This window comes from Serratia sp. CY81684 (genome assembly GCF_052166595.1).
Classification (GTDB): Bacteria; Pseudomonadota; Gammaproteobacteria; order Enterobacterales; family Enterobacteriaceae; genus Serratia; species Serratia nematodiphila.
The window spans coordinates 229,129-286,523 of record NZ_JBJNOO010000004.1; the positions used below are offsets into that span (position 1 = coordinate 229,129).

51 protein-coding genes (2 of these 51 only partly in view) are annotated in these 57,395 nt (G+C 62.0%); 17 read left to right on the plus strand and 34 right to left on the minus strand.

From position 1 onward, the window contains the following. Both ACJ8QF_RS16105 and ACJ8QF_RS16110 read left to right on the plus strand, forming a co-directional pair. On the plus strand, positions 1-739 hold the 3' portion of the coding sequence (locus ACJ8QF_RS16105; RefSeq protein WP_131165537.1) for an NAD-dependent succinate-semialdehyde dehydrogenase. It extends 710 nt beyond the left edge of the window; only the last 739 of its 1,449 coding nucleotides appear in the window; its start codon lies beyond the left edge, outside the window; the stop codon is at positions 737-739. Positions 740-780: 41 nt separating this feature from the next. After that, entirely contained in the window at positions 781-1,746 is a 966-nt protein-coding gene (locus ACJ8QF_RS16110; RefSeq protein ID WP_131165536.1) for a PDR/VanB family oxidoreductase, read from the plus strand. Between the two features lie 30 nt (positions 1,747-1,776). Here ACJ8QF_RS16110 and ACJ8QF_RS16115 read toward each other — a convergent pair whose 3' ends face one another. The 4 genes from ACJ8QF_RS16115 to ACJ8QF_RS16130 form a co-directional block, all read right to left on the minus strand. Then, a complete protein-coding gene (locus ACJ8QF_RS16115; RefSeq protein ID WP_049240099.1) occupies positions 1,777-2,847 on the minus strand; it encodes an ABC transporter ATP-binding protein in 1,071 nt (356 codons plus the stop codon). Next, positions 2,840-4,609 (minus strand): ABC transporter permease, encoded by a 1,770-nt coding sequence (locus ACJ8QF_RS16120; RefSeq protein ID WP_004931567.1) that lies wholly within the window; start codon positions 4,607-4,609, stop codon positions 2,840-2,842. The genes ACJ8QF_RS16115 and ACJ8QF_RS16120 overlap by 8 nt, the downstream gene beginning before the upstream one ends. 78 nt (positions 4,610-4,687) lie before the next feature. Then, positions 4,688-5,776, minus strand: coding sequence for an ABC transporter substrate-binding protein (locus tag ACJ8QF_RS16125; protein WP_442537737.1), 1,089 nt, complete (start codon positions 5,774-5,776; stop codon positions 4,688-4,690). Between the two features lie 169 nt (positions 5,777-5,945). Then, the gene (locus ACJ8QF_RS16130) at positions 5,946-6,863 is read right to left on the minus strand and encodes a DMT family transporter (protein WP_442537684.1); all 918 of its coding nucleotides are present in this window, start codon (positions 6,861-6,863) and stop codon (positions 5,946-5,948) included. Positions 6,864-7,150: 287 nt separating this feature from the next. Between ACJ8QF_RS16130 and ACJ8QF_RS16135 the strand changes: the two genes are divergently transcribed. From ACJ8QF_RS16135 to brnQ, 3 genes are all read left to right on the plus strand, one after another. Next, entirely contained in the window at positions 7,151-7,483 is a 333-nt protein-coding gene (locus ACJ8QF_RS16135) for a tRNA-binding protein (RefSeq protein WP_004931561.1), read from the plus strand. 30 nt (positions 7,484-7,513) lie between these two features. Beyond that, positions 7,514-8,395 (plus strand): 2OG-Fe dioxygenase family protein, encoded by an 882-nt coding sequence (locus ACJ8QF_RS16140; RefSeq protein ID WP_442537685.1) that lies wholly within the window; start codon positions 7,514-7,516, stop codon positions 8,393-8,395. A 199-nt stretch (positions 8,396-8,594) separates the two neighbouring features. Continuing rightward, a complete protein-coding gene (gene brnQ / locus ACJ8QF_RS16145; protein ID WP_265261353.1) occupies positions 8,595-9,917 on the plus strand; it encodes a branched-chain amino acid transport system II carrier protein in 1,323 nt (440 codons plus the stop codon). A 69-nt stretch (positions 9,918-9,986) separates the two neighbouring features. Here brnQ and tkt read toward each other — a convergent pair whose 3' ends face one another. Then, positions 9,987-11,981 (minus strand): transketolase, encoded by a 1,995-nt coding sequence (tkt, locus tag ACJ8QF_RS16150; RefSeq protein ID WP_131165534.1) that lies wholly within the window; start codon positions 11,979-11,981, stop codon positions 9,987-9,989. A gap of 238 nt (positions 11,982-12,219) precedes the next feature. Between tkt and ACJ8QF_RS16155 the strand changes: the two genes are divergently transcribed. Further along, positions 12,220-12,972 carry a M48 family metallopeptidase gene (locus tag ACJ8QF_RS16155; RefSeq protein ID WP_004937650.1) on the plus strand — a complete coding sequence of 251 codons (753 nt, stop codon included), beginning with the start codon at positions 12,220-12,222 and terminating at the stop codon, positions 12,970-12,972. 42 nt (positions 12,973-13,014) lie between these two features. Here ACJ8QF_RS16155 and ACJ8QF_RS16160 read toward each other — a convergent pair whose 3' ends face one another. The 14 genes from ACJ8QF_RS16160 to ACJ8QF_RS16225 form a co-directional block, all read right to left on the minus strand. Next, positions 13,015-14,655 carry a thiamine pyrophosphate-binding protein gene (locus ACJ8QF_RS16160; protein ID WP_004937649.1) on the minus strand — a complete coding sequence of 547 codons (1,641 nt, stop codon included), beginning with the start codon at positions 14,653-14,655 and terminating at the stop codon, positions 13,015-13,017. Positions 14,656-14,707: 52 nt separating this feature from the next. Next, complete coding sequence (locus ACJ8QF_RS16165) at positions 14,708-16,177, minus strand: aldehyde dehydrogenase (protein ID WP_004937646.1); 1,470 nt, start codon at positions 16,175-16,177, stop codon at positions 14,708-14,710. 16 nt (positions 16,178-16,193) lie between these two features. Then, on the minus strand, positions 16,194-16,988 hold the full coding sequence (locus ACJ8QF_RS16170; RefSeq protein ID WP_004937643.1) for an aspartate dehydrogenase: 795 nt from the start codon (positions 16,986-16,988) through the stop codon (positions 16,194-16,196). Positions 16,989-17,003: 15 nt separating this feature from the next. Beyond that, the gene (locus ACJ8QF_RS16175) at positions 17,004-17,798 is read right to left on the minus strand and encodes an SDR family oxidoreductase (RefSeq protein WP_004937639.1); all 795 of its coding nucleotides are present in this window, start codon (positions 17,796-17,798) and stop codon (positions 17,004-17,006) included. Then, complete coding sequence (locus ACJ8QF_RS16180) at positions 17,795-18,613, minus strand: alpha/beta fold hydrolase (protein ID WP_004937637.1); 819 nt, start codon at positions 18,611-18,613, stop codon at positions 17,795-17,797. The genes ACJ8QF_RS16175 and ACJ8QF_RS16180 overlap by 4 nt, the downstream gene beginning before the upstream one ends. Next, on the minus strand, positions 18,613-19,137 hold the full coding sequence (locus ACJ8QF_RS16185; protein WP_004937634.1) for a cupin domain-containing protein: 525 nt from the start codon (positions 19,135-19,137) through the stop codon (positions 18,613-18,615). The genes ACJ8QF_RS16180 and ACJ8QF_RS16185 overlap by 1 nt, the downstream gene beginning before the upstream one ends. Positions 19,138-19,169: 32 nt before the next feature. Next, positions 19,170-20,426, minus strand: a complete 1,257-nt coding sequence (locus ACJ8QF_RS16190) for an MFS transporter (protein ID WP_004937632.1) — start codon at positions 20,424-20,426, stop codon at positions 19,170-19,172. A gap of 23 nt (positions 20,427-20,449) precedes the next feature. Continuing rightward, on the minus strand, positions 20,450-21,661 hold the full coding sequence (locus ACJ8QF_RS16195; RefSeq protein ID WP_004937630.1) for an NAD(P)/FAD-dependent oxidoreductase: 1,212 nt from the start codon (positions 21,659-21,661) through the stop codon (positions 20,450-20,452). Beyond that, entirely contained in the window at positions 21,658-22,599 is a 942-nt protein-coding gene (locus ACJ8QF_RS16200; RefSeq protein WP_004937627.1) for a VOC family protein, read from the minus strand. The genes ACJ8QF_RS16195 and ACJ8QF_RS16200 overlap by 4 nt, the downstream gene beginning before the upstream one ends. A 109-nt stretch (positions 22,600-22,708) precedes the next feature. Further along, the gene (locus ACJ8QF_RS16205; protein WP_004937625.1) at positions 22,709-23,503 is read right to left on the minus strand and encodes an IclR family transcriptional regulator; all 795 of its coding nucleotides are present in this window, start codon (positions 23,501-23,503) and stop codon (positions 22,709-22,711) included. Between the two features lie 37 nt (positions 23,504-23,540). Beyond that, on the minus strand, positions 23,541-24,296 hold the full coding sequence (locus ACJ8QF_RS16210) for an SDR family oxidoreductase (protein ID WP_004937621.1): 756 nt from the start codon (positions 24,294-24,296) through the stop codon (positions 23,541-23,543). Further along, entirely contained in the window at positions 24,293-25,336 is a 1,044-nt protein-coding gene (locus ACJ8QF_RS16215; protein WP_033645780.1) for an aromatic ring-hydroxylating oxygenase subunit alpha, read from the minus strand. Before ACJ8QF_RS16215 ends, ACJ8QF_RS16210 begins: the two co-directional genes overlap by 4 nt. A gap of 20 nt (positions 25,337-25,356) precedes the next feature. Next, positions 25,357-25,665, minus strand: coding sequence for a recombinase-like helix-turn-helix domain-containing protein (locus ACJ8QF_RS16220; RefSeq protein WP_004937617.1), 309 nt, complete (start codon positions 25,663-25,665; stop codon positions 25,357-25,359). Between the two features lie 2 nt (positions 25,666-25,667). Continuing rightward, positions 25,668-25,985, minus strand: coding sequence for a non-heme iron oxygenase ferredoxin subunit (locus tag ACJ8QF_RS16225; RefSeq protein WP_004937614.1), 318 nt, complete (start codon positions 25,983-25,985; stop codon positions 25,668-25,670). 397 nt (positions 25,986-26,382) lie between these two features. Here ACJ8QF_RS16225 and ACJ8QF_RS16230 point away from each other — a divergent pair, with 397 nt between their 5' ends. Next, a complete protein-coding gene (locus tag ACJ8QF_RS16230) occupies positions 26,383-27,624 on the plus strand; it encodes an MFS transporter (RefSeq protein WP_197753689.1) in 1,242 nt (413 codons plus the stop codon). Positions 27,625-27,734: 110 nt separating this feature from the next. On the opposite strand, the gene ACJ8QF_RS16235 is transcribed toward ACJ8QF_RS16230, so the two are convergent. From ACJ8QF_RS16235 to speA, 3 genes are all read right to left on the minus strand, one after another. Next, positions 27,735-27,887 (minus strand): Hok/Gef family protein, encoded by a 153-nt coding sequence (locus tag ACJ8QF_RS16235; protein ID WP_004937610.1) that lies wholly within the window; start codon positions 27,885-27,887, stop codon positions 27,735-27,737. 335 nt (positions 27,888-28,222) lie between these two features. Further along, on the minus strand, positions 28,223-29,143 hold the full coding sequence (speB, locus tag ACJ8QF_RS16240) for an agmatinase (RefSeq protein ID WP_004937606.1): 921 nt from the start codon (positions 29,141-29,143) through the stop codon (positions 28,223-28,225). Positions 29,144-29,337: 194 nt separating this feature from the next. Further along, positions 29,338-31,314, minus strand: a complete 1,977-nt coding sequence (gene speA, locus ACJ8QF_RS16245; protein ID WP_004937600.1) for a biosynthetic arginine decarboxylase — start codon at positions 31,312-31,314, stop codon at positions 29,338-29,340. 908 nt (positions 31,315-32,222) lie between these two features. Between speA and metK the strand changes: the two genes are divergently transcribed. After that, a complete protein-coding gene (metK, locus tag ACJ8QF_RS16250) occupies positions 32,223-33,377 on the plus strand; it encodes a methionine adenosyltransferase (protein ID WP_004937596.1) in 1,155 nt (384 codons plus the stop codon). Positions 33,378-33,501: 124 nt separating this feature from the next. On the opposite strand, the gene ACJ8QF_RS16255 is transcribed toward metK, so the two are convergent. The 7 genes from ACJ8QF_RS16255 to hrpB form a co-directional block, all read right to left on the minus strand. Further along, positions 33,502-33,654, minus strand: coding sequence for a Hok/Gef family protein (locus ACJ8QF_RS16255; protein WP_004937610.1), 153 nt, complete (start codon positions 33,652-33,654; stop codon positions 33,502-33,504). 312 nt (positions 33,655-33,966) lie between these two features. After that, positions 33,967-35,955 carry a Fe(3+)-hydroxamate ABC transporter permease FhuB gene (fhuB, locus tag ACJ8QF_RS16260; protein WP_004937592.1) on the minus strand — a complete coding sequence of 663 codons (1,989 nt, stop codon included), beginning with the start codon at positions 35,953-35,955 and terminating at the stop codon, positions 33,967-33,969. Beyond that, complete coding sequence (fhuD, locus tag ACJ8QF_RS16265; RefSeq protein WP_044030511.1) at positions 35,952-36,860, minus strand: Fe(3+)-hydroxamate ABC transporter substrate-binding protein FhuD; 909 nt, start codon at positions 36,858-36,860, stop codon at positions 35,952-35,954. The genes fhuB and fhuD overlap by 4 nt, the downstream gene beginning before the upstream one ends. After that, the gene (fhuC, locus tag ACJ8QF_RS16270) at positions 36,860-37,657 is read right to left on the minus strand and encodes a Fe3+-hydroxamate ABC transporter ATP-binding protein FhuC (RefSeq protein WP_131165528.1); all 798 of its coding nucleotides are present in this window, start codon (positions 37,655-37,657) and stop codon (positions 36,860-36,862) included. Before fhuC ends, fhuD begins: the two co-directional genes overlap by 1 nt. A gap of 47 nt (positions 37,658-37,704) precedes the next feature. Further along, positions 37,705-39,897 carry a ferrichrome porin FhuA gene (fhuA, locus tag ACJ8QF_RS16275; RefSeq protein WP_044030509.1) on the minus strand — a complete coding sequence of 731 codons (2,193 nt, stop codon included), beginning with the start codon at positions 39,895-39,897 and terminating at the stop codon, positions 37,705-37,707. A 251-nt stretch (positions 39,898-40,148) separates the two neighbouring features. After that, entirely contained in the window at positions 40,149-42,641 is a 2,493-nt protein-coding gene (mrcB, locus tag ACJ8QF_RS16280) for a bifunctional glycosyl transferase/transpeptidase (RefSeq protein WP_265261060.1), read from the minus strand. Between the two features lie 118 nt (positions 42,642-42,759). After that, positions 42,760-45,198, minus strand: a complete 2,439-nt coding sequence (gene hrpB / locus ACJ8QF_RS16285) for an ATP-dependent helicase HrpB (protein ID WP_442537686.1) — start codon at positions 45,196-45,198, stop codon at positions 42,760-42,762. A gap of 190 nt (positions 45,199-45,388) precedes the next feature. Between hrpB and thpR the strand changes: the two genes are divergently transcribed. From thpR to folK, 6 genes are all read left to right on the plus strand, one after another. After that, complete coding sequence (thpR, locus tag ACJ8QF_RS16290; RefSeq protein WP_004937575.1) at positions 45,389-45,931, plus strand: RNA 2',3'-cyclic phosphodiesterase; 543 nt, start codon at positions 45,389-45,391, stop codon at positions 45,929-45,931. Continuing rightward, positions 45,928-46,635, plus strand: coding sequence for a DNA/RNA nuclease SfsA (gene sfsA / locus ACJ8QF_RS16295; RefSeq protein WP_004937572.1), 708 nt, complete (start codon positions 45,928-45,930; stop codon positions 46,633-46,635). The genes thpR and sfsA overlap by 4 nt, the downstream gene beginning before the upstream one ends. Before the next feature lie 183 nt (positions 46,636-46,818). Then, positions 46,819-47,274, plus strand: a complete 456-nt coding sequence (gene dksA, locus ACJ8QF_RS16300) for an RNA polymerase-binding protein DksA (RefSeq protein ID WP_004937569.1) — start codon at positions 46,819-46,821, stop codon at positions 47,272-47,274. Between the two features lie 72 nt (positions 47,275-47,346). Further along, positions 47,347-48,258 carry a tRNA glutamyl-Q(34) synthetase GluQRS gene (gene gluQRS, locus ACJ8QF_RS16305; RefSeq protein ID WP_004937564.1) on the plus strand — a complete coding sequence of 304 codons (912 nt, stop codon included), beginning with the start codon at positions 47,347-47,349 and terminating at the stop codon, positions 48,256-48,258. A 61-nt stretch (positions 48,259-48,319) separates the two neighbouring features. After that, positions 48,320-49,867: a polynucleotide adenylyltransferase PcnB gene (gene pcnB / locus ACJ8QF_RS16310; RefSeq protein ID WP_071591451.1), complete on the plus strand. Its 1,548-nt coding sequence runs from the start codon at positions 48,320-48,322 to the stop codon at positions 49,865-49,867. Next, positions 49,867-50,367 carry a 2-amino-4-hydroxy-6-hydroxymethyldihydropteridine diphosphokinase gene (gene folK / locus ACJ8QF_RS16315; protein ID WP_004937558.1) on the plus strand — a complete coding sequence of 167 codons (501 nt, stop codon included), beginning with the start codon at positions 49,867-49,869 and terminating at the stop codon, positions 50,365-50,367. Before pcnB ends, folK begins: the two co-directional genes overlap by 1 nt. A 5-nt stretch (positions 50,368-50,372) precedes the next feature. Here folK and qseC read toward each other — a convergent pair whose 3' ends face one another. Together qseC and qseB are read right to left on the minus strand one after the other, a co-directional pair. Further along, entirely contained in the window at positions 50,373-51,731 is a 1,359-nt protein-coding gene (gene qseC, locus ACJ8QF_RS16320; RefSeq protein WP_049189046.1) for a quorum sensing histidine kinase QseC, read from the minus strand. Continuing rightward, a complete protein-coding gene (gene qseB / locus ACJ8QF_RS16325; protein ID WP_004937550.1) occupies positions 51,728-52,390 on the minus strand; it encodes a quorum sensing response regulator transcription factor QseB in 663 nt (220 codons plus the stop codon). The genes qseC and qseB overlap by 4 nt, the downstream gene beginning before the upstream one ends. 166 nt (positions 52,391-52,556) lie before the next feature. Between qseB and panB the strand changes: the two genes are divergently transcribed. The 3 genes from panB to panD all read left to right on the plus strand — a co-directional run bounded on the left by panB (position 52,557) and on the right by panD (position 54,755). Beyond that, positions 52,557-53,351, plus strand: coding sequence for a 3-methyl-2-oxobutanoate hydroxymethyltransferase (gene panB / locus ACJ8QF_RS16330; protein ID WP_004937548.1), 795 nt, complete (start codon positions 52,557-52,559; stop codon positions 53,349-53,351). A gap of 23 nt (positions 53,352-53,374) precedes the next feature. Beyond that, positions 53,375-54,229 carry a pantoate--beta-alanine ligase gene (panC, locus tag ACJ8QF_RS16335; RefSeq protein WP_442537687.1) on the plus strand — a complete coding sequence of 285 codons (855 nt, stop codon included), beginning with the start codon at positions 53,375-53,377 and terminating at the stop codon, positions 54,227-54,229. Between the two features lie 145 nt (positions 54,230-54,374). Beyond that, on the plus strand, positions 54,375-54,755 hold the full coding sequence (gene panD / locus ACJ8QF_RS16340) for an aspartate 1-decarboxylase (RefSeq protein WP_004937544.1): 381 nt from the start codon (positions 54,375-54,377) through the stop codon (positions 54,753-54,755). 34 nt (positions 54,756-54,789) lie between these two features. Here panD and ACJ8QF_RS16345 read toward each other — a convergent pair whose 3' ends face one another. The 3 genes from ACJ8QF_RS16345 to ACJ8QF_RS16355 all read right to left on the minus strand — a co-directional run. Then, positions 54,790-56,070: a polysaccharide deacetylase family protein gene (locus ACJ8QF_RS16345; RefSeq protein ID WP_015379029.1), complete on the minus strand. Its 1,281-nt coding sequence runs from the start codon at positions 56,068-56,070 to the stop codon at positions 54,790-54,792. Positions 56,071-56,247: 177 nt separating this feature from the next. Beyond that, positions 56,248-57,018 carry an ABC transporter permease gene (locus ACJ8QF_RS16350; protein ID WP_004937535.1) on the minus strand — a complete coding sequence of 257 codons (771 nt, stop codon included), beginning with the start codon at positions 57,016-57,018 and terminating at the stop codon, positions 56,248-56,250. Beyond that, a protein-coding gene (locus tag ACJ8QF_RS16355; RefSeq protein WP_004937534.1) for an ABC transporter ATP-binding protein crosses the window boundary here: on the minus strand, positions 57,015-57,395 show its 3' end. Its footprint extends 543 nt past the window's final position; the window shows 381 of its 924 coding nt (coding positions 544-924); its start codon lies beyond the right edge, outside the window — the gene reads right to left on this strand; it ends in the stop codon at positions 57,015-57,017. The genes ACJ8QF_RS16350 and ACJ8QF_RS16355 overlap by 4 nt, the downstream gene beginning before the upstream one ends.

Below are 57,395 nucleotides of genomic sequence, written 5' to 3' on the forward strand. Positions count from 1 at the left end.
GGGCAGGCTGCTGATGCGCCAAAGTTCGGACACCATCAAGAAAGTGTCGCTGGAGCTGGGCGGCAACGCGCCGTTCATCGTGTTTGACGATGCGGACATCGATGCCGCAGTGGAAGGCGCGCTGATCGCCAAATACCGCAACGCCGGGCAGACCTGCGTCTGCGTCAACCGTTTCTACGTGCAGCGCGGCGTTTACCCGCAGTTCGCCGAGAAGTTTGTCGCCCGCGTGGCGGCGCTGCAGGTCGGCAACGGCTTCGAACCGGGCGTGCAAATAGGCCCGCTGATCAACCGCAAGGCGCGCGACAAGGTGCTGGAGCTGCTCGATGACGCGCTGAGCAAAGGCGCTCAGGTGCTGACCGGCGCCACGCCGCACGCGCTGGGCGGCAATTTCTTCACCCCGACGGTGCTGGGCAACGTGCAGCCCGGCTCGCTACTGCTGGAAGAAGAGATCTTCGGCCCGGTCGCACCTCTGGTGATATTCGATGACGAAGCCGAGGCGATCCGCCAGGCCAACGACACCATCTACGGATTGGCCGCCTACTTCTACACCCGCGATGCGGCGCGCATCTGGCGCGTTTCGGAACGGCTGGAGTACGGCATGGTCGGCATCAATACCGGGCTTATCTCCAACGAGGTGGCGCCGTTCGGCGGGGTGAAACAGTCGGGGCTGGGGCGTGAAGGCTCCGAATACGGCATCGAAGACTATCTGGAGCTCAAATACCTGTGCCAGGCGGTATAACTTTTTCATGCGCGGGGACGCCCGCGCTTTGGAGCCAATGAATGACCAGCTATCAGATGCTTGATGTCCGCGTCGTCGACATCGAAACCATCACCGCACAGGTCAAGCGCTTTACCCTGGCGGATCCGCAAGGCCGGCCGCTGCCCGCCTTCAGCGGCGGCAGCCACATTATCGTGCAAATGCAGGACGGCGAGCAGCGCTACAGCAACGCCTATTCGCTGCTCAGCTCACCGTTCGAACTCGAGCATTACCAGATCGCCGTTCGGCGCGAGTCTCCTTCCAAAGGCGGTTCCGACTTCATGCATGACCGGCTGGCGGTCGGCGATACGCTGACCATCAGCACCCCGAATAACCTGTTCGCGCTGGCGCCGGAAGCGCAACATCACGTGCTGATCGCCGGCGGCATCGGCATCACGCCGTTTATGGCCCATCTGCATGAGCTGCAACGCAGCGGGCAACGCTACCATCTGCACTACTGCTTCCACAGTGAAGAGCACAACGCCTTCCAGCAGCAGCTGATGCAAGCGCCGTTCGCAGACAACGTCAGTTGCCATGTCTCCAGCCTTGGCGGCCGGTTGGATCTGGCGCGCACGCTGGCCGATGTGGAACCCGGCGCCCATATCTACGTCTGCGGCCCGGCGGCGCTGAACGAAGCGGTCTACCGGATCGCCGCCGAACGGGGTATCGATGCCGGTCGCTTGCACAGCGAAGCCTTTGCCGCCGAAGACACGGCGGGCGGCGCCTTTACGCTGGTGCTGGCTCGATCGGGTATTGAGCTTGAAGTGGCGCAAGACATGACCATCCTGCAGGCGCTGGAAAACAGCAAGGCGGCCAAGGTCGAGTGCCTGTGCCGCGAAGGCATTTGCGGCACCTGCGAAACCCGCATCGTCGAAGGGGAAGCCGATCACCGCGATCAGTATCTCAGCGAGGAAGAACGCGCGGCGCAGCAGACCCTGTTGATCTGCTGCTCGCGCGCCAAAGGCAGCCGGCTGGTGCTGGATTTGTAAAAGGAGCGCCCGCATCGACGGGCGTCCTGGTTAGGCTTTCGGGAATATCCACAGATGCTCGGCCGGCAGGGAGAGCCGGCACAGCGCCCGATCGCGCGCCTCGTGGCCATAGGCGCGCACCACGAAGTCTTCGGCCACGGTGCGGAACAGGTATTCCCAGCGATCGCCAAGATACATGCTGGTCAACAACGGCAGCTCAAGCTGGTTGCCCTGCGGATCTTCGCCCAACTGCACGCGCTCCACACGGATCACCGCCGTGCCCTCCTGCCCGACCTGCACGCCTGCGCCCGCTTTGCCCCACAGCGCCCAATCCTTACCTTCGATGCGCGCCCGGTCGCCTTCCAGCGCGACAACCTTGCCCGGCAAGCGGTTGTTGCTGCCCATGAACTCGGCGGTGAACAGCGTGGTGGGCGAGCCGTACATCTCCTGCGGCGTGCCCTGCTGTTCGATTTTGCCGTTATTGAGCAGCAGGATGCGATCGGAAATGGCCATCGCCTCGTTCTGATCGTGGGTCACCATCAGCGCCGACAGACCGAGCTTGATGATCAGCTCTCGCAGGAATACCCGTGCCTCTTCGCGCAGCTTGGCGTCGAGATTGGACAGCGGCTCATCCAGCAGGATCACCGGCGGGTTGTAGACCAGCGCACGCCCGATCGCCACGCGCTGCTGCTGGCCGCCGGAAAGCTGGTGCGGGTGGCGCTTGGCTAAATGCCCCAGCCCGAGCTGATCCAGCACCGCCTGTACCCGCTGGGCGATTTCCGCCGAGCCGGTCTTACGCAGCTTCAGCGGGTAAGCGACGTTTTCAAACACCGTTTTATGCGGCCACAGGGCGTAGGACTGAAACACCAGCCCCAGATTGCGCTCTTCGGCGGGAATTTCGCTGCGCGCGCTGCCGTTGTACACCGCGCTGTTGCCGATGACGATCCGCCCCTGGCTCGGTTTCTCCAGCCCGGCCACCGCCCGCAGCAGCGTGGTTTTGCCACTGCCCGACGGGCCCAGCAGCGAGACCACTTCGCCCCGTTTGAGATCCATCGACACCCCTTTCAGCACCGGGTTGTCGCCATAGGTCAAATGCAGATTCTCTACCGAAAGTTCAATCATGTAATTTCACTCCAAAGCGCAAGGCGATCCCCAGCCCCAGCACCACCAGCAGAATATTGATGAACGACAGCGCGGCGACGATATCGATAGCGCCCGCGGCCCACAGAGAAACCAGCATCGAGCCGATGGTTTCCGTGCCCGGAGACAGCAGATACACCCCGGTGGAATATTCGCGTTCAAAAATCAGGAACATCAGCAGCCAGGAGCCGATCAGGCCATAGCGCGACAGCGGAATGGTGACGTGGCGGGTGATCTGGCCGCGGCTGGCGCCGGCGCTACGCGCCGCCTCTTCCAGCTCCGGCCCCACCTGCAGCAACGTGGAAGAGATCAGCCGCAGGCCGTAGGCCATCCACACCACGGTGTAGGCCAGCCAGACGCTGAAGATGGTGCTGCGCAGCGAACGCAGCCAGACAATCCAGTTAGCACGCAGCCACTCGGCCATCGGCAACGCCGACAGCCAGCCTTCCTTGAGCGATTTGTCCAGCCACATCGGCAGGAACAGGAACACCCACAGGAATGCCAGACCGGCCAGCAGCCCCGGCACCGCGCGCGGCACCAGCACGCTGTAGTCGAGGAAGCGCGTGGCGCCATCCGGCTTGCGGTGCATCGCGATGCCGATAAACAGGTAGCACGCCACCGCCAGCGCTCCGCCGATCACCCCGATCGCCATCGAGTTGACGATGGCGCGCAGCAGGTTGGGCTGCGCCCAGATGGTGCGAAAGGTGTTGATCGACAGTTCGTCCCAGACAGACACGCCCACGCCCCAGTTGGAGATAAAGGCGCGCAGCACCACGCCGATCAGCGGCACGCCGATGGTCACGGTCAGCCAGAACACCACCACCGCGCCGGCCACCCAGCGCCATTTACCCAGCGGCAGCGCGCGGGCCTGCGAGGCTTTGCCCTTGACGGTGACAAAGCGGTTGGCGGTGCGCATCAGCCGGCGCTGCAGCATCACCAACGGAATAGTGATGCAAATCAGCACCACCGCCACCGCCGCCATCAGATGGTAAGACGGCGTGCCCAGCTTGTTGGTCAACTGGTACAGGTAGGTCGCCAGCACCAGGTTGCCTTCCGGATCGCCCAGCACCAGCATCAGGCCGAACACTTCCAGCCCGAGGAAGAACAGCAGCACCCCGGCGTACAAGATAGACGGCCGCACCATCGGCAGACTGACGGCGGTCATCACCTGCAGCGGCGTGGCGCCGGCGGTGCGCGCCGCTTCTTCAACGTCGGAGCCCACGCTGCGCAGCGCCGAGGAGATGTACAGATACGCGTGGGGCACGTGCGTCAATCCGGCTATCACCACGATGCTGGCCATTGAGTAGATGTTCCACGGCACGAAGCCCAGCAGCGCCTCCGCCCACAGCGAGAAGAAGCCTACCGGCCCCGCCGCCACCACGTAACCGAAACCCAGCACCATCGGCGACACGAAGATCGGCACCAGAATCAGCGGTTCGATGATTCGCCGCCCCGGCAGATCGGTGCGCACCATCAGGAAGGCCAAAATACCGCCGAGCGGGATGGCGATAATCACCAGGCCGAATGCCAGAATAAATCCGCTTTTCAGCGCTTTGTAGAAATCCGGGTCGGTAAAGATGAACTCGAAGGCCTCAAGGCTGAAGACCTTGGAAGGAGAGAAAAACGGTGCCGAGAGGAAGCTTTGAATGATGATAAACGACAGGGGGACATAGATAACCAGCGCGGTTATCAACACCACCAGGCCGCGCGGCAGGCTCTGCCACTTTCTGCGCCATGCTTGCATAAATGCTCCCTATGGTTGTAAACGACGACCAAAGGGCGCGCGCCCGTGCGACAGGCGCGCGTCCGAATGCAGTCCCTGTTATTTCGCCGCGGCGGCGCGCCATTGTTTGATGTAGTCGAGACGCTTGGCCGGCTGCAGATATTCCAGCAGGCTGTCATCGACCGGGATCGGCTTGAGCGCGTTACCCAACAGCTTGGTCATGCCATCGATGTCGTTCTTGCCTTCGATGTCGTTGCGGATCGAGGGGATATCCGCCTGATTGGCGAGAATATTTTGCCCTTTCTCCGACAGCACGTAGTCGAACCACAGCTTGGCGGCGTTAGGGTTGCCGGCCTCTTTGCTGATGAAGCTCACGCGTGACAGCACCAGGGTATAGTCTTTCGGATAGACAATGCCGAGCGACGGGTCGCTCTTGGCGCGAGCCTCGGCGTATGAACCGAGGATATTGAAGCCGATCAGGTTTTCACCGGAGGAAACGCGTTCCATCATGGTGCCGGTGGAGGATTGCACCGCCAACCCGCCCTTGGCCACATCGGCCAGCGTTTTGAAGTAGTTAGGATCGGCCTTGAAGTCCTGCACCGACAGCATGAAGCCGACGCCGGATTTTTCGATGTCGTAGGTGGTGACTTTCTTCTTGAATTTGTCCGTCTGGCCGGCGATCAGCTTGGCCAGCGTCGCATGCGAATCCGGCACATCGCCTTGCGGGATCAGGCGTTTGTTATAGATAAACACCACCGGCTCGTAGGTGGTGCCATACACCTTCTCTTGCCATACCGCCCATTTCGGCAGCTGAGCCTGCTCGGGGGAGGCATATTCCTGCGCGTAATCGCCCGCCAGTTTCAAAATGGTGTCCATCGACGAGCTCCACACCACGTCGCCGCTGGTGCCGCCGGCCGCCTGCTCGCTGATAAAGCGGTTATACAGTTCGGTGCTGTTCATGTCGTTGTATTCGACCTTGATGCCCGGATACAACGCCTCAAACCCCTGGATCAACGGCGCCGCCGCCTTGGTGTCGGTGGTCGAGTAAATCACCACCTTGCCTTCTTTCTTCGCGCCGTCGACCAGTTTCTGATAGTCGGCGGGGTAGCCCGCCGGGAAGGCCGCATAGGCGGAAACGGAGCCCAGCAAGGTGATTGCCGCTACGGTCGCGCTGATTTTTTTCATCATCATCATCCATCCCCTGATCACATTTAATAAACCAAAAATTAACATATAGTTAATAACTGTGACGAGGCAACGGCGTTGCTTTGTTATCTTTCGGTTTTGTGAGGTTGGACGTTTTTCAGCCAATAAAAAAGCCCGGCAGCGCGGGCTTTACGGCACTTCCAGTCGCAAACTATTCGGCCAGGCGAGAACGCCGCAGCAGGCGAATTCGCTGTACGATGGCGACCCCCAGCAGGGTCAGGGCAAACCCCGCCAACTGCACCAGCGACAGCGCCTCGCCAAACAGCACATAAGCCTGCAGCGCTGCCGCCGGCGGCACCAGCAGCATCAGCGCGGTAATGCGAGTCAAATCGCCGTGGCGCACCATCCAGATGAACAGCGCGGTGCCGCCCAGCGACAACACGCCGGCCGACCACAGCAGCGAGAACCACAGCGTCGGCGAATTGTCCCAGGCGCCGGAGCCCATAACGGCCGCCAACGCGCCGGTCACGATCGCCGCGCCGAGGTGCTGAATGGCGCCCGCCGCCCGCAGATCGGCCGCCGCCAGCGAAGACTTCTGCACCATGATGCCGATCGTCAGTGCGACGATGCTGCCAAACCCCATCAGGATCGGCAACAGCGCCATATTGCCGACATCAATGCCGGTCAGCCGGGGAGAAAGCACCAGCGCAACGCCGATAAAGCCGATCGCCAGCCCGGCCCAGGAGCGTAACCCTATCGATTTGCGCAGCACCAACGCGAAAATCAGCGCGGTGAACAGCGGCTGCAAGCCGCCGATCAGCGACATCACCCCGGCCGCCAGGCCGTTCGCTACCGCCCACCAGCTTGCAGCGAGATAAACGCCATTCATCAACATGCCGGTCAGCAGGTGCATCACGAACTGCCGCCCCTTGGGCCAGGCGCAGTGCAATGCCAGCAAAGCGAATACCGCGGCGGCGATCAAAAAGCGAAAGGTCAGGAAAAGGTTGGGATCGGCATGATCCGCCACCGCCCGCGCGGCAATAAAACCCGTCGACCAAATTAATATCAGGAAAAACGGCGCGATAAATGCCTTTCGCCGATCGCGTTTTTCACGCGGGGTTATTTCCATATCACTACCTGAAAGAATGCGGTTGATGAATGAAGGCATACTAACCAATTTAACACGAGCTTAACAGTGCAGAGCGGACACCCAAGTTCAGATGGTGCACATAATTACCGGTGAATAATGAAGTTTCAATTTCATATAATTCATCAAGCTTATAATTAATTACGCTACGTTACGACAATGTAAATTAATTGCTACATCGGGTATAAATATTCCCCTCTTGGCGACATTGTCGGGATAATTCCCCTTTGCTAGCCTTTCTGAAGCCATTTAATTAACGGGACTGACTCATGGCCGAAATCACTGATTTTATGAAACTGGATATGCGTATTGGCGAAATTATTTCCGTGGAATATAACGACAAGGCGTTAAAACCCGCCTATAAGCTGCGCATTGATTTCGGCGAGGAAATTGGCATTAAAAACAGCTCGGCACAATTATGCGAAAACTATCAGGAAGATGACCTGCTTGGCAGAAAAGTCATCTCCGTCGTTAATTTCCCCGCCAGGCGGGTTGCCGGATTTAAATCCGAAGTGCTGGTTCTTGCCGCGGTCACCAGGGATCAAGGCACCGTCTTGCTGAAACCCGATTTCGACGTGGAGATCGGCAGCAAGATTTTATAACCGCCCCATCATTCGTGAGGCCACCGAGAAATGCGACAGTTATCTCTGCTTGATGAAGTTAAGAAGGCATACCAGGAACACCGTTCAGCCTTTATCCCCGGCGCTACCATGCAGGCAATCCTGCTGGCGCTGGGCGCGCGGCCGGAAGATTTCGCCAGGCTGCAGCAGGTCAGCGGCAATCTGGCGGACGATCCCACGCTGCCTTTCCGCAAGTCCAGAAACGGCCGTTTCTGTTTCGACTTCGATCGCGCCCGGATTGAGCGGCTGGAGTTCCAGCCTTTCGTGCTCTCGGTCGAGGAAGACTTCATCCGCTACGATTCTGGAAAGGTGCGCCATTTCCGCGGCATCAACGACGATCTGCAGTTGAATACGGCCTTTCAGGCGCTGATGAAATTCAAAGCCTACGTGATCGATGGCGTGGGCGTGACGCCGCGCCCCCGGCTTAATCAGAAGATCAACAAGTTCGTCTGCACCGTATTCAACCTGCGCACCGTCACCACGCCGCAGATGCTGGGCGAACCGGCGCTGGAAGGTGTGCACAGCGACGGCGTCGACCACACCATGACAACCTTCCTCGGCTGCGACAACATGACCGACGACAGCGCCAAGACCTTTATTCACGATATGCGCGAAACCAGCGGGATCAAATTCGATCGGGCCCGGCCGGAATGGATTTTGGGCGAAATACAGCATCGGCATTTCCTCGACACCCTGCTGATTGTCGACCACGAGCGCAAACACAGCCTCTCTCCGGTGAAAGCGCAGGACAAACGTAAGGATTCAACCCGCGATATGCTGATCTTTTTCACCCGCAAACCGGTCGAAGACGGCCACGTCTCTTTCGCGTACGACTCTTTTAAACCGCATATCGAAATCCCGCTGTCGATAGACATGGTGGCGCGTGCGAGCTAACGCGCTGCCGGGCCGGCCGCCAGGATCCCTCTGTGCGGCCGGTTCACGCCAGGATAAACAGCGCTGGATTAATCAGGTTTTTGTCGCCGAATTATTATATCCTGCCGGACGAAAATTTTTGCGGGCGCTCGCTGCCCCACGCGCCAGCCCTCTGCAGGCGGGCCGTTTATTTCATGAATACAGGCAGTGCCATACCGTTATGACCAAGAGTTTATCCCCGAAAGACATTATCGCCCTGGGCTTTATGACCTTTGCCCTGTTTGTCGGCGCCGGCAACATCATTTTCCCGCCGCTGGTGGGGCTGCAGTCCGGCGAACATCTGTGGCCGGCCGCCCTCGGGTTTATGGTGACCGCCGTCGCCCTGCCGGTGATCGCCGTGATCGCGTTGGCGCGCGTCGGCGGCAGCATCAGCCTGCTTACCGGCCCTATCGGCCGCACCGCCGGCCTGCTGCTGGCGACCGTCTGCTATCTGGCGCTCGGCCCGCTGTTCGCCACGCCGCGAACCGCCAATGTCTCTTTCGCCCTCGGCATTGCGCCTTTCACCGGCGACGGCGCCCTGCCGCAGTTCATCTACAGCCTGCTGTTCTTTACCCTGGCGATGATTGTGTCGCTATATCCCGGACGGTTGCTCGATAACGTCGGCCATATTCTGGCGCCGCTGAAAATTCTGGCGCTGGCCGCGCTCGGCATCGCCGCCCTGATCTGGCCCGCAGGCGCGCCGCTCTCCGCCGTCGGCAGCTATCAGGCCGCGGCGTTTTCCACCGGCTTCGTACAGGGTTATCAAACCATGGACACGCTGTCGGCGCTGATGTTCGGTTCGATTATCGTTACCGCCGCCCGCTCGCGCGGCGTCAGCGACAGCGGGTTGCTGCTGCGCTACACCCTGTGGGCCAGCCTGATCGCCGGCGTCGGCCTGACGCTGGTCTATATCTGCATGTTCAAGCTCGGCGCCGGCAGCGGCAGCCTGCTCGAGAATGGCGCTCAGGATGGCGCGGCAATCCTGCACGCCTATGTACAGCACACCTTCGGCGATCTGGGCAGCGTCTTTATGGCGGTGCTGATGTTCATCGCCTGCCTGGTAACGGCGGTTGGCATGACCTGCGCCTGCGCAGACTTCTTCTCACGCTACCTGCCGCTCTCTTATCGCACGCTGGTGGTCATCCTCGCTCTCTTCGCCATGCTGGTTTCCAACATGGGGCTGGCCAATCTGATCCGCGTCTCGCTGCCGGTGCTGACGGCGATCTACCCGCCCTGCATCGCGCTGGTGTTGCTCAGCTTCAGCCAGAACCGCTGGCGCAGCGCCAGGCGCGTCTTCGCGCCAGTGATCGCCACCAGCCTGGTGTTTGGCCTCGCCGACGGCCTGAAGGCTTCCAGCTTCAGCGGCCTGCTACCCGCCTGGTTCGATAAGCTGCCGCTGGCCGAGCAGGGTCTGGTCTGGCTGCAGCCTACGCTGTTGGTGCTGTTGCTGGCGGCGGCTTACGACCGGTTGCGCAGCGCCGAAAGCGTCAAGGCCGCGTCGTAAGCGCGATTTCCGCCCATAAAAAAAGCCGGTCATGATGACCGGCTTTTTTATCGGCTTGCGCCCGGCGGCTTACTTCAGCAGCGCCTGCGCCTTGGCCACCACGTTGTCCACGGTGAAGCCGAACTCGGCGAACAGCTGCTCCGCCGGCGCCGACTCACCGAAGGTGGTCATGCCCACGATGGCCCCGTTCAGGCCCACGTACTTGTACCAGTAGTCCGCGATACCCGCTTCCACCGCCACCCGCGCCGTCACCGTCGCCGGCAGCACCGACTCGCGATACGCCGCATCCTGCTTGTCGAACGCATCGGTCGACGGCATCGACACCACGCGCACCTTGCGGCCCGCCGCGGTCAGTTTGTCCGCCGCCTCCACCGTGATGCCCACTTCGGAGCCGGTGGCAATCAGGATAACGTCCGGCGTGCCCGCGCAGTCTTTCAGCACGTAGCCGCCGCGGTACACGTTCGCCAGCTGCTCTGCGGTGCGCGGCTGCTGGGTCAGGTTCTGGCGCGAGAACACCAGCGTGGTCGGGCCGTCGTTGCGCTCGATGCCGTACTGCCACGCTACCGCCGATTCCACCTGGTCACACGGACGCCAGGTGCTCATGTTCGGGGTCACGCGCAGGCTCGCCAGCTGCTCCACCGGCTGGTGGGTCGGGCCGTCTTCGCCCAGACCGATGGAGTCGTGGGTGTAGACGAACACGTTGCGCAGCTTCATCAGCGCCGCCATGCGCACCGCGTTGCGGGCGTATTCCACGAACATCAGGAAGGTCGCCGAGTACGGCAGGAAGCCGCCGTGCAGCGCGATGCCGTTGGTGATGGCGGTCATGCCGAACTCGCGCACGCCGTAATGAATGTAGTTGCCCGCCGGGTCAACGTTCAGCGCTTTCGAGCCGGACCACATGGTCAGGTTGCTCGGCGCCAGGTCGGCGGAGCCGCCCAGGAACTCCGGCAGCACCTTGCCGAACGCTTCCAGCGCGTTCTGCGACGCCTTGCGGCTGGCGATGTTGGCCGGGTTGGCCTGCAGTTTTTCCACGAACGCTTTGGCGTCGGCTTTCCAGTCCGCCGGCAGCTCGCCGTTCATGCGGCGCTTGAACTCGGCGGCCAGTTCCGGGAAGGCCCTGGCGTAGGCGGCGAACTTGTCGTTCCAGGCCGCTTCCTTGGCCTGACCGGCTTCCTTGGCGTCCCACTGGGCGTAGATGTCCTGCGGGATTTCAAAGGCGGCGTATTTCCAGCCCAGCGCTTCGCGGGTGGCGGCCACTTCGGCGGCGCCCAGCGCGGCGCCGTGCACGTCATGGGTGCCGGCCTTGTTCGGCGAACCGAAGCCGATAACGGTCTTGCACATCAGCAGCGACGGCTTGTCGGTCACCTGGCGGGCTTCTTCAATCGCCGCCTTGATGGCGTCCGGGTTGTGGCCGTCGACGTTGCGCACCACGTGCCAGCCGTAGGCTTCGAAACGCAGGGCGGTGTCGTCGGTGAACCAGCCGTCGACGTGGCCGTCGATGGAGATGCCGTTGTCATCGTAGAAGGCGGTCAGCTTGCCGAGCTTGAGGGTGCCGGCCAGGGAGCAGACTTCGTGCGAGATGCCTTCCATCATGCAGCCGTCGCCCATGAAGGCGTAGGTGTGGTGGTCGACGATGTCATGGCCGGGGCGGTTGAACTGCGCCGCCAGGGTGCGTTCGGCGATGGCGAAGCCGACGGCGTTGGCGATGCCCTGGCCCAGCGGGCCGGTGGTGGTCTCAACGCCCGGGGTGTAGCCGTACTCCGGGTGGCCCGGGGTTTTGGAATGCAGCTGACGGAAGTTTTCCAGCTCGCGCATCGGCAGGTCGTAGCCGGTGAGGTGCAGGAGGCTGTAAATCAACATGGAGCCGTGGCCGTTGGAGAGCACGAAACGGTCGCGGTCAGCCCAGTGCGGGTTAGTCGGGTTGTGGTTGAGGTAGTCGCGCCACAGGACTTCGGCGATGTCCGCCATGCCCATAGGGGCCCCCGGGTGGCCGGAATTTGCTTTTTGTACGGCGTCCATGCTGAGTGCGCGGATGGCGTTGGCAAGCTCTTTACGAGAGGACATGTTTTACTCCAGGTCGGATAAAAAAAGCAGTCAAGTTCCCTATTTTCTCAGACTCCACATCACAACGGCAATCCCTAATGCCAAATGAGAGCGAGTTCACCACTTATTAGCACGATTGGACGCTTTTTCGGAATAACACTATTCTCGCCCCGTCTGGCGTACACTAGGCTCTTGCGGCAAGATAGCCTCAAAGCAAAATGACTCTTTTACCTTGTTACCTTCACAGGAAGATGGCGTTATGAAGATCCGTACCTCTTTGATTGCGTTGGGCATTGCCACCCTGGCAACTGGCTGTCAAAACCTGAATACCGAAACCCTGATGCAGTCCGGCGCGCAGGCGTTCCAGGCGGCGACCCTGAGCAACAACGACGTTAAGGCCCTGAGTGATAAATCCTGCGCCGAGATGGACAGCAAGGCACAAATCGCGCCGGCCGACAGCACCTATGCCAAGCGTCTCAACAAAATCGCTGCGGCGCTGGGCGACAACATCAACGGCACCCCGGCCAACTACAAGGTCTACGTGACCAAAGACGTCAACGCCTGGGCGATGGCCAACGGCTGCATTCGCGTCTACAGCGGCCTGATGGACATCATGAACGACAACGAAGTGGAAGGCGTGCTGGGCCACGAAATGGGCCACGTGGCGCTGGGCCACACCCGTAAAGCGATGCAGGTGGCTTACGGCACCGTGGCGCTGCGCACCGCGGCGTCCTCCGCCGGCGGCGTCATCGGCTCGCTGTCGCAGTCGCAGCTGGCGGACATCGGAGAGAAGCTGGTCAGCGCCCAGTTCTCGCAGAAGCAGGAAAGCGAAGCGGATGATTACTCGTTCGATCTGCTGAAAAAACGCGGCATCGATCCGAACGGCCTGGCCACCAGCTTCGAAAAACTGGCCCAAATGGAAGCCGGTCGTCAGAGCAGCATGTTCGACGATCACCCGTCTTCCCAAGCGCGCGCACAGCACATTCGCGATCGCATCGCGGCAGAGAAATAACCACGAGAACGCCCGGCAACCGCCGGGCGTTTTTTTATCGTCTCAATACAGCGTTTTCTGCGGCGGCCCGGCGAAGGTCAGCGGCCCGACCTGCTTCATGTCCACCTCGACCACCGACGGCCCCGGGTAATTGATCGCCTCGGCCAGCACGCCGTTGAACTGCGGCGCCGCGTCTACCTTCCAGGCTTTCAACCCCATCGCTTCGGCGATCTGGGTAAAGGCCGGCGTATGCAGCTCGTTGTAATACTGGCGCCCGGCGAAATACTTGTCCTGAATGCCACGCATTACGCCATAACCGCCATCGTTCATGATCAGCAGAGTGATGTTCACCTGTTCCTGCGCCATGGTCGCCAGCTCCCCCAGGCCCAGCGCCAAACCGCCATCGCCCACCAGCCCCACCACCTTGCGCTGCGGGTTGGCAATCGCGGTGCCGATCGCCATCGGCAGCCCCATGCCGATAGCGCCGGCCAGCGAGTGAATGTTGCACAGCGGCGAGATCGCACGGAACAGACGGCTGCCCCAGACACTGCCGGAAACGGTGATATCGCGCACCAACAGCCCGTCCTGGGGCAGTGCGGCGTCGATGGCGTCATTGAGTTTGGCATATTCACCGGACTGCTGGCGCAGCGCGCTCTCCGCCTGCTGCACCGCCCCCGCAATTTCGGCATCCCACTCGGCGTTGACCTTTTCGCCGGGGGCCAACCGCGCCGCCAGCGCCGCCAGCAGCGCCGCGCAGTCGCCGTTGATCTGCTCATCGGCCAGGTAGTTGCGGTTGGCCGCCGCCGGATCGATGTCAATCTGCACCAGCGGGCGCGGTAGCGGTAGCGTCCAGGTACGGGTTTCATTACTGCGCAGACGCGAACCGGCCACCAGCGTCAGATCGCACTGCGTCAGGATCGCTTCGATGCTCGGCGAGTTGTGGAACGCCCGCAGGCTGCGCGGATGGCTGTCCGGCAGAATGCCGCGCCCGTGGGTGCTGGAGATCACCGCCACGCCGGCGTCCGCCAGCTTGCGCACCGCGTCGCCGCAGGCCAAGGCGCCGCCGCCCAACCACAGCAGCGGACGCTTGGCCTGTTTCAGCCGCTGATGCAGCCGTTCCACCGCCGCATCGTCCGCCTTCGGCAGCGGCGCCGGCGCCAACGGTTCGGCCAGCACCGAGCGGGACACCAGGCTGCTTTGAATATCGATCGGGATCTCGACCGCCACCGGGCCGCAGGGCACGGTTTGCGCATCCAGGATCGCTCGCTGGATCACCGCCACCGCCTGCTCCGGCGAATTGACACGGTAAGCGCGCTTGGAGCAGGCGCGCAGGAAGCCGAGCTGATCGCGGGTTTCATGAATAAAACCGGCGTCGGCGTCCAGATAGGCTTTTTCCACCTGGCCGGTGATATGCAACAGCGGCGTGTTGGCGTTGAGCGCCTCAATCATCGCCCCCACCGCGTTGCCGGCGCCGGCGCCGGTGCTGGTCAACGCTACGCCCAGGCCGGAGAAGCGCCCGTGCGCGTCGGCCATGGTGACCACGCCCGCTTCGCCGCGCGCCGGCACGAAGCGAATTTTATCGCGCTGCCCCACCGCATCGGCGATCGGCAGATTATGAATCGAAATGATGCCGTACATCGCCGACACCGCGTACTGTTCCAGAGTCCGGGCTATCGCCTCGCCAACCGTGATTTTATCGCTCATCATCTGCCTTCTTAGGGTAATCGTTATTAGGGTTATGCGTAGAGGTGTCGGCCTAGTCGCTCCAGCGGTTCACCTGATGGCTCAGCGCCAGATACACGCTTTTCTGCTGCATGTAGGCCTTGATGCCGTTCAGGCCCTTTTCGCGGCCCAACCCGCTCTCCTTGAAACCGCCGAATGGCGTGGAAATCGAGAACGTTTTGTAGGTATTGACCCAGACGGTGCCGGTTTCCAGCCGCTCCGCCAGCGCCATCGCTCGAGGGAAGTCGCGGCTCCAGATGCCGGCCGCCAGGCCATACACCGAGTCGTTGGCCTGTTCGATCAGCTGTTGCTCGTCATCGAACGGCAGCGCCACCAGCACCGGGCCGAAGATCTCTTCCTGGCACACGCGGGCGTCGTTGTTCAAGCCTTCAATAATGGTCGGCAGGTAATAGCTGCCGCTCGCCAGTTGCGGATCGGCCGGCGCTTCGCCGCCGATGACCACCCGGCCGCCCTCCTGCCGCGCCAGCGCCACGTAGTCCGCCACGCTTTGCCGATGTTTGGCGCTGATCAGCGGGCCAAGATGCACGCCCGGCACCAGCGGGTTGCCGATGCGCAGTCCCGCGCTCAGTTCGGTCAAGCGCGCCAGCAGCGGCTGATACAGCGAACGGTGTACGAACAGCCGCGAACCGGCGATGCACGCCTGGCCGGCGGAGCTGAAAATGCCGTAGCAGATGCCGCGCGCCGCCTGTTCCAGATCGGCGTCCTCCAGCACGATGGTCGGCGATTTGCCCCCCAGCTCCAGCGAGGTGGGGATCAGCTTATCGGCGGCGATGTGCGCCAAATGGCGCCCGGTGCTGGTCCCGCCGGTAAAGGAAATCTTCTTCACCAGCGGATGGCGCGCCAACGCCTCGCCGATCACCGAACCTTTGCCCGGCAACACGCTGAGCAGCCCGGCCGGCAGCCCCGCCTGTTCGAACAACTCGGCCAGCTTCAGCGCCATCAGCGGCGTGGCTTCGGCCGGTTTGAGCACCACCGCGTTGCCCGCCGCCAGCGCCGGCGCCACCTTCTGCATTTCGCTGGCGATCGGTGAGTTCCACGGCGTAATGGCGGCGATCACTCCCATCGGTTGATACTGGCTGAGGGTCATCACCTCGGCGCTGCGTGGGGTCGGCAGCTCGCCTTCCAACACCTCGCAGGCGGCGGCGAAATAGCGCGCGGTCGCCGCCGCGCTGGCCACCAGGCCGCGGGTTTCCGCCAGCGGTTTGCCGTTGTCGCGAGTCTGTAGCTCGGCCAGCTGTTCCTGCTGCGCCAGGATCAGGTTGCTCACGCGGTAGAGAATTGAAGCACGCTGATGCGGCACCAGCCCGCGCCACTCCGGCGCGCGCCAGGCGCGTTCCGCCGCTTCCACCGCCTCGTTCACGTCCTCGACGTTAGCGGCGCGCAGCCGCGCGTTGACGCTGCCGTCGGCCGGAAATACCGAAGCCATCTCTTCGCCACGCCCTTCACGCCAGCGCCCGGCGACAAAAATATTCAATCGTTCCATGCTCCGCTCCTGCCGTTCAGGCAATAAAACCGCCGTCCACCAGACGGCGGCAGGCTTGTACCGCGCTCAGCGCCGCCAGGGTTGATGTTTTGGGATTGCTCGCCAGCGGGTTACCGCTCAGCTCGATGTGAAACTCGCCAAAGTCGCCGCACACCTGCAGGCGATGGGTATTGCGCCGGGTGGCGGGATCGACCTGCAGACGCACCCGGGTGGCATCCATCCCCAGACCGTTGAGCGCAATAGTGGCCGCCACGTTGGCATTGGCCGGGAACAAACGCGCCGCTTCGCGCGCCGAGCCTTCAAAAAATACCTGCGCCTCGCGCACCGCATCGAGGTCGATCAGTTGCTCCGCCGGGCTGCCGCGCCAGCTGGCCGGGCTCTTGCTGGCCTGATAGGTCACGCTCTCCAACCCGCCTTCACGCGCCGACGCCAGCCCGTCCATCCCCGCCACCGCGCCGGACAGCACGATCAGTTGCCCGTGATGGCTGCGGCAAACCTGCTGCAGCCGCTGTTGCAATGCGGCGTCCGCCAGCGCGCCGGTCGAGATCACCGCCAGCGGCCAACCGCGCTGCAGCACCGCCTCGCCAAACTCCGCCACCGCCTGCTGGCTGGCGCACTCCAGCACCAAATCCGGCCGCTGCGAACACTGCTCCGGATGGGTCAGCGCCTGCACCCGCCCGCCGAAGGCCTCGGCGATCGCCGCATGATGAGCTGCGCGCGCCAGGATCCAGCCGACCTCCACGCCTTCAGGCAAACGGGCGATCACTTCCTTCGCCATTGCGCCGTAACCAATCATCATGATCTTCTTCATCTTTCTCGGCCCCTGCTACACATGGCGGTTAAAGCCGCCGGAAACGTCCAGCGCCGCGCCGGTGGTAAAGGAAGCCAGCGGCGAAGCGAGGAACAGCAGCGCCTGCGCCGGCTCCTGCGGCTTGCCGAGGCGTTTCATCGGGATGCCGCGGCGTTCGGCGATCGCCGCCGTCCACTGCTCCCAGCTTTGATCTTTATCGCTGCGATCGTCGAAACGGCGGCGCCACTGGCCCGACTCCACCATCCCCAGCAAGATCGAGTTAACGCGAATGCCTTTGCCCACCAGCTCTTTCGACAGCGTCAGCGTCATGTTGAGCAGCGCGGCACGCGCCGCCGAGGTGGCGATCATGTGCTCTTCCGGCTGCAGCGCCAGCAGCGAGTTCACGCAGGTGATAGACGCGATCGCCGATCGTTCCAGCGCCGGTAAGAACGCCTGCACCGGGTTGATCACGCCGAACAGCTTCAGCTCGGCCTCATGCAGCCAGGCCTCGCGCGGCGTCTGGTCAAAATGGGCGACGAAGCCCTGACCGGCGTTGTTGATCAGCAGATCCACGCCGCCGAAATGCGCCGTCACCTGAGCGGCGAACTGCGCCACCTGCTGCGCGTCCAGTACGTCACAGCGCAGCGCCAGGATATCCGCCTGCGGGAAGTCCGCGCGCAGGCTGGCTGCTGCGCCGGCCAGTTTGTCCGGATCGCGGCCACAGAACGCCACTTTCGCCCCTTCGGCCAGCAGCAGCTTCAGGGTTTCGAAACCGATGCCCGACGAGCCGCCGGTCACCACCGCCACCCGATCCTCAAGCTGAAAATTCATCGTTGGATTGCTCCCGTAAAGTCCCGCAGATAGCGGTTGAAACACGCCGGCGCATCGAGGTAGCTGGCATGACCCGCGGCGGCGATCAGACGCAGCGCCGCGTCCTGTTCACCCGCCAGCTCGGCCGCCTTCTCCGGTGGCGTAATGCGATCCTGTTCGCCGCACCACACCTCCAGCGGGCCGCGATAGCGCGCCAGATAGCGACCGATATCATCGTTGGCCAGCATCCAGGCGGCACTCAGAAAACCGTCGGGATCGAGCTGCTGCATGCCGTTGCGCACCCAGGCGATATCCTGCGGATTCGCCCCTTCACGCAGCAAGGCCGCCGCCCGCTGCTCGCCGTAGCCCACCGGCCCCAGCGTCTCTATCATCTGCTGGCGCTGGCCGTACACCTGCCGACGCTTTTCCTCCGGCGCCGTGGCATAGCCCTGCGCCGGATCCGCCAACACCAGCCCGCACAGCCCATCCGGATAGCCGGCGGCATAGGCGCTGCCGATCAGCGCCCCCAGCGAATGGCCGACGATCAGCGGCTGCACCAGCTGCAGCTCATCAATCAGCGCCGCCAACGCCGCCGCATAACCGGCGGCATCGGCCTGCGGATCCGCCAACGGCAGGCTGCCGCCGTAGCCCGGCGCGTCCCATGCCAACAGACGGTGGCCGTCCGTCAGGCCGTTATCGTTGAACTGCTTGATCCACGAGGCGGATCCGGAGCTGATGCCATGCAGCAACACCACCGGCCGCCCCTGCCCGGCCTCGCGCCAGCTCAGGGTGTACGCCCCGCAGCGCGCCCGTTGGCGTTGCGCCAGGCCGTTCATCAGTTGCGCTTCACTTTGGACAGCGGGTGATCCGCCGGATAGGTCGGGATCTCCGGCTTGGCGGTGCCGAGCATCACACACATCAGCGCCTCTTCCTCGCCGTGGTTGAACAGGCCGCGATACACCCCCGCCGGCACCGAGATCAGATCGCGCTCTTTCAGCCTGGTTTCGTAATACTCTTCGCCATCCTGAATCATCAGCGTGATGCTGCCTTTCAGCATGAAGAACACTTCTTCCACGTCATCATGCAGGTGCAGCGGGCCCTCGCACTTCGAAGGCAGCACCATGGTGGAGAAGGTGAAGTTGCCTGCCGGAATGGTGTTGGCATCGCTGGCCACGCCGGTGGCGCCGGTGCCGATGTAGCGCATCTGCGCGCGGCGGTATTTCGGGTCGAAGTCGGCCTGGAATTTCAGCGCGTTCCAGTCATATTTGCGGCCCTCGAAACGGGCGATGCGCGACTCCACCCAGTTTTCCATCGACAGATCCTGCGGCTTGACGCCGGCTTTGTTCTCAACCTGAGACATGTTGTCACTCCTCTGTTGAATCGATTGATTAATCAGTACTTTCTCAGCAACGGCAGCAGAACGAGGCAGCCGACGAAAGCCATCACCACCAGGAACAGCAGGCCGTTATCCATATTGCCGGTGGCGGCGATCAACGCCCCCATCAGCACCGGCGCCAGCGCACCGGCAAAATTGCCCAACCCGTTGAAGATGCCGCCGGCGGTGGCGCTCACCTTGCTGCTGGTGGCCTTCGCCAACAGCGCGAAAATATTCGGCGCGCCGGCGCCCCACATAAAGGTGCTGAAGGCCATGGCGGCGATCACGCTGTAGGTACCCTGCAGGTGCAACACCACCGCCAGACCGAGGCCGGCGCCGCACAGCGACAGGAAGCAGGCCAGCGCGCGGCGATCCAGCTTGTCCGACAGCCAGGCGCCCAGCACTTCGCCGAGCAGCATGGCGATGAACGGCAGCGAAGAGAGGTAACCGGCATGTTCCAGATGAATGCCTTTGCCCTTGATCAGATAGCTCGGCAGCCAGCCGTTCATGCCCCACAGGTAGGTCAGGAAGGCGATGTTGAACAGGCAAATCATCCAGAAATGCGGGCTGCGCAGCAGCTCGCGGCGATGCTGTTTGCGTTCGGACACCGCCGGCTTGGCCGCCGCCGCCGGACGCGCGACGTTCAGATGACGCATGCCGAACAGCACCAGCAACATCACCGGCAGCGTCAGAAACGCCATAAAGAAGAAGGTGGCCTGCCAGTCGAAGGTATTGAGGATGTACAGGGTGACCGGGAAGCCGAGCGCGGCCCCCAGCGGCGTGCCGAGCAACCACAGCATGGTGGCGCGCGCCTGCAGCTGCGGCGGGAAGGCCTGACGAATAATGGCGTAGGCCATCGGCAACAGCGGCCCTTCGGCGATGCCGAGCAGAATGCGCAGCGTCATCATGGCGTGATAGGAACGCACCAGCCCCATCAACACCATCAGCACGCCCCACACCACCATCATGCCAATCAATACCTTAACCGGATTAAGCCGATCGCCGATGCCGCTGAGCAGCATGGAGGAAATGCCGTAGGAGAACAGAAACGCGCTCATCAGCAAGCCCAGCCGCGCCGGGTCAAAACCGATGCCCAACGCCTGCTGAAACTCGGCGTCGGAAAACAGCGCCGCGATGCTGATCTTGTCGAAAAACGCCAGCAGCACGCAGGCAAACAGCGCGATCGGCACCGACCAGCGCACCCGCTGCTGCGGATTTTCGGCAACGGTTTCCCCCGCCCGTCCAGCGCGGGCGTCAATGTCTTGCGTAGTCATAAAACGCTCCCGAGGTTCGGGCGTTATTTCAACGCCATCAAAGAAAACTCCGCATCCGCCAGTTGCTGCGGATCCAGCACCCGGCCACTCGCCAACCAACGCTTGCCGAGCTTGATGGTGCGCGCGTCGTTGAACGCCACCATCTGCACCAGCTGCCGATCGGCGTTCAGCGTGAAGAACACCTGCGACTGCGGCGTGCGGCGCACCACATGGTGCACACCGCCGCTCGGCACGCCGAGGATCTGGATATTGACGTCATATTGATCCGACCACAGCCAGGCCACGTCGTCATACGGGGCGGCGAAGGCGTCGAGCATCGCGCAGGCGGTGCTGATGGCCTGATTTTGCGCGTAGGCCCAGGACTGCAGGCACAGGCCAAGCGTCGGGTGACGCGCCACATCGCCCGCGGCGAAGATCGCCGGATGGCTGGTGCGCCCCTGGCCGTCGACCACAATGCCGGACTCGATCGCCAGCCCGGCGCTGCGCGCCAGTTCGAGATTCAGCTCGACGCCGATCCCCACCACTACCAGATCGAAGGCTTGCGGATCGCTGACTTCGCTGCCGATCCAGGCGGCGCCGTCGCGATCTTCCAGCGAGATCTCACCGCAGCCGCACAGCACCGTGACGCCCTGCCGGCGATGCAGTTCGAGCAACGCCTGTGAGACATCGGCGCCGACGCTGCGCATGCACAGCGCAGGCTGGCGTTCAAACACCGTCACCTCGGCGCCGAGACGCCGCGCGGAAGCGGCGATCTCCAGCCCGATCCAACCGCCGCCGACGATCGCCAGGCGACGGCAGCCCTGCAGCCCCTGCCGCAACCGGGCCGCATCGTCCCAGGAACGCAGCGTCATCACGCGCGGGTGCTGCGCCCAGGCGGCGCTCGGCAAACGCGGCCGCCCGCCGGTGGCGATCAGCAACTGCTCGAACTGCAGCCGCTGCCCGTCGCTGAGCGTAATGATTTGCTGTTCAGCGTCGATGGACTCGGCGCGCAGCGGGCGGCGCCAGTCGATATTCAGCTCCGCCACCGTCTGTTCGCTGAACAGCCGGCTGAGGGGCGCCGCGGCATCCAGCAGCGCCGCTTTCGACAGCGGCGGCCGCTCGTAAAAATCGTAGGGTTCGTCGCTGACAACCGTCAGCCGGCCGCTGTAACCCCGGTCGCGCAGCGTCTTGGCCGCCCAACCGCCGGCCTGGCCGCCGCCGACGATGACGATGCCCGCCTGCTCCGGCCGGTTCATAACGCCTCCGCCTTTTTATGCTGGCGGCGCGTGTCGTGATCGATGCCGCCCTCTACCGCCCATTCGGTGAAGGAGACCAGCGAATGTTCCAGCTCGCGCGGCTGCCAGTTTTCCGTCAGATAATCGTCGTTGGTGTAGTACTCGAACGCGCCGCCGGTCGGGCTGTTGACGTACCAGAAATAGGCCGAGGAGATCGGGTGACGGCCGGGGCCGATAAAGGTGCTCCACTGCTCTTTGTTCATGGCAATGCCGCCGCCGATCACTTCGTGGATATCGCGCACGGTGAACGCCACGTGGTTCAGGCCGCGTGGGCGGTTCGGCAGCTTCAGCAGGAACAGGTTATGGTGGCCGCCGCGCGCCTGGGTGCGCAGGAAGACGGCGCGATCGATATAGCGATCGGAAACCTGGAAATCCAACAGCTCGCGGTAGAAACGCTCGGTCGCCGCCAGATCTTCAACGAAGAACACCACATGGCCAATGTTGATCGGCTGCGCCTGCGAATAGACCGGGCTGGGTTGATCGATGCGGCGCACGTCGCCCCATTGGTTGATCGGCGTGACCGGCACCTCGACCGCCTGCTGGCGGCTGACGATGAAGCGCAGCGTCATACCGTTGGGATCGAGGCATTCCAGCTCTTCTCCCACCTGGCGGAAGCCGGGCATCAGCGCCAAACGCGGCTGCAGGCGCGCCAGATCGGCGGGCGAGGCCACGCCCCAGGTCATGCGGCGCAGGGTGGAACCGCCTTCAAACGCCGCAGGCAGCGCCGCGCTTTGCAGCGGATGCAGGACAACCCGCGCCCCGCTCAGGGTAGTGAATTCGCGCAGCGCTTCGCCCCAATGTTGCGTGGCGGGCTGCAGGCCGAAGTCTTGCATGAATTTTTCGCAGGTTGGCAGATCTTCGACGCCAAATTCCAGTTTTTCGATTCCGATTACGCTCATTGTTCAGCCTCACGTTCTCGCTGCATACGGTTTTCAGGCATGAGTGAACCCCGGCCCCTGTTTGCTACGGGCCTTGTCCCTGCCTGAGTAAAAGAGTCGGTCCTGTCGGTTAGCCGACGTTGGCCTGCGGCGGTGCGCCGAGGAAGCCGGAAATTTTCTCCGCCGCGTCGCGCACTTCCATGCGCAGCCGCTCGCGATCCGCTTTCGGGATCTCATCGGACGGCACCATGATGCTGACCACCGCCTCGACCCGCTGCTCGCGGTTGAAGATCGGGTAGACGATCGAGGAGATGCCGTGGCGGAAGAACGATTCGCCGATCACATAGCCGCGCGCCTTGTCTTGCTGCACCATCTGCCACAGCGTTTCGCGATCCGCCGGGGTGCCCGGCGCATTGCCCGGCAGCTGCGCGTCTGGATACAGTTGTTCGAACTCGCTGCGAGTCGCGCTGGTCAACAACATGCGGCCGAGCGAGGTTTGGTGCACCGGCAAGCGGGTGCCGACGCTGACCTGATTGATCTGCGAACCGGCGGCGCTGACGCGAGCGATATAGATCACGTCACGCCCGTCGCGGATCGCCAGATGGCTGCTGCACTGGCTGCGATCGCGCAGCTGCTCGATCACCGGCTGGCCGGCCTGCGCCACGTCCAGCGACGCGATATATTCGAAGCCGAGGCGCAGCACCTTGATGCCGAGCGCAAAGGTGTTGGTGCGCGGATTGCGCTCCAGAAAGCCCAGGTGTTCGAGCGTCTGCACCACGCGATAAGCGGTGGCCTTCGGCATATCGACCAGGCGATGCAACTCGGCGAAGGTCATCTCTTTATGCTGCTCGCCAAACGCCAGCAGCAACTGCAACCCGCGATCCAGCCCCGGGATCAGATATTTACATGCTTGCTCGTCCGCCATCTCTCGCTCCTGCGCTGTGCGCCTGCCCTGCGGGCCGTCAGTTGAATACGAAGCCGCCGTTGACCGGCAGCAGTTGACCGGTGACGAAATCCGCCAGCGGCGACAGCAGATAAAGCACCGTACCGTTCACATCGTCCGGGTGCTGCGCCCCGACCAACGCGCGCCCCTGCTCGTACAGCTGGTGGCGCTCGGCGGGGACATACTCGGTAGCTTCCACCCGCGTCAGGCCCGGCGCGATGGCGTTGACGCAGATCCCCTGCGGACCCAGCTCACGCGCCATCGATCGGGTCATCGCGATCAGCGCGCCTTTACTGGCAACATAGGCCATCAGGCGCGGCGCGCCCCACAGCGCGGTGTCCGACGCCACGTTGACGATCTTGGCGTGCGGGTTGCGCGCCAGCAGCGGCACCGCCGCCTGGCTCACCAGCCAGGTGCCGCGCACGTTGACCTGCATCACCCGATCCCACAGTTCGATATCGTATTCCATCATGGTTTTGCCGCCGACGCCGGTCGCCAGCGCCGCGTTGTTCACCAGGCCGTCGATCCCGCCGCCGCCGGCGATCTTCTCGAACGCCGAACGGATCGAATCCGGTGACGCCAGATCGATCGTCTGCGTTTCCACCTGAGCGCCCTGCTCGCGCAGCGCGGCGCCGCTCGCCGCCAGCTCATCCGCCAAAATGTCGCACATCACCACCTGCGCGCCGGCAGCGGCGATGGCGGCGGCGAAGCTGTAGCCCAGGCCGCGCGCCGCGCCGGTGACCACGATGCGTTTACCGTTCAGCAGGCCGTTCACTGCGCCGCCTCCCGCTCGCGCAGCGTCGCCAGCTGTTTTTGCGCCTCTTTCTGCATCAGGCGGCGCAGACGAGAAAGACCGACGTCGTGCTGGTACAGATATTCGCGGCCGCGGGCGTTAGGCGCCATGTTCTCAAGCACGATGCGATCCTGCTCGAGCACGTCCCAATGCAACGATTCCAGACGATTGCGGTACATGAAGCGCCACATGTCGCGCTGCCAGTCTTTGACCTTACGAATGCGCCAGAAGAATACCCGGCAGTGATCCTTGTCCTCCGGCACCACCATGCCGATGATCCAGAAGTGACCGCCCGGCCCAAAGCGCTTCTTGTACGGGATCGACAGGCGCATCCAATACGCGCCGCTGTTGCCGAATTCCACCCAGTCGAAGTTGACGCCGATCTGGCCGTTTTTCTTGAAGATGAAGCCGCTGTCGGTCGGCTCCAGCGCCATGTCCGCCTTGCGATCACCTTCCGCCATCGAGTGTGAAGAGGAGTGCAGGTAGGTGCCGTGCATCGGATCCATCACGTTTTCCAGGGCGTACTGGTAGTTGCAGTTCCAGCTGGCGGTGCACAGAAAATGACTGTACGACGCTTCGTCCGCCAGCTCTTGCGGGAAAGTCAGCTTCGCCGGCGCTTCATCCGCCGTCACGCCGAAATAGAGGAACACCGCGCCATAGGCTTCTTTGGCCGGGTAAGATCGCAGGCATTTTTGCCCCACCAGCGGGCAGCGATCCACCGCCGGCACGTCTTTCACCGTCCCGTCGCCGCCGACTTCCACCCCGTGATACCAACAGGCGATGCGATCGCCGAGGTTCCACCCCATGGAAAGCCGCGCGCCACGGTGCGGGCAGCGGTCTTCCAGCGCGTGGATCTGGCCTTCAGCGTCGCGCCACACCACGATTTGCTGCTCCAGGCGGGTGATACCGACCGGGTTGTTGCCCACTTCCCAGCTGGCCAGCACCGGATACCACATGCCGCGCAGCCCCTGGTCAAGATAGTCCTGCAAGCTCTGTTCGGAGGATGTTGTGTTTGCTGTCATTGTCTTCTCCCGGGTGTCGCTCAGAAACCGTTAACGTGAAGGAATTCGCGGAACGTCGCCTCATTCCACGGCTGGCCGCTGCGATCGAACAGACGACGCTGATTCAACGCGCTGACGATCTGCTCCAGCTCTTCCGCCCCCTGATCGAAGATCGTTTCCAGCGCCGCCACCAGGGCAGTTTCGAAGCCGTCCGGCACCCGGGCGCGGTTTTGCCAGATGACATTGCGGAACTGGCCCGGCTGATGGATTTGACCGTTGCCGCCTTCGCGGGCCGGCGTCACCTGTTGGGTGTCCGGCAGCCAGGGATTGAAATCGGTGATGTGCTGCATGATTACTCCTCCGCGATAAAGGTGATCTGGATTTGGTTGTCGACCACCCGGGTGGGATAGGTTTGCAGATCGCGGCCGCCCGGCTCGCGCAGGCACTGGCCGGTACGCACGTCAAACAGCGCTTCGTGCAGCGGGCACTCAACCTTGCCGTCGTCTACAAACCCCTGGCTGAGCAAGGCATAAGCATGCGGGCAGACGTCTTCCAGCGCGTAGTAGTTACCGTCGAGCAGGTACACCCCGATCTCCTTTCCTTCCACTTTGCCGGAGAAAGGAAAATCTTCTTTCACCTGAGACACTTCGCACACATTCTTCCAGCTCATTGCTTTTATCCTCTATCTGATTGTTTCATATATGAAACTCAGTTTCTTATTTAATACAGCCACTATAAGTCTGGCGAAACTTTCGTCAAGCGAGCGGAACGGCAAATGTTAATGAAAGGTTGTTTAAAAATGACAAATGCGGGAAAGATCACGAAATCATGCACCGATATGAAAAACCTATGTCAGTTGTGCGCTCCCTCGCTAATTTATGGCAAAAAATGCGTTGATCCCGGCGGCGCATTGCGCGTAAAAGTGTTTTCTCGCTGTCTTTTACACCCTATTTGATAACAATAAATTTACATCAATCAGCCCCATCCCCGCGTTTGCGCCAAATGGCATCCCCGGGTGAGTTTACTGCTGCCTGAATTCGTCAACCGCTCGCACTGAGGAACGCGCCGTGCAACAACGTCAACGCTGGTTTGGGGTGATCGCCCTGCTGTTTCTGATCGTTATCGCCTATGCGGATCGAGTTAATATCGCCGTGATGTTGGTCAATCCCGACTTCCTGCAACACTTTCAACTCGGCGGTGACCGCGCTCACCAGGGCACGCTGATGACGGTGTTTTTACTCGGTTACGGCCTCTCCGCCATGTTGCTCACGCCGTTTCTGGAAACGCTGATGGGTTACCGCCGCGCGCTGACGCTGAGCGTGGTGCTGTGGGCGCTGCTCACCGCCGCCTCGCCGCTGGCGGGATCGCTGCTGTTGCTGTGCGTGGTGCGCGCGCTGCTTGGCGTCAGCGAAGGGCCGCTGTTCTCGCTGAAAACCATGTACATCAGCGATCATTTCGCCGCCGACGAGCGCGGCAAGCCCAACGCGGTCAGCGCGCTGGGCGTCTCGTTGGGGCTGGTGATCGGCTTTCCGCTGGTGAGTTTTCTGATGGCGCACTTCGGCTGGGCGATGTCGTTTCACCTGCTGGCGCTGCTCAACCTGCTGCTGGGCCTGGCGCTGGTGCGGTTGTTCGTCCATCCGCTCGCCTTATCTTCATCTTCACGTCCTGCCGATCCGCAACCGGTGCTAAGCCGCGTCTGGCACACCTTTGCGCTGGCCTGGCGCACGCCGATGCTCGGCTGGATCCTGCTGATCGAGATCGCCACGCTCAGTTACCTGTGGGGCTCCAGCGCCTGGCTGCCGGCTTACCTGACCGATGAAAAGGGGTTCTCCATCAAGCAAATGGGCTGGATGGCCGCGCTGCCTTTCATCGTCAGCATCGCCTCCAAATACCTCGGCGGCGCGTTGCTCGATCGCATCCGTCCTTATCAGGCGCCGCTGATCTTCGTCTTTGGCGGCGCGGCGACCGCACTGTGCATCTATGGCGTAATGAACAGCCATCAGCTTGGCTGGATCGCCTTCTTCCTGCTGGCGGCCAACGCCTGTTGGGGCGCGCAGGGCGCGGCGATCCCCACGCTGCTGCAGCATTATGCGCGGCCGGAGGCGGTCGGCAGCGCCTATGGGCTGATTAACGGCATCGGCAATCTATTCTCGGCGTTCGTGCCGATGGCGATGGGCATGGTGATGGCCAGCCAGGGCAAGGTGTCTTCAGGCTTTGCGGTGCTGATTGCCTCACAGCTGCTGACGCTGCTGGCGGGCGGCGCGCTGTTTAGCCGTATGTTGCTGGCGCGACAGGTTAAACGGGCATAAACCCGTTTCTCTCTCCTCTGTGGCGAGAAACCGAGTGCTGTGAGTGGGTGCTCAGGGATCTGGACGCCACCAACCAGCAGACGGGGGACATCCCCCGTCGCCGGGTTGCCTTACCGTTCGGATTCGTAAGCCAAAATGGCCGCAACCTCCGTAGTGCCCGATCGGATACGCAGCTCGCACAGCGTGCTGCGGGTTATCCATGCCAGTGATATTACCGTGGCACAAATAACCACCAGTTTTAACAGGCTCCGTTTGTTCGGCATCATGCCTTCTTCTCCTTGCCTCGCGGCGGGTAAGAGGCTAACTTAACGTTGCTGGCGTTAGAGTAGGCCTCGGGTTGATGAATATCGACTCGGGGCTTTTCTCTTTGTACCTTTCACGCAGGCTCCAGATACAAAGATCCAGAGCACCCGCGCGCAGTATATTCATCCTCCCCGTTATCCCGGTTCCTTTTTACTGACTCCGTTTCATTTCTGCGCAAAATTGCGCAAAGGCGTTGCAACAGACTGAAAATCGCCGCGCGGATGGCGACAAACGAAATAAAAAAAGCGGCCCCAATTCGATGGGAGCCGCTTTTTCAGCGAGGCGTGGCCTGTCGTCAGGCGTGTTTCTTGGCCGCCTGCAGGTACAGCATCTCCAGGCCCAGGGTCGCCGCGGCCAGCGCGGTGATCTCGGACTGGTCATAAGCCGGCGCCACTTCCACTACGTCCATGCCGACGATGTTCAGCGACTGCATGCCGCGCACCAGTTTCAGCGCGCGATCGGAGGTCAGGCCGCCGATCACCGGCGTGCCGGTGCCCGGTGCGAACGCCGGATCCAGACAGTCGATGTCGAAGGTCAGGTACACCGGCATATCGCCGACGATGCCTTTGATCTGCGTCAGCAGGTCGTCCACGCTGCGATCGTTCACCTGCGCGGCGTCCAGTACGGTAAAGCCGTTGTCATGATCGAACTCGGTGCGAATGCCGATCTGCACCGAGTGATGTGGATCGATCAGGCCTTCGTTCGGCGCATGATAGAACATGGTGCCGTGGTCGAACTTGCTGCCGTTGGCGTAGGTATCGGTATGGGCATCGAAGTGCACCAGCGCCAGCTTGCCGAAATGCTTGGCGTGCGCGCGCAGCAGCGGCAGGGTGACGAAATGGTCGCCGCCGAACGAGAGCATGCGCTTACCTGCCTTCAGCAGTTTCTCCGCGTGCGCCTGCAGCTTGTCGCTCATGTCCTGCGCATCGCCGAAGTTGAACACGATGTCGCCGCAGTCAACCACATTCAGGCGATCGCGCAGATCGAAGCTCCACGGCCAACGATTGCCTTCCCAGGCCAGGTTGGTGGACACCTGACGGATGGCCGCCGGGCCATGACGGCCGCCGGCGCGGCCGGAGGTCGCCATGTCAAACGGAATGCCGGTGATGACCCACTCTGCATCGCTGTCGTAAGGCATGAAGTTCAGCGGAAAGCGCAGGAAACCAAAGGCGTTGGACACTAATGAATTATCGGACTGATGGCCTAAGGTGCTCATAGTAAACCCTCGTAGTTCAACAAGTTGCCGGGCGCAGACGCCGGGCCGTGACAAAAAAAAATCCCTCCCGCGTCGTTAGCCCGACGAGAAAGGGATTTATTCGATGTGTGTTTCGGTGCTACCGATACGGCAGATTATGGCCGCATTTTGCTCATGCTTCAAGGGGGCCGACATCGCCCCCCTGAAGAGGGCGGTTACTCGTCTTCCAGATACGTGTAACCGTACAGGCCGGCTTCAAACTCTTCCAGGAACTGCGCCTGCAGCTCGCTGTCCAGATCGGTTTCTTTGACCTGATCGCGGAATTTGGACAGCAGCGCGCTCGGATCGAGCTGCACGTACTCCAGCATGTCCGCCACGGTGTCGCCCTCGTCGGACAATTCGGTCTCGACGCTGCCGTCCGGGAACACGTACACGTCAACCGAGGCGGTGTCGCCGAACAGGTTGTGCATGTTGCCGAGGATCTCCTGATACGCACCGACCATGAAGAAGCCCAGCGCCGGCGGGTTCTCCGGATCGTACGGCGGCATCGGCATGGTGGTCGCCACGCCGTCGCCGTCGACGTAATGGTCGATGGTGCCGTCGGAGTCGCAGGTGATGTCGAGCAGCACCGCACGGCCTTCCGGCGGCTTATCCAGCCCTTCCAGCGGCAGCACCGGGAACAGCTGGTCGATGCCCCAGGCATCCGGCATCGACTGGAACAGCGAGAAGTTGACGTAGAACTTGTCCGCCATGCGCTCTTGCAGCTCATCGATGATCGGGCGGTGCGCGCGGTTGCTCGGATCGAGCTGCTGCTGGATCTTGTTGCAGATGTTCAGATACAGCTGCTCGGCCCAGGCGCGTTTGGTCAGGTCCAGCATGCCGTGCGCGTATTGGGTATGCACGTCGTGCAGATCCATCTGGCTGTCGTGCAGCCATTCGCGCAGCGAGCGGCGGTTCTCCGGCTCGTTCATTTCCAGCCAGGTTTCCCACATGCTTTCCAGCGCGCGCGGCGCGTCGGCTTCCGGCGGCTGCGGTTCGCTGAATTCGTTGCGCTCTACGCCGATCACGTTGGAGACCAGCACCGTGTGGTGCGCGGTCACGGCGCGGCCGGACTCGGTGATCACCGTCGGGTGCGGCAGGCCGTGTTCGTTACAGGCGTCGCCGATGCCCCAAATCACGTTGTTGGCGTATTCGTTCAGGCCGTAGTTGACCGAGCAATCGGACTGCGAGCGGGTGCCTTCGTAGTCGACGCCCAAACCGCCGCCCACGTCGAAGCACTGAATGTTGACGCCCAGCTTGTGCAGCTCAACGTAGAAGCGCGCCGATTCGCGCACGCCGGTGGCGATATCGCGAATGTTGGCCAGCTGCGAGCCCAGGTGGAAGTGCAGCAACTGCAGGCTGTCGAGACGGCCCGCTTCGCGCAGGGTCTCCACCAGCTTCAGCACCTGCACCGCCGCCAGACCGAATTTGGATTTTTCGCCGCCGCTCGACTGCCATTTGCCGGAGCCTTGCGACGCCAGACGCGCACGCACGCCCAGGCGCGGTATGACGTTCAAGCGTTCGGCTTCTTCCAGCACCAGGTTGATCTCGGACATCTTTTCGATCACCAGATACACCTTGTGCCCCAGCTTTTCCCCGATCAGCGCCAGGCGAATGTATTCACGATCTTTATAACCGTTACAGACGATCACCGAGCGGGTCATGCCGGCATGCGCCAGCACCGCCATCAGCTCGGCCTTGGAGCCGGCTTCCAGCCCCAGCGGTTCGCCGGAATTCACCAGCGATTCAATCACGCGGCGATGTTGGTTCACCTTGATCGGATACACCAGGAAATAGCCGCCCTGGTAACCGAAGGACTCGCGCGCGCGTTTGAACGCGGCGTTGATCGAACGCAGGCGATGCTGAAGGATCTGCGGGAAGCAGAACAGCGCCGGCAGACGTTGGCCGTCTTGCTGGCGCGTTTTCACCAGTTCTGCCAGATCGACGCGCGCCTGCGGGACATCCGGATCCGGGCACACGCTGATATGGCCCAGCTCGTTGACGTCATAGTAATTGTTGCCCCAGTAGGCGACGTTATAAGTACGCAGCATCTTGCTGGCATTACGATCATTCATGGCAACCTCCTGCATGGAGCGCAAAGATAAAGACTCGCCCGCAACCGGCGGACGGTGAATCAACAGATCATCAGACATGGTTCGCCTCACATTCCGTACTGACGAAACCGCCAGCCACTATCGCAGCTACAACCCGCGAGAACAACCCAACAAGCCGCGCCGGCGGCAGCGAAGAGAACTGCCGTTCGCAGTCAGCGATCGGTTTATCACTCATATAATTGTAAGACACCCTGTTCAAACCTCGTGAATCGGGCCAAGAAACATCCCACAGGAAGGCTGCAGGCTACCCTTGTTCAGTTCTTCAGACGACCGTTAGCCGGCCCGAGAATCCTGAGTAGCGGCCAAGTGTTTATCGCACCTGGTAAGTGACAGAGAGACAAGACGGGAAATAGCAGAAGAATGTGCGCCAGAACGGCACTGCTGTTGGGAACCAACAACCGGTAGACAACGGATCATTAATCCAACCACCTCCACGCGCGCCGTTCGGAGTGAACGACCCAGCCTCTAAAATAGTGTAAGAACGTGACCGTTCGATGAAGCGGCGGCGCCACGGCGAACGCCCGCGACGGATAATAGCGCAATGCCGGCGAATGCAAAGCGGAAGTTTATCGTACCTTCCCCCACGCCAGACCGCCGTACTGTGCAGCAAATGAACCGCGCGCGCAGTTTATACCGGTAAGCAGGTGAAAAAGCAAAATGAAAATTCGCCGAAAACTGTTTCAAGCGATGAAAATGGCGCCAACCCGTTTGCGCAAAAGAGCGAAAGCGCAAAAAATTACTGGCAATCTGGCTAAACCCTGACCTAAAATAGACGTCCAGATGTTAATCCATCTATACTGGTTAACTGATAAACTGCTTAACGGCTTTGCCTGAGGGGCGTTGCAGGATGCATCTCGCGCCATCAGCGGAAGACCCTTCGCTTCGATGCCGGATCTCCAGCGCTGTGCAGTAATTTCTAACCCGTCTTATGCAAGGTAAAGAACACAATGGCTAAACACCTCTTCACGTCCGAATCCGTCTCCGAAGGACATCCCGATAAAATCGCCGACCAGATCTCCGATGCCGTCCTCGACGCCATCCTGGAACAAGATCCGAAGGCGCGCGTCGCCTGCGAAACCTACGTGAAAACCGGCATGGTCCTGGTCGGCGGTGAAATCACCACCAGCGCCTGGGTCGATATCGAAGAGATCACCCGCAAGACCGTGCGCGAGATCGGCTACGTTCATTCGGACATGGGCTTTGACGCCAACTCCTGCGCAGTATTGAGCGCTATCGGCAAGCAATCCCCGGATATCAATCAGGGCGTTGACCGTACCGATCCTCTCGAACAGGGCGCCGGCGATCAGGGCTTGATGTTTGGCTACGCCACCAACGAAACCGACGTGCTGATGCCGGCTCCGGTGACCTACGCACACCGTCTGGTGCAGCGCCAGTCCGAAGTGCGTAAAAACGGCACCCTGCCGTGGCTGCGCCCGGACGCGAAGAGCCAGGTGACCTTCCAATACGACGACGGCAAAATCGTCGGCATCGACGCCGTCGTTCTGTCCACCCAGCATTCCGAAGACATCGCGCTGAAAGATCTGCAAGAAGCGGTGATGGAAGAGATCATCAAGCCGGTACTGCCGGCGGAATGGCTGACGGCGGGCACCAAATACCACATCAACCCGACCGGCCGTTTCGTTATCGGCGGCCCGATGGGCGACTGCGGCCTGACCGGCCGTAAGATCATCGTCGACACCTACGGCGGCATGGCTCGCCACGGCGGCGGCGCCTTCTCCGGTAAGGATCCGTCCAAGGTTGACCGTTCCGCGGCTTACGCGGCGCGCTACGTGGCGAAAAACATCGTCGCCGCCGGCCTGGCCGATCGCTGCGAGATCCAGGTTTCTTACGCTATCGGCGTAGCGGAACCGACTTCCATCATGGTGGAAACCTTCGGTACCGAGAAAGTGCCAACCGAACAGCTGACGCTGCTGGTGCGCGAATTCTTCGATCTGCGCCCATACGGCCTGATCCAGATGATGGATCTGCTGCAGCCGATCTACCGCGAAACCGCCGCCTACGGCCACTTCGGCCGCGAGCACTTCCCATGGGAAGCGACCGACAAAGCTGAGCTGCTGCGCGATGCCGCCGGCCTGAAATAAGCCCCGACATCAACATGAAAAACGGCGAGCCAAGGCTCGCCGTTTTTTTTGAGCGGATGGGTGCTCCCGGATCAACGCATCGACTGCCAGCAAGCGGAGGCACTGCCCCCGCCGCCGGGTTGCCTTACCGTTCGGATTCGTAAGCCAAAATGGCCGCAACCTCCGTAGTGCCCGATCGGATACGCAGCTCACACAGCGTGCTGCGGGTTATCCATGCCAGTGATATTACTGTGGCACAAATAACCACCAATTTTAACAGGCTCCGTTTGTTCGGCATCATGCCTTCTTCTCCTTGCCTCGCGGCGGGTAAGAGGCTAACTTAACGTTGTGATGCGTTAGAGTAGGCCTCGGGTTGATGAATATCGACTCGGGGCTTTTCTCTTTGTATCTTTCACGCAGGCTCTAGATACAAAGATCCAGAGCACCCGCCCGCAGTATATTCATCTCACCACCACGCCTCGTGTTCCTTTTCGCACGCAATATCATTTTTGCGCGACCGCTCGCAGCGCCTTACAACACCATGAAAAATAAAAAAAGGCTCAGCGACGCTGAGCCTTTGATGGCAGAAAAAGCACGGCCGAGATGCCGATTACGACGTCTGCTTACGCAACAGATAAACGAAGTACGGCGCGCCGATAAAGGTCGCCAGTAACCCGGCGGGGATCTGATACGGGAACAGCAGCATCCGCCCGCACCAGTCGGCAAACACCATCAGCAAGCCGCCCAGCAGCGCGGCGATCACCATCTGCGGCAGCGCGCGGCGGAAGCCCAGCATGCGCGCCATATGCGGCGCCATCAGCCCGACAAAGCTCAGCGGCCCCACGGTCAGGGTCGCCATGGCGGTCAGCGTGGCGGCCAGCAACAGGATGGTCAATCGCGCAGGTGTCAAGGCGATCCCCACCGAACGAGCGGTAGCGCCGCCAAGCGGCAGGATGGTCAGCCAACGGCGGCACAGCGGCGCCAATACCATCAGGCCGGCGGCCACCAGCGCGGTGCGCAGCGCCTGCGCCGGCTCCACCGAATAGGTCGAGCCGGAGAGCCAGGTCAGCAAGCCCCCCATACGCGGATCGCCGCTGGCCAACAGCAGGAAGATGACGGTGGTAAAGGCGGTGCTGAGCGCGATACCGGCGAGCAACATGCGTTCCGTCGAGAAACCGCCGCGGCCGGCGGCGATCATGATGATCAGCAGCGTAACAGCCGCCCCCAGACTGCCGGCGGGCAGCAGCCAAACGAAGGCGTCGCCCGGCACCATAAACAACATCATCACGACGCCAAAAGCGGCGCCGGAACTGATGCCCAACACTTCCGGGCTGGCCATCGGGTTGCCGGTCAGTTTCTGAATCAGCGTGCCGGCGACCGCCAGCATCATGCCCGCGGCCAACGCCGACAGCACCCGCGGCCAGCGCCACGGCAGCAAGGCGTCCAGTTCTGCCCCCAGGCTCCAGTGCCAGCCGCCGGCGTTTTTGCCCAGCATCAGCGCCAGCGTCAGGCCGATCAGCAATACGAGGCCACCCAGCAGGATCCAGCCGGGCAGATTCCCGCGCTCGGCAGGCACCTTGTCGCCCAGGTTCATCGGCGGCGGCGTGGCGGCGCTGCGCAAACGCGGCAGCAGCCACAGCAGCAGCGGCGCGCCGAACAGCGCGGTGGCCGCACCGGTCGGGATTTCACGCCACACCTGCGTCACCCCGAGCATCACCTGATCGGTCAACCACAGCAACAGCGCCCCCAGCAACGGCGCCAGCATCATGCGGTGCGCCAGACGGCGCGCGCCCAGCATCTTCGCCATCAGCGGCGCAAACAGGCCGATAAAGCCGATAACGCCCACCGCGCTCACCAGCATGGCGCTGAAGATAATGGCCAACCCCAGGGCGCAGAAGCGCGCCATCGACAGCCCCAACCCCAGGTTGCGCGCCACGCCGTCGTCCAGCCCCAGCAGCGTCAGCGGGCGCAGCAATAGCGCCGCCAGCGCACTGGCCACCAGCAAACGCGGCAGGATAAACTGCACCGCGCTCCAATCCTGTTGGTTCAGCGCGCCGGTGCCCCACAGGAACATGCCCTGCAGTTGATCGTAATGAAACAGCGCCAGCAGGCTGTTGACCGCGCCGCAATACAACCCCAGCACCAGCCCGGCCAGAATCAGCGTCACCGGCGACATCCGCTTGCCCCAGGCGACGCCGAACACCAGCCCGCCCACCACAATCGCCCCCACCATAGCGGCCAACTGGCGGGTGAACTCGCCTCCCGGCAGCACCCACAACGTGGCGATGGTCAGGCCGAGCTGCGCGCCGGCGGCCACGCCGAGCGTCGACGGTTCCGCCAACGGATTGCGCAACACCTGCTGGAACAGCACGCCAACCAACCCCAGACCGGCGCCGGCCAACAGTGACACCGTCAACCGCGGCAGCAGGCTGTAATGGAACAGCATTTGCCGCACGTCGTCGATGTCCGGCGCGCTGAGCGCCCGCGCCCATTGCGCCGGCGGCAGCTGCTGCACCAGGTTATATATCGTCAAACCGCCTGCCGCCGCCAGCAACAGCAGGATCAGCGTCAGCGGCAATTTCCGGATGCCCGCATTCATGACGCACTCTCCTGAGCCTGCGCCAACAGGCGGCAAAACCGCATCGTCGACAGCGTAGCGCCATAGAACCACACCGCCGGCACCTGCCGCAGCTGGTTTTGCCGCACGAAGGGCAACGACTGCCACAGCGGCGTCGCGCTGACCTTGTCCATCATCGCCTGATTGCCGTGATCGAGATAAATGACCCGGGCGTTACGCACCGTGGCCAATCGTTCAATCCCCACCACCGCCGTGCCCCAAAAGTCGGTTGGCTCCTGCCAGGCATTGCGAATGCCGAGTTGATCCATCGCTTCCTGGAACAGACTTTTCTGGCCGATGATCAGCGCATGGCGCGTGTCGATCAGAGAAAACAACAGCAGCGGTTGCCGGGTGTAGCTTTGCAGGCGCTGACGCGCGTCCTGCATAAAGCTGTCGAACTGCGCCAGGTGGTTTACCGCCCGGCTTTCTATGCCCAACCGCTGGCCCAGCGCCAGCAGCGACTGGCGGGCGACGGTCAGCGGTTTGCCGCTGCCGTCGTTGAAGCCGAAGCTCATGGTTGGCGCGATGGGTTGGATTTTGCGCGGCGTTGGACCATAGCCTTGCGACAACAACACCAGCGAAGGCTGCAGTTGCTGCAGCAGTTCGAGGTTCGGTTCGGTGCGCTGGCCGACGTCGACCACCGTCGCCGGCAGCTTTGGCTCCGCCACCCACAGGTTATAGTTATGCACATCGGCCACCGCCAGCGGCGTCACGCCCAATGCCAACAGCAGCTCGATCGGCAACCATTCCAGCGCCGCAACGCGCGCGATATCCGGCGGCGCATCCGCCGCTCGGCCGGGCAACGAACCCAACAGCGGCGACAGCGCCAGCGCCATCAACAAACGGCGACGCAGCGGATCGTGAGAAGAAGTGAATGTAGAGGACATCAGTAGACAAAACTCACCGGCGCGCCGCCGCTCGGATGCGGCAACGTGCCCATAGGAATACCGTAAATTTGCTCTAGCACCGGCCCCTGCATCAGCTCCAGCGGGCCGCCCTGGGCGATCATTTCACCGCCGCGAAGCGCCACCAAATGGTCACAGTAGCGCGCCGCCATGTTGATGTCGTGCAGTACGGCGATCACCGTGAGATCGCGTTCGCGGCTCAAGCGCTGGATCAGCGCCAGCACCTCGACCTGGTGCGCGATATCCAGCGCCGAGGTCGGTTCGTCGAGCAGCAGGCAGCGGCTGTCCTGCGCCACCATCATCGCCAGCCAGGCGCGTTGGCGCTCGCCGCCGGACAGGCTGTCCACCAGCCGGTTGGCGAACGGCTTCAAGCCCACCAGCGCGATGGCCTCTTCCACCTGTTGACGATCGTTGGCGCCAAAACGCCCCAGCGCGCCATGCCACGGATAACGGCCGACGGCCACCAGCTCGCGCACCGTCATGCCTTCCGCCGCCGGCAATTGCTGCGGCAGGTAGGCCACCTGGCGGGCGAAAGATTTGCTGTCCCACTGCGCCAACGGCTGCTGATTGAGCAAGACCAGGCCGCCGCTGGGCGCATGGTGCCGCCCGAGCAGTTTCAACAGGGTGGATTTACCGGAACCGTTATGGCCGATCAGGCCGCAGACTTTTCCCTGGGGAAAACTGAGCGACAGCGGTTGCAGCAGCACCCGGCCGGGGACGGCGAAACTGGCGTTATCCAGCGCGAAGGTCGCGCCGGGATTAAGAAGTTTGTCCTGCATAGATCCTGCTTTGTCCAGGGCGACGCGGCGCCGCCCCGGCTATCCGGTTAGAAACGGAAGGTTGCGGTGGCGACCACCTGGCGTTCTGCGCCCCAGTAGCAGGCGTAGTCGCGGTAGCAGCTCGACACGTAGGTCTTGTCGAACAGGTTGTTGATGTTGACGCCCACGGACGAACCCGGCAGGCCAAAGCGCGCCAGATCGTATTTAATGGTCGCGTCCACCAGCGTGTAGTCCGGCACCTTGAAGGTGGAGTTATCGCTGTTGAAGCTCGAGCTGGAGCCGACGTAACGCACGCCGGAACCCAGCGTCAGGCCGCTCACCGCCGTTTCGTGGAAGGTATAATCCGCCCACAGCGACGCCATGTGTTTCGGCACCTCGACAGTCGGTTTGCCCTGATAGGTATTGTCCTTGGTGTACTTCGCATCGGTGTAGGTATAGGAGGCGATCAGGTTGACGTTGGCATTCAACGCCGCCTTGGCTTCCAGCTCCACGCCGCGCGAACGGATCTCGCCGCTCTGCACGCTGAACTGCGCGTTATCCGGATCCGGCGTCAGGTTGTTGTTCTTGGTCAGTTGGTACAGCGCGCCGGTCAGCACGATTGGGCGATCCTTCGGCACGTATTTCACACCGGCTTCATACTGCTTGCCGATCGAGGGCTTAAAGGTCTGGCCGTTGATTGACGTATCGAGGGTCGGTTCAAACGACTCGCTGTAGCTGAAATACGGCGTCACGCCGTTGTCGAACAGGTAATTCAATCCGCCGCGCCAGGTAAACTGCCCATCGGAGCGTTCGTTGGTGTACCCGAGAACGCGGTTATTGGCCGACGTTTTCGCCCAGTCATAGCGCCCGCCCAGCGTCAACAGCCACTGGTTCCACTCCCCTTGCTCCTGCACATACAGGCCGGTTTGCTCCTGACGGTTCAAATACTTGTATGGGAAGTTGATATTGACCACATCATTGCCATACTGCGGCTGGGTCATGCTCAGGCCGTCTGCGGAACCATAGTCAGAATTGATATCGTTGCGCATACGCGAATAATCTACGCCAAACAACAGCGTATGGTCGATATCGCCGGTTTTCACCTTCGCCTGCGCCTGAGTATCAACCGCAAAATTGTTCAGGTGCTCTTTCGACTGAACATAAGCGCGATTGATCGTCGTCGGTGATGACAAGCCAAATCCGTAGATGCTCTTCATATCGGTGTCCACCTGCATATAACGCAGGTTCTGGCGCACCGCCCAGGTATCGTTGAAGGCGTGTTCGAAACTGTACCCAATCATCCGCTGCTTGCGCGCCATATAGTTGCTGGCTTCGCCTTCGTTGAAATCGGTCGGCAGTTTGCTGCCGTCCGGCAACGGGATCAGCGTGCCCTGCTTCGGCAGCCAGCCGTAATAACCGGTATAGGGATCGTTTTGAATGTTGGCCAGCAGCGTGAAGTTGGTTTTGTCATCCGGGCGCCAGCTAAAGGACGGCGCGATCGCATAGCGCTTCTCTTTGCTCATGTTTTGCTGCGTATCGCTGTCTTTCGCCAGGCCGGTCAGGCGATAGGAATAGATGCCCTGATCGTCCAGCGCGTCGCTGAAATCGAAACCGGTCTGGAACAGGTTGTCGCTGCCCATCTTGAACTGGATTTCGCGCAGCGGCTCGGTGGTTGGCCGCTTGCTGACCATCGAGACCAAACCGCCCGGGTTGCTTTTGCCGTACAGCACCGAGACCGGGCCGCGCAGCAGTTCGGCGCGTTCGAGGAAATAAGGATCGATGGACGCTTCGCTGTAGTTGTCGCCCAGCAACCGCAGGCCATCCAGATACTGGGTGGTGTTGGTGGCCGGGAAGCCGCGGATTGCCACCGCGTCATAGGTCGTGGAGCTGCCACGGCTGGCGAATACGCCCGGCGCATAGGCCAGTGCGCCCTTCACCGTATCCGGTTGGCGCATGTCCATCTCTTCACGCGTTACCACGGAAACGGACTGCGGGTTCTTCTCGATCGGCGTATCGGTTTTGGTGCCGGTGGCGCTGCGCTTGGCGACATAGGTGCCGACCGGCCCCCAGGCGCTTTCCTGCTGGGCGGTGTTGCTACCGCCCACAACGGTAATCGTGTCTTCCTTGGCGGCCGGCTTGGCGTCGGCGGAAAAAGCCGGCATCGCCAGCGTGCCCAGCGCCGCGGCGACGGTGATCGCTAACGCGCTGACGGGGAGGCGGCCCTGCTTGGCCGCGAATGGTGGAAGACGCTTGGTCGGCATAGTTGATTTCTCTGATGAATAATTAAATGACGAATGTAAACGATAATAATTATTATAAGCGTCGCATTTTATGCAGAAGCCAAATTAAACTGCAAGCCGAATTCATAGGGCAAATAGGTTAAGGATTAGACGCTTAGCCTTGCGGTTAGCAGGGAAATAAAACAAGCAGAAAAATAAAAAAGCCCGCAACCAAGGTTACGGGCTTAATAACAAAGAAAAAACTTTCACCGGGGCCGACGCCCCGGTAGCGATTACTGGCCGAACATATCCTTGATCCAGCCGGCGACGCCATCGCCATCTTTTTGCTCCCCCGCCGCCGGTTGCTGCTGTTGCTGCACCGCCGCCTGGCTGGCCTGACACAGTCCCTGCGGATTGTCGGTCCAGACCGGGATGGTGCGCCAGCTGCCGCCGCCGCAGATAAAGTTGCCGGCAGAGTCGATGCTCATCTGGTTAATGCCCTCCGGCGGCTGCAGCATCAGCGGCAGCGGCGTCTGGTTTTCCAGATAACGGCGATACAGGGTCAACGCGCCGTTGGCGCCGGTCAGCTTGGCCGGGCCATTGTTATCGCGCCCGACCCAGGCGATCGCCACTTCCTTGCCGTCGATGCCGGCGAACCAGCTGTCGCGCAGATCGTTGGTGGTACCGGTTTTCGCCGCCAGGTTGTAGTTCGGGAACTTCACCGACAGCGAGCGGGAGGTCCCGCGCGCCACGCCCTGCTGCATCGCGTACAGCGTCAGGTAAGCGGCCTGCGCCGGCACCATGCGTTCCGCCTGCGGGAAGCTCTGGTACAGCACCGTGCCGTCTTCGGCGATCACCGAACGCACCGCCGACAGCGGCGCACGGTTACCGCCGCTGGCGATGGTCTGGTACTCCTGCGCCACTTCCATCGGCGTCAGGCCGATCGCCCCCAGCAGCATCGAAGGCACCGGGTTGATCTCCGCTTTCGGGATCCCGAGGCGTTGCAGCGTGGCACTGATCTGATCCAGCCCGACGGACAGGCCGAGGTTCACCGTCGGCACGTTCAGCGAGTTGGCCAACGCATCCACCAGCATCACCTGACCGCGGAATTTGCGATCATAGTTGTTCGGTTGCCAGACGGCGCCATTCGGCTGTTTCAGCGACAGCGGCGCATCCGCCAGCCAGGTGTTGAGGCGGTATTTATCCGGTTCGGACAGCGCGGTCAGGTACGTCGGCGGCTTGGCCAGCGAGCCGACCAGACGGCGCGCCTGCATGGCGCGGTTGAAACCGGCGAACTGCGGGTTGGCGCCGCCGACCATGGCGCGCACTTCGCCACTGAAGCGATCGACGATCACCATCGCCGCTTCCAGATCCTGCAGGTGACGCGCTGCGCGCAGTGCCGGGATGCCGTCTTCGACCGCTTTTTCCGCCGCGTCTTGCGACACCGGATCCAGCGTGGTGAAAATCTTCACGCCGGACAGGTCATTGACCTTATCGCCCAGCTTGCTCTGCAGTTCCTGGCGCACCATCTGCATAAACGCCGGCTGTGGCGTAATGACGCCGCCTTTCGGCTGCACGCCCAGCGGACGCGCGCTCAGCATGTCATACAGCTCGCCGTCGATCACACCCTGGTTCTGCAGCAGTTTGAGCACCAGGTTGCGGCGTTCCAGCGCCAGTTTCGGGTTACGCCACGGGTTGTACAGCGACGCGCCCTTGACCATGCCGACCAGCAGCGCCTGCTGATCGAGGCTCAGCTCGTCCACCGGGCGGCCGAAGTAATACAGGCTGGCCAGCGGGAAGCCGCGGATCTGGTCGCTGCCGCTCTGGCCGAGATACACCTCGTTCAGATACAGCTCCAGAATGCGATCCTTGCTGTAACGGTAATCGACCAACAGCGCCATATAGGCTTCGTTGGCCTTACGCCACAGCGAACGTTCGTTGGTCAGGAACAGGTTCTTCACCAGCTGCTGCGTCAGGGTACTGCCGCCCTGCACCGCGCGGCCGGCGGTCAGGTTGGCCAGCACCGCGCGGCCGATGGAGTACGGGCTGATGCCGTCATGCTCATAGAAGTGGCGGTCTTCCGTGGCGATCAGCGTATCCACCAACAGATCCGGGAAACCGGAGCGCGGCACGAACAGGCGCTGTTCACCGTTCGGCGACTGCAGCATGGTGATAAGACGCGGATCGAGGCGGAAGAAGCCGAAGCTGCGGCCGCTGTCCAGGTTTTCGATCTTCGCCAGGCGGTTGTTCTGGAAATCGAGGCGGGCGCGGATCTGCCCTTCTTTACCATCCGGGAAGTCGAACGGGCGGCGCAGCATCTCGATGCTGTTGGCCTGTACGGTAAACTCGCCCGGACGCGTCATGCGGCTGACCTGACGGTACTGCATGCCTTCCAGCAGGTTGACCATCTCCTTCTTGCTGTACGGCATGCCCGGTTCCAGGTTGACCATGCGGCCGTACACCGCCGCCGGCAATTGCCAGACTTTGCCGTCGATGCGGCTGCGGATCTGCGAGTCCAGGTAGACGCCGTAGATCGCCAACAGGACGGCGAGCACCAGGATCAGTTTGATAAACAGGCCGAGCCAGCGGCGTTTTTTACGCGGCGGAGTCGCTTTTACCTTACGCGGCATGCGTTCCTCCTCCTCTTCATACTCATCATCGTCATACTCGTCTTCTTCGTAATCGTCATAATCGTCGTCTCGGCGACGGCGCGGCGGCTTGCGCGACGCGGTGCTTTTTGGTTGTTTTCCTTTGCGCCCGATGGGCTCGCGGTCATCCCCAGCCATGGCTGTTGTTCTCCGAGCTTGCCGACACTGCCGGCCATGATTAGTCGCTTAATCTGTGCCGACGCCGCAGCGCTGACCAGAAGAAACATCTGAATTCCAAACCTTGAATGATCGCGACCTACTGATATTTCTTCGTTCGGCGCGTCGGTACCGCCGTGGCCGGATCGTCCGGCCACACGTGTTTCGGGTAGCGGCCCTTCATCTCTTTTTGCACCTCGCGGTAGGCGCCTTGCCAGAAGGCCGCCAGATCGCCGGTGATTTGCAACGGCCGGTGCGCCGGTGAGAGTAACTCAAGCACCACCGGGATGCGACCCTCCGCCAACATCGGGCTGCGCTGCTCGCCGAACATCTCCTGCAAACGCACCGCCAGCGCCGGCGGTTTGCCGGCCTCATAACGGATCGGCAGGCGGCTGCCGGTCGGCACAGTGTAATGAGTGGGTAGCGCATTATCCAGCCGCTGCTTTTGCTGCCAGTCCAGCAGGCGGGACAACGCCTCGGCGAGGTTGACCTGCTTCAAGCCACGCAGATCGCGCACGCCGTTCAGCGACGGCAGCAGCCACTGATCCAGCGCCGCCAGCAGAGGTTCTTCGTCCATCGCCGGCCACTCCGCCTCCGGCAGCCAGGCTTGCGCGCACTGCAGGCGCACCCGCAATTGTTCGGCGGCGCCCTCCCAGTTGAGCACCGCCAGCCCCTGCGCGCGCACCCAATCGAGCAGCGCCTGCTGCAGCTCTTCGTCCGCCGGTTTGGCCAGCGGCTGAGCGCGCAGCGTCAGACGGCCGATCTGCTGGCGCTTCCAGGCGCGCAGCGTGCCCTTCTCTTCATCCCATTCCACCGCCGTGCGCTGCATGACCATCGCCGGCAGCTGTGCCGCCAGCGCTTCGATGTCCACCGGCAACGCCAACAGGATTCGCGCATCGGGGCTGTTGTGGCCCTGCAACAGGCTGGGGACGATCAGCCAGGGCGCGCGCGACAGCGCCTCATCCTGGTTCATCGCCGCCCCCATGCCGTTAGCCAGCAAGTAGCGGCCGTCCTGACCGCGACGCTGGGCGATGCGATCGGTAAATGCCAGCGCCAACAGCCGCGGCGCCAAATCGGCGTCAACTTGCCCCGCACGTTGCGGCAGACGTTTGGCCAACTGCGCGGCGCGCTGCCGCCAGTTCGGCTGCGGGCGGCTCAGCCAATAACCGATATCCATCTGCCCGCCGCGCGGCGGTTCTTCCAGCAACGCCGCCAACAACGCCGCCGTCGCCAGGCCGTCGGCGCTCAGCGCCGCGCCGGCGACCAGCATCGCCGCCAGCCTCGGCTCGCATCCCAACGCGGCCATTTGGCGCCCCGGCGCGGTGAGTTTATCGCCGTCATCCGTGGCCCCCAGCCGCTGCAGCAACGCCCTGGCCGCCGCCAATGCCGCCGCCGGAGGCACGTCAAGCCAGGTCAGCTGCGCCGGATCATGGCACCCCCACTGCAGCAGCTCGAGCCAGAAGCCGGTGAGATCGCTCTGTAAAATTTCCGGCTCAGCATGTTCCACCGCGCGTTCCGCCTGCTCTTTGGCGAACAGATGCCAGCAAAGGCCCGGCTCCAGGCGCCCGGCGCGCCCGGCACGCTGTACCATCGAGGCCTGACTGATGCGCTGCGTCGCCAGCCGTGTCAAACCGTTGCGCACGTCGTAACGCGCCACGCGCTCCAGGCCGCTGTCCACCACCAGCCGAATGCCCTCGATCGTCAGGCTGGTTTCGGCAATGTTGGTCGCCAGCACCACCTTGCGGCGGCCAGGCGGCGCCGGTTGAATCGCTTTTTGCTGTTGCGCCAGAGGCAAGGCACCATACAGCGGGCAAAGATCGATATCGCTCGCCACCTCGCCGGTCAATCGCTCCAGCACCCGATTGATCTCCGCCACGCCCGGCAGGAACAGCAGCAAAGATCCCGGCTGTTCGGCCAGCAACCGCTTCACCGCCGCCGCTACGCCGTCCTCCAGCCGCTGATGGCTGGCCAACGGCTGATACAGGCGTTCAACCGGGAAACTGCGCCCCTCGGACACCACTACCGGCGCTTCCGGCAGCAACTGCGACAGGCGAGCGTTATCCAAAGTGGCCGACATGATCAGCAGTTTCAGATCGTCGCGCAGCCCTTGCTGCACGTCGAGCAGCAACGCCAGCGCCAAATCGGCCTGCAGGCTGCGTTCATGGAACTCATCGAGGATCACCAACGACACGCCCTGCAGCTCGGCATTCTGCTGCAGCATGCGGGTGAGAATGCCTTCCGTCACCACTTCCAGTCGGGTTTGCGGCCCGCTTTTGCTTTCGGCGCGCATGCGGTAGCCCACGGTCTGACCAGGCTCCTCCCCCAGTTGCTGCGCCAGGCGATAGGCGACGTTTTTCGCCGCCAGCCGCCGCGGCTCCAACATGATAATGCGCCCCGGCAACCCGGCCTTAGCCAGGATCTGCAGCGGCAACCAGGTGGATTTACCGGCGCCGGTCGGGGCGTGCAACAGCACCTGCGGGGCAGACTGCAGCGCAGCCAGCAACTCATCGAGCACCGCGCTGACGGGCAATGAAGACACTGAATTCTCCGTAGTGGTTAGCGTTAAACGGCGTACAGTGTAGCATTAGCTTTGTCCCCGTAGCCTTTCAAACTGCGGCGTCGTTAGCTATAGTACGGAGCTCATTCGTGCGCCGCGTCGCTCGCGGGGCCGCTGCCAGTAACGTTTACCGCTGTTCCCGACCGTTTTGTCATGCATTTGCCGAGTCCTTATGTCCAATTCGCGCCGCCTGTTTTTCGCCCTGTCCTTGCCTGACGCCCTGCAACAGCAGGTGGTCCGCTGGCGCGCCGAGGCGTTTGCGCCGGAGGCTGGCCGGCCGGTGGCGGCGGCCAATTTGCACCTGACGCTGGCGTTTCTCGGCGAGGTCAGCGCGCAGAAAGAGCTGGCGCTGCGCAAACTGGCCGGCCGCATCGTACAACCCGGGTTCAGCATGCGGCTCGACGATCTCGGCCATTGGCCGCGCCCCGGCGTGGTCTGGCTCGGCACCCGCCGCGCGCCGCGCGGGCTGCTGCAGCTGGCCGAGCTGCTGCGTTCGCAGGCCGCACGCAGCGGCTGCCATCAAAGCGCGCTGCCGTTCCATCCGCACATCACGCTGCTGCGCGCCGCCACCCAGCCGGTGGCGCTCCCGCCGGCGACGCCGGGCTGGGCGTTCAGCGCCGACGCCTTTTCCTTATATGAGTCGGTGTTCGAAAACGGCCGCACCCGCTATCAACACCTCGAACAGTGGCCGCTGGCCAAACAGGCATCCGCATGATTTTCTCTCCACCGCTGCGTTCCGCCACGCTGATCAAACGTTACAAACGCTTTCTGGCGGACGTGATCACCCCGGAAGGGGAAACCTTTACGCTGCACTGCGCCAATACCGGCGCAATGACCGGCTGCGCCACGCCCGGCGACACCGTTTGGTACTCCACCTCGGACAATCCCAAGCGCAAATACGCCCACAGTTGGGAGTTGACCCATACCCAACAGGGGCACTGGATCTGCGTCAATACCCTGCGCGCCAACGCGCTGGTGCGCGAGGCGATTGAACATAATTTAATCAATGAATTATCCGGTTACAGTAAAATCAGCGGCGAGGTGAAATACGGCGGTGAAAACAGCCGTATCGATTTGTTATTACAGGCAGAAAATCGGGTTAACTGCTATATTGAAGTTAAGTCAGTCACATTACTGCAACAACAACGTGGTTACTTTCCTGATGCGGTAACGCTCAGAGGGCAAAAGCACCTGCGTGAGTTGCTCAGCGTGGTTGAAAGCGGGCAACGGGCGGTGTTGTTCTTTGCCGTGTTACACAGCGGTATTGAGCAGGTCGCACCGGCACATCATATAGATGAGCGCTATGCGGCGCTGTTGGCACAGGTCCGGCAGTTGGGAGTGGAAGTGGTTTGCTACGGGGCAAAGTTATCACCTGACGGTATTTATCTCTGCGATAAGCTGCCGTTTTTTATCGATTAGCGCAGTCGGGTCCCTATAAATAGACAACCGGCCAGCACGATCGCCAAATACGCCCTCCTTCACACGATTGTCAAGCGGGCGACAGGAATAATTGCCAACCTACCTTCCTTCTGTTATTTATAGCGGCCTGTTTTTCCCCCGCATTGGGGATTCGATAGTGCGTGTGTATGTAGGAGAAGCAACATGCAAGAAGGGCAAAACCGTAAAACCTCGTCCTTGAGCATTCTCGCCATCGCTGGGGTGGAGCCGTACCAAGAGAAGCCGGGCGAAGAGTACATGAACGACGCCCAGTTGTCGCATTTCAAGCGCATTCTTGAAGCGTGGCGCAACCAGCTCAGGGACGAAGTGGACCGTACTGTATCGCATATGCAAGAAGAGGCAGCCAACTTCCCTGATCCGGCCGACCGTGCCACTCAGGAAGAAGAGTTCAGCCTTGAACTGCGTAACCGTGACCGTGAACGCAAACTGATCAAAAAGATCGAGAAAACGCTGAAGAAAGTGGAAGACGATGATTTCGGCTACTGCGAATCTTGTGGCGTGGAGATCGGTATTCGTCGCCTCGAAGCGCGTCCGACCGCCGATCTGTGCATCGACTGCAAGACGCTGGCTGAGATCCGCGAAAAGCAGATGGCCGGCTAATACCGTTGTTACCGCTGCGGCGTGCGCATCCACGTGCGCCGCACAGAGAAAAGGGAACCTCTCCCCTCTGATATGCAAGAAAGTCATTATGTGGGGCGCTTTGCCCCATCGCCTTCCGGGGATCTGCATTTCGGTTCGCTGATTGCCGCTCTGGGAAGCTACCTTCAGGCTCGCGCCCAACGCGGGCAGTGGCTGGTTCGCATCGAAGATATCGACCCGCCGCGTGAAGTCCCCGGCGCCGCCGCTCGCATCCTGTCCGCGCTGGAACATTATGGTCTCCACTGGGACGGCCAGGTCATCTATCAATCCCAACGTCATGACGCCTATCGCGCCGCGCTGGATCTGTTGCAGCGCCAGGGGCTCAGCTATTACTGCACCTGCACCCGCAGCCGCATCCAGCACATCGGCGGATTGTACGACGGCCACTGCCGCGATTTGCAGCTCGGCCCGCAGGGTGCCGCTATCCGCTTGCGTCAGACCGCCCCCGTTTACCGGTTCCACGATCGCCTGCAGGGAGAATTGCACGCCGATCCGGCGCTGGCGGGGGAAGACTTTATCATTCGCCGCCGCGATGGGCTGTTCGCCTACAACCTGGCGGTGGTGATCGACGACCATTTTCAGGGCGTGACCGAGATTGTCCGCGGCGCCGATCTGATCGAACCGACGGTGCGCCAAATTGCCCTCTACCGCCAGCTGCAGGCGCCGGTGCCCGCCTATGTGCATCTGCCGCTGGCTCTGGGCGCCAACGGCATCAAGCTGTCGAAGCAAAATCATGCGCCGGCGTTGCCCGCCGGCGATCCGCGCCCGGTGCTGATCGCCGCGCTGAAATTTCTGCGCCAACCGCTGCCGGAAAGCTGGCAAGATCTTGACCTGCCATTATTATTGAGCTGGGCGATCGAACACTGGCGGTTGGAAAACGTGCCGCGTCAGGAGGCTATCCCTCTGGATGAAAACACGCCGGCATTCTCAAAGGAGCCATGGTGAGCTATGATTAGCCGCTATTTTTTGTTAGCTCCATTTTTATCAGTCACTATCGAGGTGTACCATTTTTACCCGAGTAGCCAACTTCTGTCGTAAGGTACTGACCCGCGATGACAAGCTGCCCCGCGACGACGCGGCGGCCGGCGATAAAAACGTAGTCCGCGAAGAGCGTGCCGCGGCGCCAAGCCGCCCTGCGCCGCAGCCGCGCGCCGCCGATAACGGCAGCAACGCCCCTGCCCGACGCTCAACGCCGCGCAAGCGTCCGCCTTTTCCTATCGCCGAGAGCAACGACTCGATGACCGTGATCCCGCGCGAACAGCACTCGATTTCGCGCAAAGACATCAGTGAAAATGCGCTGAAAGTGCTTTATCGCCTGAACAAGTCCGGCTACGAGGCTTATCTGGTCGGCGGCGGGGTGCGCGATCTGTTGCTCGGCAAAAAGCCGAAAGACTTCGACATCACCACCAACGCCACGCCGGAGCAAGTGCGCAAGCTGTTCCGCAACTGCCGCCTGGTCGGCCGCCGTTTCCGCTTGGCGCACGTGATGTTCGGGCCGGAGATCATCGAAGTGGCCACCTTCCGCGGTCACCACGAACAGAATCAGGAATCCGACAAGAATTCCTCCCAGCAGGCGCAAAACGGCATGCTGCTGCGCGACAATATCTTCGGTTCGATCGAGGAAGACGCCCAGCGCCGTGATTTCACCATCAACAGCCTGTACTACGGCGTGGCGGATTTCACCCTGCGCGATTACGTCGGCGGCCTGAACGATCTGAAGCAAGGCGTGATCCGCCTGATCGGCGATCCGGAAACCCGCTACCGCGAAGATCCGGTGCGCATGCTGCGCGCGGTGCGCTTCGCCGCCAAGCTGGACATGCGCATCAGCGAAGAGACCGCCGAGCCGATCCCGCGCCTGGCCTCGCTGCTGCATGAGATCCCGCCGGCGCGCCTGTTCGAAGAATCCCTCAAGCTGCTGCAGGCGGGTTACGGTTTCCAGACCTACCTGAAGCTGTGCGAATACCAGCTGTTCCAACCGCTGTTCCCGCTGATCGCCCGTAACTTCACGCCGAACCACGATACGCCGATGGAGCGCATTCTGGTGCAGGTGCTGAAGAACACCGATCACCGTCTGCAGAACGACATGCGCGTCAACCCGGCGTTCCTGTTCGCCGCCATGCTGTGGTACCCGCTGCTGGAGCACGCGCAGAAGCTGGCACAGGAAAGCGGCCTGGCCTACTACGACGCCTTCGCGCTGGCGATGAACGACGTGCTCGACGAGCAGTGCCGCTCGCTGGCCATTCCGAAACGCATCACCACGCTGGTGCGCGATATCTGGCAGCTGCAGCTGCGCCTGTCCCGCCGCCAGGGCAAACGCGCACACAAACTGATGGAGCATCCGAAATTCCGCGCCGCCTATGATTTGCTGGCACTGCGTGCGGAAGTGGAAGACAATCAGGAAATGTTGCGTCTGGCCGAGTGGTGGGGCGAGTTCCAGGACGCCACGCCGGCGCGGCAGAAAGCCATGCTGAGCACCCTGGGTGACGATCCGGCGCCGCGCCGCGCGCGCCAACGCCGCCCTCGCCGCCGGGCACCGCGTAAAGAAGGGGCATAATGATCCGCGTTTATATCGCGCTGGGCAGCAACCTGGCGCAGCCGCTGCAACAGGTTAACGCCGCGCTGGAGGCGCTGGAGCATCTCCCGCGCACCCGGCTGGTCACCTGTTCTTCGTTTTACCGCACCAAGCCGCTGGGGCCGCAAAACCAGCCGGACTTTCTCAATGCGGTGGTGGCACTGGATACCCTGTTGCCGCCCGAACAGCTGCTCGACCATACCCAGGCGATAGAACGCAATCAGGGGCGCGTGCGCAAGGATGAACGCTGGGGGCCGCGCACGCTCGATCTGGACATCATGCTGTACGGCGACAAGGTGATCCATACCGATCGCCTGACGGTGCCGCATTACGGCCTGAAAGAGCGCGAATTCATGCTCTACCCGCTGGCGGAAATCGCCCCCGATCTGATTTTCCCCGATGGCGAACCGCTCGCCAGCTGCCTCAAGCGCGTGCCGGAAAACGGCATGGCGCTGTGGCACTCGCCAAAACCGAAATCCTGACCCGCCTACAGCGCCAACCGCGCGACAAATCCCCCCGCCGGGCGATTGGCAAAACTGATCTGTAAACCATGCAAGCCGGCAATACGCTGTACGATCGAGAGCCCCAGCCCGCTGCCGGTCTGTTCCTGCCCCGGCGGGCGATAGAAGCGCTCTCCGAGCCGCGCCAGATGCTCAGTGGTGACACCCGGACCGTCGTCCTCCACCGTCAACGAACGTTCGCTCAACGTCACGGTGACGACGCCGCCCTGCGGGGTATAGCGCACCGCGTTGTCCAGCAGATTGCGCAACAGCAGCGACAGCAGCAAGGTTTCTCCCTGACGCGGCGGCGGCGTTCCCCGATGTTCATAGCGTAGCGTCACGCCCGCCGCATGCGCCTGCCGATCCTGTTCCGCCAGGGTCATCGTCACCAGATTGTTCCAGTCGATCGGCGCCAGTTCGGCCAGATCCGACAGCGAATCCAGCCGCGACAGCGTCAGCAGTTGATCCACCAGCCGGGTGGCGCGATCGATGCCGAGCGTCAGATTGTCCAGCGCGTGCTCGCGCATCGGCGCATCGTCCCCCGCCAGCTGCACCACTTCGGTCTGCACCCGCAGCGCCGCCAGCGGGCTGCGCAACTCGTGCGCGGCATCGGAGGTGAAACGTCGCTCCCGCACCAGCAACGCATTGATGCGGGCGAACAGCGCATTGAGCGCATCCACCAGCGGGCGCACCTCGGTCGGCACCTGGCGCGCGTCCAGCGGCGTCGCATCATCGGGCGCGCGCCGGCGCAAACCGGCGGCTACCGTGCGCAATGGCCGCAGCTCGCGCCCGACCATCAGCGCGATCAGCAGCATCAGCACCGGCAGCGTCACCAGCCAGGGCACCAGTTGGCCGGTCACCATGCCCAGCGCCATATCGCGCCGGTAATCCCACTCCTGGCCGACCACGATGCGGTAGCGCCCGTCCGGGCTGGTCAGCCACACCAGGCGCCAGCTGTCGTCATCGCCTTTGCGCTCGCCGTCGGTAAACCCCTCACGCTCCCCATCAAACAGGAAGTCGGCACCGTTCTCGCCGTCGTTGAGCAGCATCTTGCCCTGGCGATCGAAGATGGCGAACGCCAGCGCGTCGTCGTCCTGCTCGCCGCGCTTGCCGTGATGCACCAGCTTCTTGGTTTTCGGCAGGCTGCGCGCGCTTTCATCGGCCAACAGATCGCCGAGGTTGGCGGTCGCCAGCCGTTTGGCGAACAGCATCTGTTGGGTGTCGAACACTTCGTTGATGGTATTGCGCGACATCACCCAGGCCACCACGCTGGCGGTGCACCAGGTCAGCAGCGCCAGCAGGCTGAAGATCAGGATCAGGCGCAGCCGCAGGCTGAGACGCTTCACGGCGCATCCCCCAGCGTGTAACCCACGCCGTGGATGGTACGGATGAAGCCGTTACCCAGCTTGCGCCGCAGGTGGTGAATATGCACCTCCACCGCGTTACTGCTCACTTCGTCGTCCCAGTTGTACAGTTTCTCCTGAATCAACGGCCGCGCCAGCACGCGCCCTTTGTTGTGCAGAAACAGCTCCAGTACCGCCAATTCGCGCGGCGTCAGCGTCACCGGCTCGCCGTTGCAGCTCACGCTGCGGGTGGCGCTGTCGAACACCACGTTGCCATGCGTCAGCTGCGGCATCAGTTGGCCGTGGCGACGGCGGATCAGCGCCTGCAGGCGCGCCGCCACTTCGGCCAGCGCGAACGGCTTGCACAGATAATCGTCGGCACCGCTTTGCAACCCGCTGACCCGCTGCTCCAGCGCATCGCGGGCGGTGAGGATCAGCACCGGCACGTCCTGCCCGGCCTGGCGCCACTGGCGCAGCAGATCCAGGCCGTCGAGGCCCGGCAGGCTGAGATCGAGGATCACCGCGTCGTACGGCGCGCTGTCCAGCGCATTTTTGCCGACGGCGCCGTCGGTGAACCAGTCCAGATTGAAGCCGAGTTTGGTCAGCCCGGCCTTGATGCCGTCCCCGATCAGTTTGTCATCTTCGATCAACAGAATTCGCATGAGTATCCCTTTTGAGTCTTGGCGCCATTGCACCACAAGGTTCTTAAGAACCGCTTAAGCATGGCGATCCGCGCTACCCACCCCGATCGGGTTACAGTAGAATGACTGCACTTTTTTGCAGCCTGGGCCTGCGTACGCCGCACGGCCCGTTTCAGGAGACGTTGTGATGAAACCCACCACCGTGACCCACTTGCGCCAGTGGAAACAGGAGCAACGCAAGTTTGCTACCCTTACCGCCTACGATGCCAGCTTTGCCAAACTGTTTGAAGAGCAAGGCATCAAAGTCCTGTTGGTGGGCGATTCGCTGGGCATGACGCTGCAGGGCCACGACTCCACGCTGCCGGTCACCGTCGCCGACGTGGCCTATCACACGCGCGCCGTGCGCCGCGGCGCGCCGGCCTGTCTGCTGCTGGCCGATCTGCCGTTCATGAGTTACGCCACCCCGGAACAGACCTTCGCCAACGCCGCCGAGCTGATGCGCGCCGGCGCCAACATGGTGAAACTGGAAGGCGGCAGCTGGTTGTGCGACACGGTGAAAATGCTCGCCGAGCGCGCGGTGCCGGTATGCGGCCACCTGGGCCTGACGCCGCAGTCGGTCAACGTGTTCGGCGGTTATAAGGTGCAAGGGCGCGACGAACTGGCCGCCAAGCAGCTGTTGCAGGACGCGCAGAATCTGGAACTGGCCGGCATTCAGCTGCTGGTGCTGGAATGCGTGCCGACCGAGCTGGCGCGCCAGATCACCGAAGCGCTCTCCATTCCGGTCATCGGCATCGGCGCCGGCAACGGCACCGACGGCCAGATCCTGGTGATGCACGACGCCTTCGGCATCACCGGCGGCCACACGCCGAAGTTCGCCAAGAACTTCCTGGCGCAGAGCGGCGATATCCGCACGGCGGTGCAGCACTACATTCAGGAAGTGGAGCAAGGCCTCTACCCGGCGGCTGAACACTCTTTTAACTAAGCGATGGTTCCAGGAGTCACCCAATGATTATTATCGAAACCCTGCCGATGCTGCGTCAGCAGATCCGCCGCTGGCGCCAGGAAGGCAAACGCATCGCGCTGGTGCCGACCATGGGCAACCTGCACGACGGCCACATGACGCTGGTCGATGAAGCGCGCGCCCGCGCCGACGTGGTGGTGGTGAGCATCTTCGTTAACCCGATGCAGTTCGATCGCCCGGACGATCTGGCGCGCTACCCGCGCACGCTGCAGGAAGACAGCGAAAAGCTGACCCGCCGCGGTGTCGATCTGGTGTTCGCGCCGGCCCCGGCCGCGGTTTATCCGCAGGGCCTGGAGCAGCAGACCTACGTCGACGTGCCGGGCATCTCCACCATCCTGGAAGGCGCCAGCCGGCCGGGCCACTTCCGCGGCGTTTCCACCATCGTCAGCAAGCTGTTCAACCTGGTGCAGCCTGATTTGGCCTGTTTCGGCGAGAAGGATTACCAACAGCTGGCGCTGATCCGCAAAATGGTGGCGGACATGGGTTACGGCATCGATATCGTCGGCGTGCCGACCGTGCGCGCCAAAGACGGCCTGGCCCTCAGCTCGCGCAACGGCTACCTGACCGCCGAAGAGCGCAAGGTAGCGCCGCAGCTGAGCAAGATCATGAACGCACTTGCGCAACAGCTGGCCAATGGCGAGCGCCAGATCGAAGCGCTGCTGGAGCAGACCGCCGAGCAGCTGCGCGCCGCCGGCTTTACGCCGGATGAGCTGTTTATTCGCGACGCCGACAGCCTGCAGCCGCTGACGGTGGACAGCCGGCGAGCGGTGGTGCTGATGGCCGCCTGGCTGGGCAAAGCGCGGCTTATCGACAACCAGCAGGTTGACCTGACGCTGTAAGTCATTTTTTATACTGTCGTCACCCTACCGCCCTGACCATAGGTAGACAATGGCGGGGCAATCGGTGACGATAGAGATTGCAGGGATGCAGGAGAGATGTTCAACCCCAACGCCTGTGAAGGCCGATATTCAGTTAGGTAAAGCTATGATACGTACTATGCTGCAAGGCAAGCTGCATCGCGTCAAAGTCACTCAGGCTGACTTGCACTATGAAGGATCCTGCGCCATCGATCAGGATTTCCTGGAAGCGGCCGGCATTCTGGAATATGAAGCGATCGATATCTACAACGTGGATAACGGCCAGCGCTTCTCCACCTACGCCATCGCCGCCGAGCGCGGTTCGCGCATCATTTCGGTCAACGGCGCCGCCGCGCGCTGCGCCTGCGTCGGCGACAAACTGATCATCTGCTCCTATGTGCAAATGACCGACGCCGACGCCCGCCAACACCACCCGAAAGTCGCCTATTTTGAAGGTGACAACAACCTGCAGCGCAAGGCGAAAGCCGTGCCGGTTCAGGTCGCCTGACAATAAAACGGGCGCCTTGCGCGCCCGTTCTTCCTTATTGCACCACCACCGTGCCCGGCTTGTTGGCTATCCGATCCGCCATGGTCTGGATCGAGTCGGTGCGCAGAATATACAGCCGCTTTAGCGTATAGGGGTTATCCCCCGGCTTTACCTTGCCCTGCACCGTGGTCACCGCCAGATGGAAACCGGCGTCCTGCGCCGCCTGAATCGCCCGTTGGTTATAGCCGCCGAACGGGTAAGACAGATACAGCACGTGCGGATTGAACTGCGACAGCGCGCGGCGTGAGCGCTCAAAATCAAACTCGATATTGTGCAGCGAACGGCTCAGCAAAATCGGCTGGCGATTACCGTCGGTGCGGTGCAGGAAATGGGTATGCGACTGCACGTCGAACACGTCCTGAATCTGCTTGAGCTCCGAGACGCTCATAAACTGCAGCGAGTCCGGGTTCCATTTCTGCGGATGGCGCTTGATGCGCGAAGAGATGATGAACGCCGTCGCGCGGAAACCGTAATCCTTCAATACCGGGTAAGCGTAGCGATACACCGATTTCAGCCCGTCGTCGAAGGTCAGCACGACCGCCTTGCCCGGCAGGTTGATCTGATTTTTCAGGTAGGCTTCCAGCTGGTACAGCGAAATGGTGTCGTAGCCCGCCTGCTTCAGGTAGGTCATCTGGTTGCTGAACGCCACGTCTGAAGTGGTGGTCGAGGTGTGGCGGAAGCGTTTGTTCTCTTCGTTTTTCAGCAGGTGGTGGTAAGTCAGCACCGGTATGCCGTTATCGATCTCGCAGTCCAACTCATTAATGAACCCCAGCCGCTCGCCGATGTTGACTTCGTACCAGGTGTTGTTCAGGCGATCCTTCAGCTTGCCGATGATCGGATAGCGCAGGTTGCCTTCCAGCGTGCCCAATACCTCGCTGTCCTTGTCCGCTGCGGTGTATACGTCGATCGTTTTTTGCGTGATCAGATTCTGGTTGGTCAGCGGTTTGTTCAGCTCGCCCAGATCGTCTTGCACCTTGCGCGACTTCTTCAATTCACGCACGTCGTCTTTATCGATAAAGCCGGTACCGTGCCCGAATTTGAATTCGTAGTATTCCGCATCCGCCGGGAAGACTTGGAGCAGTTGCCCGCGCTTCACTTCCCCTACCGGGATCACATGCTCGCCCACCAACGCATAGACTTCGCTATCGCGCTGCGCTTCCATGTATTCAGATTTAACCGCGCTGTCTTCCGACAGCAGACTAGCCAGGCTCACAGGGGAAACCAACGACATCAGAATGCCGAGCAACCCAGCCGTTAACGTGTATTGAGACCGCATGATGATGTTCTGCTTACGAGTGCGTAATGACAAAAGTGGAGGAAATGTGGAGCGCCAGCATAGCACGATTTGAACAGCGGGGAACTAGCGGTTATTTGAGCAATTCTATTGATTTACGCGCCGCCTGCGCCAAATCAAGAAAAACGCCCCCGCCGGGAAAGCGAGGGCGCGATACGATCAGCTGCGCAGGCCGCGGCCGCGCTCGATCAGGTACCAGGACAGCAGGTAAAACACCGCGATAAACGCCACCAACACCGCCATGGTGAACGCCAGCGGCACGTCGTTGATGCCGAGGAAACCGTAGCGGAAGCCGCTGATCATATAAACGATGGGGTTCAGCTTGGACACCGCCTGCCAGAATGGCGGCAGCAGCGACAGCGAGTAGAACACCCCGCCCAGGTAAGTCAGCGGCGTCAGCACGAAGGTCGGGATCAGGCTGATGTCGTCGAAAGTAGTGGCGAACACCGCATTGATCAGCCCCGCCAGCGAGAACAGGATCGCCGTCAGCAGCAGCGTCAGCGCAATCACCCACCAGGCGTGCACCTGCAGCGGCACGAAGAACAGTGAGATGATGGTCACCAGCACGCCGACGCAGATGCCGCGCGCCACGCCGCCGCCGACATAGCCGGCGATCACCACGTGGGTCGGCACCGGCGCCACCAGCAGTTCCTCAATGTTGCGCTGAAACTTGGCGCTGAAGAACGACGAGGCGACGTTGGCATAGGAGTTGGTGATGACCGCCATCATGATGAGGCCGGGCACGATGAACTGCATGTAGCTGAAGCCGTGCATATCGCCAATGCGCGAGCCGATCAGGTTACCGAAGATGATGAAGTACAGCGTCATGGTGATCACCGGCGGCACCAGGGTCTGGATCCAGATGCGCGCGAACCGGTTTACCTCTTTGGCCCAGATGCTCTGTAAGGCCACCCAATACAAACGCGTCATGCTTTCTCTCCATTGCCGTTAACCAGGGTGACAAACAGCTCTTCCAGGCGGTTCGCCTTATTGCGCATGCTCAGCACCTGCACGCCCTGCGCGCTCAGCTGGGCGAACAGGCCGTTCAGCCCTTGCTCGCGCATCACCTCCACTTCCAGCGTCGAGGTATCCGTCAGGCGGCTGCGGTAACCGTCCAGCTTCGGCAGCGGGCTCTTCGCCGCCAGATCGAGGATGAAGGTTTCCGACTTCAGCTTGGCCAACAGCCCCTTCATCGAGGTGTTTTCCACCAGTTCCCCGTTCTGGATGATGCCGATATTGCGGCACAGCATTTCCGCCTCTTCCAGATAGTGGGTGGTGAGGATAATGGTGGTGCCCTGGGCGTTCAG

Bases quoted from the DNA above. Each gene is read 5' to 3' on its own strand.
- ACJ8QF_RS16110 (WP_131165536.1), top strand. From the start codon at position 781: ATGACCAGCTATCAGATGCTTGATGTCCGCGTCGTCGACATCGAAACC.
- ACJ8QF_RS16115 (WP_049240099.1), bottom strand. From the start codon at position 2,847: ATGATTGAACTTTCGGTAGAGAATCTGCATTTGACCTATGGCGACAAC.
- ACJ8QF_RS16120 (WP_004931567.1), bottom strand. From the start codon at position 4,609: ATGCAAGCATGGCGCAGAAAGTGGCAGAGCCTGCCGCGCGGCCTGGTG.
- ACJ8QF_RS16125 (WP_442537737.1), bottom strand. From the start codon at position 5,776: ATGATGAAAAAAATCAGCGCGACCGTAGCGGCAATCACCTTGCTGGGC.
- ACJ8QF_RS16130 (WP_442537684.1), bottom strand. From the start codon at position 6,863: ATGGAAATAACCCCGCGTGAAAAACGCGATCGGCGAAAGGCATTTATC.
- ACJ8QF_RS16135 (WP_004931561.1), top strand. From the start codon at position 7,151: ATGGCCGAAATCACTGATTTTATGAAACTGGATATGCGTATTGGCGAA.
- ACJ8QF_RS16140 (WP_442537685.1), top strand. From the start codon at position 7,514: ATGCGACAGTTATCTCTGCTTGATGAAGTTAAGAAGGCATACCAGGAA.
- brnQ (WP_265261353.1), top strand. From the start codon at position 8,595: ATGACCAAGAGTTTATCCCCGAAAGACATTATCGCCCTGGGCTTTATG.
- tkt (WP_131165534.1), bottom strand. From the start codon at position 11,981: ATGTCCTCTCGTAAAGAGCTTGCCAACGCCATCCGCGCACTCAGCATG.
- ACJ8QF_RS16155 (WP_004937650.1), top strand. From the start codon at position 12,220: ATGAAGATCCGTACCTCTTTGATTGCGTTGGGCATTGCCACCCTGGCA.
- ACJ8QF_RS16160 (WP_004937649.1), bottom strand. From the start codon at position 14,655: ATGAGCGATAAAATCACGGTTGGCGAGGCGATAGCCCGGACTCTGGAA.
- ACJ8QF_RS16165 (WP_004937646.1), bottom strand. From the start codon at position 16,177: ATGGAACGATTGAATATTTTTGTCGCCGGGCGCTGGCGTGAAGGGCGT.
- ACJ8QF_RS16170 (WP_004937643.1), bottom strand. From the start codon at position 16,988: ATGAAGAAGATCATGATGATTGGTTACGGCGCAATGGCGAAGGAAGTG.
- ACJ8QF_RS16175 (WP_004937639.1), bottom strand. From the start codon at position 17,798: ATGAATTTTCAGCTTGAGGATCGGGTGGCGGTGGTGACCGGCGGCTCG.
- ACJ8QF_RS16180 (WP_004937637.1), bottom strand. From the start codon at position 18,613: ATGAACGGCCTGGCGCAACGCCAACGGGCGCGCTGCGGGGCGTACACC.
- ACJ8QF_RS16185 (WP_004937634.1), bottom strand. From the start codon at position 19,137: ATGTCTCAGGTTGAGAACAAAGCCGGCGTCAAGCCGCAGGATCTGTCG.
- ACJ8QF_RS16190 (WP_004937632.1), bottom strand. From the start codon at position 20,426: ATGACTACGCAAGACATTGACGCCCGCGCTGGACGGGCGGGGGAAACC.
- ACJ8QF_RS16195 (WP_004937630.1), bottom strand. From the start codon at position 21,661: ATGAACCGGCCGGAGCAGGCGGGCATCGTCATCGTCGGCGGCGGCCAG.
- ACJ8QF_RS16200 (WP_004937627.1), bottom strand. From the start codon at position 22,599: ATGAGCGTAATCGGAATCGAAAAACTGGAATTTGGCGTCGAAGATCTG.
- ACJ8QF_RS16205 (WP_004937625.1), bottom strand. From the start codon at position 23,503: ATGGCGGACGAGCAAGCATGTAAATATCTGATCCCGGGGCTGGATCGC.
- ACJ8QF_RS16215 (WP_033645780.1), bottom strand. From the start codon at position 25,336: ATGACAGCAAACACAACATCCTCCGAACAGAGCTTGCAGGACTATCTT.
- ACJ8QF_RS16220 (WP_004937617.1), bottom strand. From the start codon at position 25,665: ATGCAGCACATCACCGATTTCAATCCCTGGCTGCCGGACACCCAACAG.
- ACJ8QF_RS16225 (WP_004937614.1), bottom strand. From the start codon at position 25,985: ATGAGCTGGAAGAATGTGTGCGAAGTGTCTCAGGTGAAAGAAGATTTT.
- ACJ8QF_RS16235 (WP_004937610.1), bottom strand. From the start codon at position 27,887: ATGCCGAACAAACGGAGCCTGTTAAAACTGGTGGTTATTTGTGCCACG.
- speB (WP_004937606.1), bottom strand. From the start codon at position 29,143: ATGAGCACCTTAGGCCATCAGTCCGATAATTCATTAGTGTCCAACGCC.
- speA (WP_004937600.1), bottom strand. From the start codon at position 31,314: ATGTCTGATGATCTGTTGATTCACCGTCCGCCGGTTGCGGGCGAGTCT.
- metK (WP_004937596.1), top strand. From the start codon at position 32,223: ATGGCTAAACACCTCTTCACGTCCGAATCCGTCTCCGAAGGACATCCC.
- ACJ8QF_RS16255 (WP_004937610.1), bottom strand. From the start codon at position 33,654: ATGCCGAACAAACGGAGCCTGTTAAAATTGGTGGTTATTTGTGCCACA.
- fhuB (WP_004937592.1), bottom strand. From the start codon at position 35,955: ATGAATGCGGGCATCCGGAAATTGCCGCTGACGCTGATCCTGCTGTTG.
- fhuD (WP_044030511.1), bottom strand. From the start codon at position 36,860: ATGTCCTCTACATTCACTTCTTCTCACGATCCGCTGCGTCGCCGTTTG.
- fhuC (WP_131165528.1), bottom strand. From the start codon at position 37,657: ATGCAGGACAAACTTCTTAATCCCGGCGCGACCTTCGCGCTGGATAAC.
- fhuA (WP_044030509.1), bottom strand. From the start codon at position 39,897: ATGCCGACCAAGCGTCTTCCACCATTCGCGGCCAAGCAGGGCCGCCTC.
- mrcB (WP_265261060.1), bottom strand. From the start codon at position 42,641: ATGGCTGGGGATGACCGCGAGCCCATCGGGCGCAAAGGAAAACAACCA.
- thpR (WP_004937575.1), top strand. From the start codon at position 45,389: ATGTCCAATTCGCGCCGCCTGTTTTTCGCCCTGTCCTTGCCTGACGCC.
- sfsA (WP_004937572.1), top strand. From the start codon at position 45,928: ATGATTTTCTCTCCACCGCTGCGTTCCGCCACGCTGATCAAACGTTAC.
- dksA (WP_004937569.1), top strand. From the start codon at position 46,819: ATGCAAGAAGGGCAAAACCGTAAAACCTCGTCCTTGAGCATTCTCGCC.
- gluQRS (WP_004937564.1), top strand. From the start codon at position 47,347: ATGCAAGAAAGTCATTATGTGGGGCGCTTTGCCCCATCGCCTTCCGGG.
- folK (WP_004937558.1), top strand. From the start codon at position 49,867: ATGATCCGCGTTTATATCGCGCTGGGCAGCAACCTGGCGCAGCCGCTG.
- qseB (WP_004937550.1), bottom strand. From the start codon at position 52,390: ATGCGAATTCTGTTGATCGAAGATGACAAACTGATCGGGGACGGCATC.
- panB (WP_004937548.1), top strand. From the start codon at position 52,557: ATGAAACCCACCACCGTGACCCACTTGCGCCAGTGGAAACAGGAGCAA.
- panC (WP_442537687.1), top strand. From the start codon at position 53,375: ATGATTATTATCGAAACCCTGCCGATGCTGCGTCAGCAGATCCGCCGC.
- panD (WP_004937544.1), top strand. From the start codon at position 54,375: ATGATACGTACTATGCTGCAAGGCAAGCTGCATCGCGTCAAAGTCACT.
- ACJ8QF_RS16345 (WP_015379029.1), bottom strand. From the start codon at position 56,070: ATGCGGTCTCAATACACGTTAACGGCTGGGTTGCTCGGCATTCTGATG.
- ACJ8QF_RS16350 (WP_004937535.1), bottom strand. From the start codon at position 57,018: ATGACGCGTTTGTATTGGGTGGCCTTACAGAGCATCTGGGCCAAAGAG.